The 55655-nt window shown below is 41.8% G+C and carries 65 protein-coding genes (2 of these 65 running past the window's edge); 35 read left to right on the plus strand and 30 right to left on the minus strand.

Annotated elements, in window-relative coordinates; all coding sequences use genetic code 11:
- From CTT30_RS23000 to CTT30_RS23020, 5 genes are all read right to left on the minus strand, one after another.
- Nucleotides 1-195 carry the 5' portion of a hypothetical protein gene (locus CTT30_RS23000; RefSeq protein ID WP_252037923.1) on the minus strand. The gene continues 225 nt to the left of window position 1, outside the view, so the window shows 195 of its 420 coding nt (coding positions 1-195); its start codon is at nucleotides 193-195; its stop codon lies beyond the left edge, outside the window.
- Between the two features lie 54 nt (nucleotides 196-249).
- A complete protein-coding gene (locus CTT30_RS23005) occupies nucleotides 250-555 on the minus strand; it encodes a hypothetical protein (RefSeq protein ID WP_252037924.1) in 306 nt (101 codons plus the stop codon).
- Between the two features lie 54 nt (nucleotides 556-609).
- A complete protein-coding gene (locus tag CTT30_RS23010; RefSeq protein ID WP_252037926.1) occupies nucleotides 610-924 on the minus strand; it encodes a PH domain-containing protein in 315 nt (104 codons plus the stop codon).
- 9 nt (nucleotides 925-933) lie between these two features.
- Complete coding sequence (locus tag CTT30_RS23015; RefSeq protein WP_252037928.1) at nucleotides 934-1665, minus strand: hypothetical protein; 732 nt, start codon at nucleotides 1663-1665, stop codon at nucleotides 934-936.
- Between the two features lie 260 nt (nucleotides 1666-1925).
- Nucleotides 1926-3596, minus strand: coding sequence for a class I SAM-dependent methyltransferase (locus CTT30_RS23020; protein WP_252037930.1), 1671 nt, complete (start codon nucleotides 3594-3596; stop codon nucleotides 1926-1928).
- 338 nt (nucleotides 3597-3934) lie between these two features.
- Here CTT30_RS23020 and CTT30_RS23025 point away from each other — a divergent pair, with 338 nt between their 5' ends.
- From CTT30_RS23025 to CTT30_RS23040, 4 genes are all read left to right on the plus strand, one after another.
- Complete coding sequence (locus tag CTT30_RS23025; RefSeq protein ID WP_252037932.1) at nucleotides 3935-4156, plus strand: hypothetical protein; 222 nt, start codon at nucleotides 3935-3937, stop codon at nucleotides 4154-4156.
- Nucleotides 4157-4235: 79 nt separating this feature from the next.
- On the plus strand, nucleotides 4236-4502 hold the full coding sequence (locus CTT30_RS23030; protein ID WP_252037933.1) for a hypothetical protein: 267 nt from the start codon (nucleotides 4236-4238) through the stop codon (nucleotides 4500-4502).
- Nucleotides 4503-4544: 42 nt separating this feature from the next.
- Complete coding sequence (locus CTT30_RS23035; RefSeq protein WP_252037934.1) at nucleotides 4545-4808, plus strand: hypothetical protein; 264 nt, start codon at nucleotides 4545-4547, stop codon at nucleotides 4806-4808.
- A 91-nt stretch (nucleotides 4809-4899) separates the two neighbouring features.
- Nucleotides 4900-5082 (plus strand): hypothetical protein, encoded by a 183-nt coding sequence (locus CTT30_RS23040; protein WP_252037935.1) that lies wholly within the window; start codon nucleotides 4900-4902, stop codon nucleotides 5080-5082.
- A 202-nt stretch (nucleotides 5083-5284) separates the two neighbouring features.
- On the opposite strand, the gene CTT30_RS23045 is transcribed toward CTT30_RS23040, so the two are convergent.
- Complete coding sequence (locus CTT30_RS23045) at nucleotides 5285-5737, minus strand: hypothetical protein (protein ID WP_252037653.1); 453 nt, start codon at nucleotides 5735-5737, stop codon at nucleotides 5285-5287.
- Nucleotides 5738-5940: 203 nt separating this feature from the next.
- On the opposite strand from CTT30_RS23045, the gene CTT30_RS23050 reads away from it, so the two are divergent.
- The 23 genes from CTT30_RS23050 (at nucleotide 5941) to CTT30_RS23160 (ending at nucleotide 18968) form a co-directional block, all read left to right on the plus strand.
- Nucleotides 5941-6195, plus strand: a complete 255-nt coding sequence (locus tag CTT30_RS23050; RefSeq protein WP_252037655.1) for a hypothetical protein — start codon at nucleotides 5941-5943, stop codon at nucleotides 6193-6195.
- Nucleotides 6196-6205: 10 nt separating this feature from the next.
- Nucleotides 6206-6382 carry a hypothetical protein gene (locus tag CTT30_RS23055; protein ID WP_252037657.1) on the plus strand — a complete coding sequence of 59 codons (177 nt, stop codon included), beginning with the start codon at nucleotides 6206-6208 and terminating at the stop codon, nucleotides 6380-6382.
- A 66-nt stretch (nucleotides 6383-6448) separates the two neighbouring features.
- A complete protein-coding gene (locus tag CTT30_RS23060) occupies nucleotides 6449-6763 on the plus strand; it encodes a hypothetical protein (RefSeq protein WP_252037658.1) in 315 nt (104 codons plus the stop codon).
- 59 nt (nucleotides 6764-6822) lie between these two features.
- Nucleotides 6823-7125: a hypothetical protein gene (locus CTT30_RS23065; protein WP_252037661.1), complete on the plus strand. Its 303-nt coding sequence runs from the start codon at nucleotides 6823-6825 to the stop codon at nucleotides 7123-7125.
- Nucleotides 7126-7189: 64 nt separating this feature from the next.
- Entirely contained in the window at nucleotides 7190-7573 is a 384-nt protein-coding gene (locus CTT30_RS23070; RefSeq protein WP_252037662.1) for a hypothetical protein, read from the plus strand.
- Nucleotides 7574-7706: 133 nt separating this feature from the next.
- Entirely contained in the window at nucleotides 7707-7871 is a 165-nt protein-coding gene (locus CTT30_RS23075; protein WP_252037663.1) for a hypothetical protein, read from the plus strand.
- 55 nt (nucleotides 7872-7926) lie between these two features.
- The gene (locus CTT30_RS23080; protein ID WP_252037665.1) at nucleotides 7927-8181 is read left to right on the plus strand and encodes a hypothetical protein; all 255 of its coding nucleotides are present in this window, start codon (nucleotides 7927-7929) and stop codon (nucleotides 8179-8181) included.
- 455 nt (nucleotides 8182-8636) lie between these two features.
- Nucleotides 8637-8810, plus strand: a complete 174-nt coding sequence (locus tag CTT30_RS23085) for a hypothetical protein (protein WP_252037667.1) — start codon at nucleotides 8637-8639, stop codon at nucleotides 8808-8810.
- 439 nt (nucleotides 8811-9249) lie between these two features.
- Nucleotides 9250-9450 carry a hypothetical protein gene (locus tag CTT30_RS23090; RefSeq protein WP_252037668.1) on the plus strand — a complete coding sequence of 67 codons (201 nt, stop codon included), beginning with the start codon at nucleotides 9250-9252 and terminating at the stop codon, nucleotides 9448-9450.
- A gap of 80 nt (nucleotides 9451-9530) precedes the next feature.
- The gene (locus CTT30_RS23095) at nucleotides 9531-9812 is read left to right on the plus strand and encodes a hypothetical protein (RefSeq protein ID WP_252037670.1); all 282 of its coding nucleotides are present in this window, start codon (nucleotides 9531-9533) and stop codon (nucleotides 9810-9812) included.
- A gap of 18 nt (nucleotides 9813-9830) precedes the next feature.
- The gene (locus CTT30_RS23100) at nucleotides 9831-10136 is read left to right on the plus strand and encodes a hypothetical protein (RefSeq protein WP_252037671.1); all 306 of its coding nucleotides are present in this window, start codon (nucleotides 9831-9833) and stop codon (nucleotides 10134-10136) included.
- 41 nt (nucleotides 10137-10177) lie between these two features.
- Nucleotides 10178-10468 carry a hypothetical protein gene (locus CTT30_RS23105; protein ID WP_252037673.1) on the plus strand — a complete coding sequence of 97 codons (291 nt, stop codon included), beginning with the start codon at nucleotides 10178-10180 and terminating at the stop codon, nucleotides 10466-10468.
- A 76-nt stretch (nucleotides 10469-10544) separates the two neighbouring features.
- Entirely contained in the window at nucleotides 10545-11048 is a 504-nt protein-coding gene (locus CTT30_RS23110) for a DUF262 domain-containing protein (protein ID WP_252037674.1), read from the plus strand.
- Between the two features lie 213 nt (nucleotides 11049-11261).
- On the plus strand, nucleotides 11262-11612 hold the full coding sequence (locus CTT30_RS23115; protein WP_252037676.1) for a hypothetical protein: 351 nt from the start codon (nucleotides 11262-11264) through the stop codon (nucleotides 11610-11612).
- 238 nt (nucleotides 11613-11850) lie between these two features.
- A complete protein-coding gene (locus CTT30_RS23120; RefSeq protein WP_252037677.1) occupies nucleotides 11851-12018 on the plus strand; it encodes a hypothetical protein in 168 nt (55 codons plus the stop codon).
- A 26-nt stretch (nucleotides 12019-12044) separates the two neighbouring features.
- Nucleotides 12045-12344 carry a hypothetical protein gene (locus tag CTT30_RS23125; RefSeq protein ID WP_252037678.1) on the plus strand — a complete coding sequence of 100 codons (300 nt, stop codon included), beginning with the start codon at nucleotides 12045-12047 and terminating at the stop codon, nucleotides 12342-12344.
- A 38-nt stretch (nucleotides 12345-12382) separates the two neighbouring features.
- Nucleotides 12383-12715 carry a hypothetical protein gene (locus CTT30_RS23130; RefSeq protein WP_252037680.1) on the plus strand — a complete coding sequence of 111 codons (333 nt, stop codon included), beginning with the start codon at nucleotides 12383-12385 and terminating at the stop codon, nucleotides 12713-12715.
- Nucleotides 12712-13089, plus strand: coding sequence for a hypothetical protein (locus CTT30_RS23135; RefSeq protein WP_252037682.1), 378 nt, complete (start codon nucleotides 12712-12714; stop codon nucleotides 13087-13089). The genes CTT30_RS23130 and CTT30_RS23135 overlap by 4 nt, the downstream gene beginning before the upstream one ends.
- A 5-nt stretch (nucleotides 13090-13094) precedes the next feature.
- Nucleotides 13095-13481: a hypothetical protein gene (locus CTT30_RS23140; RefSeq protein WP_252037684.1), complete on the plus strand. Its 387-nt coding sequence runs from the start codon at nucleotides 13095-13097 to the stop codon at nucleotides 13479-13481.
- A complete protein-coding gene (locus CTT30_RS23145; RefSeq protein WP_252037686.1) occupies nucleotides 13474-13863 on the plus strand; it encodes a hypothetical protein in 390 nt (129 codons plus the stop codon). Before CTT30_RS23140 ends, CTT30_RS23145 begins: the two co-directional genes overlap by 8 nt.
- Before the next feature lie 259 nt (nucleotides 13864-14122).
- Nucleotides 14123-15061, plus strand: coding sequence for a DUF932 domain-containing protein (locus CTT30_RS23150; RefSeq protein ID WP_252037687.1), 939 nt, complete (start codon nucleotides 14123-14125; stop codon nucleotides 15059-15061).
- A 321-nt stretch (nucleotides 15062-15382) separates the two neighbouring features.
- Nucleotides 15383-16447, plus strand: a complete 1065-nt coding sequence (locus CTT30_RS23155) for a ParB/RepB/Spo0J family partition protein (protein WP_252037689.1) — start codon at nucleotides 15383-15385, stop codon at nucleotides 16445-16447.
- 445 nt (nucleotides 16448-16892) lie between these two features.
- On the plus strand, nucleotides 16893-18968 hold the full coding sequence (locus tag CTT30_RS23160; RefSeq protein WP_252037690.1) for a hypothetical protein: 2076 nt from the start codon (nucleotides 16893-16895) through the stop codon (nucleotides 18966-18968).
- Between the two features lie 41 nt (nucleotides 18969-19009).
- On the opposite strand, the gene CTT30_RS23165 is transcribed toward CTT30_RS23160, so the two are convergent.
- Genes CTT30_RS23165 through CTT30_RS23185 form a run of 5 tightly spaced genes read right to left on the minus strand, consistent with a single transcriptional unit; the run spans nucleotide 19010 to nucleotide 27160 of the window.
- Nucleotides 19010-23455, minus strand: coding sequence for a primase/helicase family protein (locus CTT30_RS23165; RefSeq protein ID WP_252037692.1), 4446 nt, complete (start codon nucleotides 23453-23455; stop codon nucleotides 19010-19012).
- 12 nt (nucleotides 23456-23467) lie between these two features.
- Complete coding sequence (locus CTT30_RS23170; RefSeq protein WP_252037693.1) at nucleotides 23468-24790, minus strand: hypothetical protein; 1323 nt, start codon at nucleotides 24788-24790, stop codon at nucleotides 23468-23470.
- Nucleotides 24791-24793: 3 nt separating this feature from the next.
- A complete protein-coding gene (locus CTT30_RS23175) occupies nucleotides 24794-25555 on the minus strand; it encodes a hypothetical protein (protein ID WP_252037694.1) in 762 nt (253 codons plus the stop codon).
- A 50-nt stretch (nucleotides 25556-25605) separates the two neighbouring features.
- A complete protein-coding gene (locus CTT30_RS23180; protein WP_252037696.1) occupies nucleotides 25606-26625 on the minus strand; it encodes a hypothetical protein in 1020 nt (339 codons plus the stop codon).
- Complete coding sequence (locus CTT30_RS23185) at nucleotides 26603-27160, minus strand: hypothetical protein (protein WP_229631133.1); 558 nt, start codon at nucleotides 27158-27160, stop codon at nucleotides 26603-26605. Before CTT30_RS23185 ends, CTT30_RS23180 begins: the two co-directional genes overlap by 23 nt.
- 257 nt (nucleotides 27161-27417) lie before the next feature.
- Between CTT30_RS23185 and CTT30_RS23190 the strand changes: the two genes are divergently transcribed.
- A complete protein-coding gene (locus CTT30_RS23190; RefSeq protein ID WP_252037698.1) occupies nucleotides 27418-27744 on the plus strand; it encodes a hypothetical protein in 327 nt (108 codons plus the stop codon).
- 2 nt (nucleotides 27745-27746) lie between these two features.
- Complete coding sequence (locus tag CTT30_RS23195; protein WP_252037700.1) at nucleotides 27747-28910, plus strand: thioredoxin fold domain-containing protein; 1164 nt, start codon at nucleotides 27747-27749, stop codon at nucleotides 28908-28910.
- A 51-nt stretch (nucleotides 28911-28961) separates the two neighbouring features.
- On the opposite strand, the gene CTT30_RS23200 is transcribed toward CTT30_RS23195, so the two are convergent.
- Genes CTT30_RS23200 through CTT30_RS23210 form a run of 3 tightly spaced genes read right to left on the minus strand, consistent with a single transcriptional unit; the run spans nucleotide 28962 to nucleotide 31604 of the window.
- The gene (locus CTT30_RS23200) at nucleotides 28962-30209 is read right to left on the minus strand and encodes a toprim domain-containing protein (protein ID WP_252037703.1); all 1248 of its coding nucleotides are present in this window, start codon (nucleotides 30207-30209) and stop codon (nucleotides 28962-28964) included.
- Complete coding sequence (locus tag CTT30_RS23205; protein WP_252037705.1) at nucleotides 30199-31167, minus strand: hypothetical protein; 969 nt, start codon at nucleotides 31165-31167, stop codon at nucleotides 30199-30201. Before CTT30_RS23205 ends, CTT30_RS23200 begins: the two co-directional genes overlap by 11 nt.
- Entirely contained in the window at nucleotides 31164-31604 is a 441-nt protein-coding gene (locus CTT30_RS23210; protein WP_252037707.1) for a hypothetical protein, read from the minus strand. The genes CTT30_RS23205 and CTT30_RS23210 overlap by 4 nt, the downstream gene beginning before the upstream one ends.
- Before the next feature lie 60 nt (nucleotides 31605-31664).
- On the opposite strand from CTT30_RS23210, the gene CTT30_RS23215 reads away from it, so the two are divergent.
- Genes CTT30_RS23215 through CTT30_RS23235 form a run of 5 tightly spaced genes read left to right on the plus strand, consistent with a single transcriptional unit; the run spans nucleotide 31665 to nucleotide 37177 of the window.
- Entirely contained in the window at nucleotides 31665-31958 is a 294-nt protein-coding gene (locus CTT30_RS23215; RefSeq protein ID WP_229631139.1) for a hypothetical protein, read from the plus strand.
- Entirely contained in the window at nucleotides 31955-33061 is a 1107-nt protein-coding gene (locus tag CTT30_RS23220; RefSeq protein WP_252037708.1) for a hypothetical protein, read from the plus strand. The genes CTT30_RS23215 and CTT30_RS23220 overlap by 4 nt, the downstream gene beginning before the upstream one ends.
- A gap of 12 nt (nucleotides 33062-33073) precedes the next feature.
- Nucleotides 33074-33709, plus strand: a complete 636-nt coding sequence (locus CTT30_RS23225; RefSeq protein WP_229631141.1) for a hypothetical protein — start codon at nucleotides 33074-33076, stop codon at nucleotides 33707-33709.
- The gene (locus CTT30_RS23230; protein ID WP_252037711.1) at nucleotides 33702-36353 is read left to right on the plus strand and encodes a hypothetical protein; all 2652 of its coding nucleotides are present in this window, start codon (nucleotides 33702-33704) and stop codon (nucleotides 36351-36353) included. Before CTT30_RS23225 ends, CTT30_RS23230 begins: the two co-directional genes overlap by 8 nt.
- Nucleotides 36353-37177, plus strand: coding sequence for a hypothetical protein (locus tag CTT30_RS23235; protein ID WP_252037722.1), 825 nt, complete (start codon nucleotides 36353-36355; stop codon nucleotides 37175-37177). The genes CTT30_RS23230 and CTT30_RS23235 overlap by 1 nt, the downstream gene beginning before the upstream one ends.
- 25 nt (nucleotides 37178-37202) lie before the next feature.
- Here the strand turns inward: CTT30_RS23235 and CTT30_RS23240 are convergent, their stop codons facing one another.
- The 13 genes from CTT30_RS23240 to CTT30_RS23300 all read right to left on the minus strand — a co-directional run bounded on the left by CTT30_RS23240 (nucleotide 37203) and on the right by CTT30_RS23300 (nucleotide 51217).
- Nucleotides 37203-37643, minus strand: a complete 441-nt coding sequence (locus tag CTT30_RS23240) for a hypothetical protein (protein WP_252037724.1) — start codon at nucleotides 37641-37643, stop codon at nucleotides 37203-37205.
- A 43-nt stretch (nucleotides 37644-37686) separates the two neighbouring features.
- Nucleotides 37687-38028 carry a hypothetical protein gene (locus CTT30_RS23245; protein WP_229631145.1) on the minus strand — a complete coding sequence of 114 codons (342 nt, stop codon included), beginning with the start codon at nucleotides 38026-38028 and terminating at the stop codon, nucleotides 37687-37689.
- A 39-nt stretch (nucleotides 38029-38067) separates the two neighbouring features.
- Entirely contained in the window at nucleotides 38068-39456 is a 1389-nt protein-coding gene (locus tag CTT30_RS23250; protein ID WP_252037726.1) for a hypothetical protein, read from the minus strand.
- Nucleotides 39457-39501: 45 nt separating this feature from the next.
- On the minus strand, nucleotides 39502-40062 hold the full coding sequence (locus CTT30_RS23255) for a hypothetical protein (RefSeq protein ID WP_229631148.1): 561 nt from the start codon (nucleotides 40060-40062) through the stop codon (nucleotides 39502-39504).
- 33 nt (nucleotides 40063-40095) lie between these two features.
- On the minus strand, nucleotides 40096-41106 hold the full coding sequence (locus tag CTT30_RS23260) for a hypothetical protein (RefSeq protein WP_252037728.1): 1011 nt from the start codon (nucleotides 41104-41106) through the stop codon (nucleotides 40096-40098).
- Between the two features lie 149 nt (nucleotides 41107-41255).
- Nucleotides 41256-43019, minus strand: coding sequence for an ATPase, T2SS/T4P/T4SS family (locus CTT30_RS23265; protein WP_229631151.1), 1764 nt, complete (start codon nucleotides 43017-43019; stop codon nucleotides 41256-41258).
- 3 nt (nucleotides 43020-43022) lie between these two features.
- Nucleotides 43023-43745, minus strand: coding sequence for a hypothetical protein (locus CTT30_RS23270; protein WP_229631152.1), 723 nt, complete (start codon nucleotides 43743-43745; stop codon nucleotides 43023-43025).
- On the minus strand, nucleotides 43729-45369 hold the full coding sequence (locus CTT30_RS23275; RefSeq protein WP_252037730.1) for a hypothetical protein: 1641 nt from the start codon (nucleotides 45367-45369) through the stop codon (nucleotides 43729-43731). Before CTT30_RS23275 ends, CTT30_RS23270 begins: the two co-directional genes overlap by 17 nt.
- Before the next feature lie 2 nt (nucleotides 45370-45371).
- The gene (locus CTT30_RS23280; RefSeq protein ID WP_229631154.1) at nucleotides 45372-47009 is read right to left on the minus strand and encodes a type IV pilus secretin PilQ; all 1638 of its coding nucleotides are present in this window, start codon (nucleotides 47007-47009) and stop codon (nucleotides 45372-45374) included.
- A 12-nt stretch (nucleotides 47010-47021) separates the two neighbouring features.
- Nucleotides 47022-48197, minus strand: a complete 1176-nt coding sequence (locus CTT30_RS23285) for a TcpQ domain-containing protein (RefSeq protein ID WP_252037731.1) — start codon at nucleotides 48195-48197, stop codon at nucleotides 47022-47024.
- Between the two features lie 308 nt (nucleotides 48198-48505).
- Entirely contained in the window at nucleotides 48506-49714 is a 1209-nt protein-coding gene (locus CTT30_RS23290) for an ATPase, T2SS/T4P/T4SS family (protein WP_252037733.1), read from the minus strand.
- The gene (locus CTT30_RS23295; protein WP_252037735.1) at nucleotides 49692-50627 is read right to left on the minus strand and encodes a type IV secretory system conjugative DNA transfer family protein; all 936 of its coding nucleotides are present in this window, start codon (nucleotides 50625-50627) and stop codon (nucleotides 49692-49694) included. The genes CTT30_RS23290 and CTT30_RS23295 overlap by 23 nt, the downstream gene beginning before the upstream one ends.
- Before the next feature lie 59 nt (nucleotides 50628-50686).
- Nucleotides 50687-51217, minus strand: a complete 531-nt coding sequence (locus CTT30_RS23300) for a DotD/TraH family lipoprotein (RefSeq protein ID WP_229631158.1) — start codon at nucleotides 51215-51217, stop codon at nucleotides 50687-50689.
- Between the two features lie 216 nt (nucleotides 51218-51433).
- Between CTT30_RS23300 and CTT30_RS23305 the strand changes: the two genes are divergently transcribed.
- Nucleotides 51434-52075, plus strand: a complete 642-nt coding sequence (locus CTT30_RS23305) for a hypothetical protein (protein WP_252037737.1) — start codon at nucleotides 51434-51436, stop codon at nucleotides 52073-52075.
- Between the two features lie 64 nt (nucleotides 52076-52139).
- Here CTT30_RS23305 and CTT30_RS23310 read toward each other — a convergent pair whose 3' ends face one another.
- The 3 genes in view from CTT30_RS23310 to CTT30_RS23320 are tightly spaced (at most 13 nt apart) and all read right to left on the minus strand, a layout consistent with a single transcriptional unit that may run on beyond the window.
- Nucleotides 52140-55139, minus strand: a complete 3000-nt coding sequence (locus CTT30_RS23310; protein WP_252037738.1) for a putative type IV secretion/conjugal transfer ATPase — start codon at nucleotides 55137-55139, stop codon at nucleotides 52140-52142.
- 13 nt (nucleotides 55140-55152) lie between these two features.
- A complete protein-coding gene (locus tag CTT30_RS23315) occupies nucleotides 55153-55455 on the minus strand; it encodes a hypothetical protein (RefSeq protein WP_229631162.1) in 303 nt (100 codons plus the stop codon).
- Between the two features lie 11 nt (nucleotides 55456-55466).
- Nucleotides 55467-55655 carry the 3' end of a hypothetical protein gene (locus CTT30_RS23320; RefSeq protein ID WP_252037741.1) on the minus strand. It continues 1029 nt past the right edge of the window, so only the last 189 of its 1218 coding nucleotides appear in the window; the start codon falls outside the window, past its right edge — the gene reads right to left on this strand; its stop codon occupies nucleotides 55467-55469.

Here is a 55655-nt window from a genome sequence, read left to right on the forward strand (position 1 = left end):
ATCTAGTGTTAAGGATGAAAAATATTCCCCAGAAAAATCCAAGGTTCTAATAGACAAAGCTTCCTGCTCTTTCACGATTGAGCTTAGCTTTTTGATGTGTTCTATTTGCTGAGCGTTTAACTCAATAATGAAATGGTCAGGTGTGTCGTTGTAGCTAGCATCAATGCAGCTAACGTTAAGTATAAGTTTTTTCATAATGTCCTCGTTCGATTGTTTAGCGCCCTAGGTCGCAGTGGGCGAATGACAGGATTAGTTTATTTTGTGATACGTACAGGGGATGTTTGTTTCGTTGTAAACCATCTCCATAATCATCTCGATATTGGTGGTGGTAACGTATGAAGATATGGAGCCATTAAGTTTTGCTTCTGCTTCCAAAAGTGCTTCATACGAGTTCGAATCTCCACTGGTATACTCACTGATTTTCTCAGGACACCAAACGACATAGGTATCAGCCACTTTGGAATCTAGCAGGGCATGAAGCTCCTTCAGTTTATTGAAAACACATTGTTGTAGGCGGTTAGTTATAATACCGAACAGTTTCGTAAGTAGTTTCATAATGTCCTCGTTTAATTGTTTAGCGCCCTAGGTCGCAGTGGGCGAATGACAGGATTAGCTTACTTTGTGGTACTTACACTGCATGTCTGTTGCTGTGTAAACCATCGTCATGATCGTCTCGATATCGATGGTGGTTACGCATGAAGATATGCAGACACCAAATTGTTGCTCTGCTCGCAAAAGGACTTCATAGGAATCCGAACCTTCACTGATATAAGCACTTAGTTCACTTGGACACCAAACGACATAGGTATCAGCCACTTTGGAGTCTAGCAAGGCGTGCAGTTGCTTCAGCTTATTAAAAACACATTGTTGTAGGCGGTTAGTTATAATGCCGAACAGTTTCGTAAGATGCTGGTTAATGTTCATGATCGCCTCCTAATGAGCTGGGTAGGTTTGTATGATGAAATTCCGTTCAGTGTTGCTCATTGGAATTGCTCGTATGCAGCCTTTTCCATCTCCTACATAAGTAACATAGAATGAGTTATGTAACTCTGGAATGCGCGACACCGCTTCTTTTTCCCTTTCTATAAAGAGCTTGTATTCATCATGAGGAACAACCACCGGAAGTGCCTGCCTTCCCATGGTTTTAATATAACGTCGATGCTCACGACCTCGTGAATCTACCGAGAAGGTGTTATCTCCAACTTTATAGTGAAGTCCAATAACATAGAGCTCTGTGCGCGTAGAACCGTCTGAATTCTCCGAAATATTTTTGCGTAGTATTCCATAAGCGGCAGCTGCTTTTAGTGCTTGCTGGTGATCTATCACTTTAGTGTAGAAATACGGCCAAGATAGGTACTTGGCAAGATACTTGATGTCCTTGTTTTTTATCAGGCTACGCTTGTTGTACTTTGAAAGAGCTATGCCATAAACCGACTCCAGTTCCCAAACACGATCATTTAGAGGGTGTTTTGTTTTACTGGTATAACACGACAAGGCGCATAGGAATTCCTTCACCTTTAACTGAGATAGGTATTCGTTTTCATTCTGGACTACTGGCGAGTCTGACAACTCATCAATCTTCTCAAGTGCAAGTGTATAGCGTTTGTCAATCTCCAAAGCTGCGCTGTTGTCGGTATGATATTGAATGGCTTCCGTAATGTTCATGATATGTATCTCGCTTAATTGTTCGCTCTAAGTCGCAGTGAGCGTATGCATCGAACGGTCATTGTTACTGTATATAATGACAGTGTAAATGTTAATATGTATATATTTATCAGTCGCTTAACTTTACAATCGTCCGACCCTCTGAATGGCAGTTTTGATTTATAAATAAGACGTTTTTTTCTAAAACGTGGTTTTTGGGGTGCTTGAAAGCATAAAAAAGCCCCCAAGATTTGGAGGGCTTAAAGCTGGTGGTCTTGATGTTATGCGGCTAGTAGTAAAGGAACGCTATTATTAGTTAGCTGCAAGTTAGCCTTAAAGCAGGTCGCGGCCTGTTCTGGTGTGATGTTTAATTCATTGCATGCCTGTTCGGTATTCTTCACCCAGCCACGCAAGCGGCCAAACTCAACATTCAGTCGCATGATGAAATCTTGATTAAATTTGACGTGCGCATTGCCATTTTTAAACGCCTTGGCTTCAAATAGCACTACCTCGCGGCCTAGTGTGTGGTTGTAGTATTTAAATTCTTGCTTCTTGTTGCTTTGCCACTCCCGAGCCTTTGCGGCATCGGTTATGCTCGTATCAAAGCCCAAGTTAGCGGCTACGGTTAAAAGATCGCTAAAGAAGTTAGCGCACGATGCTGTTAAATTATGGTCAGTGCGTTCATGTGCCCACTCTGTAACCTGAATCCCTCCCGTTCGTGTGACAACAACGCGATAATCCAGCTTATAACGATCAAGGCCGTCAGGTTTGCGACAGTAGCGCCACTGTTCATCACCAAATGTATTTGCATTCGATTTGTATAATTGAACATTTGCTTTTTCTGTCATGTACTCCACCAGCTCAACCAACTGAGAATCAAAGTATTCATTGGCATTCTTAATGCTCCAAATGACAATGGCGTGCGCGTTCTCTGCGTTAAAATCAACGTGAGTGTGTTTGGTTAATGTTTCAAGCATACGTTCGCGGCTTTTGGTTGCCAGCTTATCGGTGATGACCCCAAGGTTATTGAATAGTTCTTTCCAATAGAAATCCTTAAGTGAATTGATTTTCAGCTCTAATGCACCCTGTACGGATTCAATACTCACATCCAGTTCGTTAAGCAGATCGGCGTCTAACTCGTTCAGCTTTAGATATGTATTCATGAGCTCCTCCATATCCCGAAAATACAGGGTTTCAAGTGTCTTTACTAAGCCCTCATCTTTGATTAACTGCTGAGAGTTGCTCACGTTCTGCTGTGCATTAGCTAAGTCTTGCTTTTGTTTTTGCCATTCTGAACGCTTTGACTTGTTGGCGGATACTTTGAAGTGCTTGCTGAACCATAAAGAAAAGGGCTCCACCTTCAGAGTGGGTGAATAATGTGTGCTGCGGCGTTTGTATGCCAAATCAACTTTAACGATATCGATGAAAGCTCGTGCCTGGCGATCAGCATTTAAGAAGTTACCCGAATAGATAACGGTCGTTTGGGCTTGTCGGCTTTCTAGTGCTAGCGAAATGCTTTCGTTGTTTACCCAGCGTTGAGGGATGACCAAATAGATCACCTCTGCGTTAGCCTCAGTTATGATTTTCTCACACCACTGCGCATATGTACTATATGGCGGATTGCTAAATACTACATCGACTTTCTTATCTATCAGCGTGTTTTGGGTAAAATCAGTCCCAACAACAAATACATCCTTATGCATCGCATTAAGAAGCGGTTTAGATTTTTCAATCGCGTATTTTTTCCCCTTGGTCAGCGTGGCCAGTGCAGAGCCGTCACCCGCCCCACAGTCCAATACTGAGCATGACAAATAGTCATCTTCGCGATTGTATGGGCAATGAATTTTCCACAGATCATCTCGTATCGCTTGGAGCATTTCCGGTGTAGTTGGGTAGTACTCAAAATCGGCCTGCTCGCTCTTCAGAAGCTTAACCATTGCATTAGTAGACATAATATTACCTCGTTTGATTGTTGGCGCTCTAGGTCGCAGTGAGCGCGTTATTTAACGGGGTCTAGTCTGTCCTTTTTAGGGTGGTAATTGCAATTGATATATTTGTTAACTTATTGATTATATTGGTTTATTTTTGGGTTTGGCTGTGATTGAACTTTCGCGTTTTAAATCTTTTTTATAAGAAGACGTTGAGGTTTTAAAGAGTGACATTCAGTCCTGGCAAGTCAATCCTAATCTCTCTTGTTTTTGTAATTGTTTTATATACATGTGGCGTGTAATTGTTATAATTACACAATCAACTTAATCGAAAGCTAACGGAAACAACAAAGGAGAGCACCATGGCAACATTTTCAAGCATCACTAAAGTAGTTAACGATGAGTGTCTTGTTAAGCCTAGCATCACCCTAGAATGTCGTCGTTTTATGCCAAAAGACAAACGTTGGACAGTCACTTGCCGAAGCGGCTGGCCTATGGACAATCCAATTTCAGTTGATCGCCATGTGTCTAGGAGCCGCGCTAGGGAGCTAGCTCAAACATTTTTACGTGAAATGACTATTTAGAGTTGGTCTAAGCGCTGCGCTCGCTGGTGGTTGAGCGCAGCGGTTACGCCAATTACAAAGGAAATAGAGAGGCAGAAATATGACAGCTCAATCTAAGACAATTGATGCAAATGAAGCACCAACAGGCTTTTATGCAGTACTTAAAAGCGAGCTTACTAATCCAACGGGAGATTACCCAAATATCTGTACACATTGCGATTGGCGTAAACAATGTTGTGACCCGAAAACAGATTTACGCTTGAACATTCACCGATGCATGAGCGACCCACTGATTACGGAAAGTGGAGATAAAGTAGAGCGCAATGATGGGTGTTCAGTTGTCTTTAAACGAATTGAACTCAGCTAACTTATTATCAACTAACATCCCACCGAAATACGAGGTAAACAAATGAATAGTTCAGTATGGGGCAAAGACCAATTAGGTTTCTTTCTAAATGGAGATACCACGGAACGTGTGGCTGAGGGAGGAGTTAGCGGTATTGTTAACACCTCTACTCAACCAAGTAGCATTTATGTATTTGGCTACGAAGGTCAGCACAAAGCGGTTAAAAATCTTATTGGTAAGGCTGGGGTCACTAGAGATTCGGTAGTGATTGACAATAGTTCCCAAAAGAAACTTGGTAACGCTGCCTCATTCTCGGAATTAAATTGAGAGCTAACTTACTCGATGCGCCACCAGTCGATTGAGGCGCATCTGGTACGTTTTGCAAAAAAACGAACAACTACTAAGGCAATTAAGACTTATGACTAGACAGCTAAAGGTAACTGCTTACAAAACCGAATCAGATTATGCGAATGGCATTGCAGAGTATGTATATGAAAGCGAGGTTAACGAGAAGTTAGCGATCAATGCTCATAATGACTTTGAAGAGTCTGGGTACTGGCTTGTAACAACAACCAATGAAGAAGGTAAGTTGATTCACTAAACGCCACCAGCGCGGATATCTAGCTGGTTTTCTTGAAAAACTGAATTATCTAACATTGGAGTGAAAGCTAGTTTAGTGATTCGTTTACCCAACGATAGGATTTCATGCTCCATACTGAAATCTAAACACCCCCTCACTTCTGCCCATCACATAGTAAAAGACCGCCATATATCTTATAGCGGTCTTTTCGTTGTTAGGCTGCCTAAAACATTGATGCTTCAAATCCGGCCATTAACTTCCTTTGGTGAATTTGGTTTTGGGTTGAGCGCACTTCACTTTCAGTATCAAGAGCGCTTTTTACCAGCGCTAATATATTCAAGTCACCAATATGATGCTCATCCAGATAGAGATCATACGTGTACTCACCGTCAAACGTTACACGGATGCGGTCATCAAACATCTCATATTGAAATAGTTGGTTGCTTGCTGCGTAAATGAGCTGCTCGGGTTCAGCTTGTCGAACTACTCGGGGCTCGCCATATTCGACACCTCCAGAGATATACACAATTGATTGTGTCATGGTTAGGACGCTTTTAAGAGCATCGCAGGAAAGGTTTGGTAAATCCATATTCACCAACAGTTGGGAAACAGTTTGTTCTGCCTGCTTTTCGATGCGCTTTGCATTCAAGTCAAAGATTTGAGCTGTGTTCTGCATAGATGTATTCCTGATTAATGTTAACTGACCGAATTATTGTACCGCATTTAAAGTTATTGTTAAGCAAAAATACTCAATTTAATGTAATTATTTTATTGACATCGCTAGTGTCATTATTACAATTACATTTATTAAGTCGAAAAGGAGGGGAACCATGAAATCAAAGCACGTATTTTCACTAGGACTTCTAAAGGCGGTCAGCCATGTCTAATTTGCTTAAGTCATTAGCCATTCAATCAGACAACAATAGCACCTACATTGCTCTTCCTAATGGTGAAGTGATTGAATTCACGGAACTCGATAACGCGTTATACGTTGACCACCGAGAGCAACTTGGGGGAGATAGTCTTGGGGCTGTATGTATAAACATGAGCGCTAATGATTGTCGCGCTGCTAGGAACGAACACAGGGAGGCCACCAGCTCAATGGCCACTCAAATATTTAATCAAGACATCTAAGGGAATAGCAATGGAAAAACTACACATCAAATGCACTTGCGGTCGCGATGAAAAGCTTACAGAGCAGCAAGCTGATTGTTTGCATTGGCAAGAGTCTGAAACTGTAACGTGCGGTTGCGGCAAGTCACTGCCATACAAAGGCCATGATGAGGTTAGAGGTTATGGAGTGGCATGGGTGCAGGAATAAGGATAGAGATTGGTAGCCCCCGCTGGTGGAGCATTCAACAAAACCATGAACGTACGGAAAGGAATTATGGACAAAGAACTCACTTTTTCACTCACCATTGCTTACGAAACTGACACAGAAGACCAGATCATTTGTGAATCCTCATTGAAAGAGAACTTAGCGACCGCTATTGAAAACCAGCGTGTGAATGGTGCGCTAACACCTGATGACATTTCAGCCACGAAGGTAGTCATTGAAATGGTGGAAGATGATAAACGTTGTCATGAATGCGGGTTGAAGTTTGAGATTGATTCAGGGGGCATCGCCAAGCACTTTGATGATTATGGCGATCATGACTGGGTAGCAGATGGCGACCATGTCCCATATGCAATTGAATCGTGAACCCCCAATAACTCTAAGAGCGTAAATAACTGAGCCTTAGATAAGGGGGATGACATGTTATGAATACTGTAGAAACAGAAGTGTTATACAAATACGTAAGCAACCTTGATGAGAGAGGAGCCAACCTATTTGTTTCATCAGAATGCACTAATATGTGCTTTTTCAAGAAACTGGCTGATAACGTGTATTTTCAGTTTGGCTTTACTCCTGAAAATTACCCTGCAATAGAGTCGGGAATAATTGAAATTACAGATAAGCAGTTGATTGAGCACATTCACACAAATTGTGGAGGGTGGTTCGCTCGTAAATGCTCTTTAGATGTCGATCTAGATAACTCCGGTTTCGTTGTCGAACTCGACTAGCGGCCTTATTCGACGCTCCCGTAGGGTGTATCCGACAACGCTACTTTTTACAAGGAAAGGACTAATGACAATTTTTAACGCAACACTTCAAGATGTATTGGATTTCCATGGGCGAACCACAGAATGGGAAGAGGCTTGTTCTGCTGGGAAGTTCTTTACAGTGGCAACACGCTTACTTGGTGGTGGATATGCCATTGGCTCAACAGGTGAAGACCACAAACCCCTTCCAGATCTTTATCCGACATTAGCTGATGCCAATAGAGAGAACCAAGAACTCATTAATTCATACCTTGATGACATCAGGAATGGTGATCGTGAAGAAGGGGATGAGTGGGATGGTGAAGTCCTTGAACTTAACTGGAGTGGTAGCACTCAAGTTGTAGAGCTTGCTATTGATGGTGACGTGTTACATGAAGGGGATTGGCGAGAAATGGCAGGCATTCTTTAACTGCCCCCTAGCAAATGGAAAGTAGACCATAATGCAAAGAGTTACTAACAAACTATTATCTGAATTACAGCGCACCCATATCACCCCAGTTCATCAAAACATTATTGAGCTGGTGGAAAGGGGATTTCACGTAATGTTTGACACAACGACTTGTGAAGGAGTTGCTACCAAATCCGATCTCAAAATCACTTTTCTAATTGGAGGTGAGAACGTCTATTTTGATTACAGCGCTTACACCAAATGTGGTGTTGGCAGCTTTATAGACCAACTCACCGAACTCCACAAAGGCTTGGATTAATCGATTGCACTGCTAATACCAATACGACAACAGATAGAAGCGGGACACCAACACAATGAAAACATTAGAGCTGCATGTGTATGGAATCATCATTTCATACAACTCGGAGGATGATAAAAAAGGATGCGCTATCAGCACTGATTTAAAAGAACTACCAGAAACAGAGGAGAACGCGGAGTTCAATTGTGCGGTCGATGGGATTGAGTCGATGATACTCGGTCATTTCGCCGCAGGTATTGACGTTAAATGTGAAGCTTACTTGGAGGGGCTTGAAACGGCATACAACGCAGTTAGTGCTCAATTTAGCTAGTTTTGCCGCTGCTTAACCCCAGACAGAGCTCATTACTAAACGAACTAACAAAGCAACTTAAAGACTGGAGTGTGTGGCGCATCCATAGATATGAAGGATAGCGATGCCGCCACATGATGGACACAAGACCTTTAGCACTCAATATCCATTCCAAACACGCCATTAGTGATATCAAACCAGGTACAGCACTATTCATTTATGAATCCCACCAGGATGAAAATGTTCAGGACATGATTTTCTAAAACATGCTAATTAGGGCTTAAATATACGCTGGTGGTTTTGCAAAAAAACTTTATCAAATTAGGTCGATTCGGGATTAAAGTGTGTATTGCACTAACTGACACAATCCGAATTCAGCTTTCCGTGAAAGTCTGCCCCTGCATGGACTACACTAAGTAGGCAGGGCGTTAATTGCCATTGTCTGTATTTCCCCAATAACACGGAGATTACTGACAATGAGCAAAGCCAGTTCACTTCAACCTAACCAAATTAATCGCGTTCTACGTTCCTGTAAAGCAATCCAACATGGACAAGCCAAAGCCTGTTCAATCGCTTTAAGTCATGCAGCACTGCGCGTTACCGAAATAGCACTTCTCGATGTGAAAACAGTCTTGTTACCAATTCAGTGATATCTGGGGTCAGTTTAGAACAAATGGCAAGAGTGCTCGGACATAGTGACGCAAGCACTACAATTTTCTACGTCTGCATTCAACAAGCACGCATCCGAGAAATAAACTCTCTGCATTGGCTGTGAACCTTATCAGCACTATTCATCAATTACTGGCTTGAAACCAACTCTTGAAAGCAGTTCTGTCATTATCGTCTGAGGAAGTCGGACTTGTGACGCATTTCTGAACTGTCTAATTTGCTGCCGTTCAACACCCAAATGAATTGCGAGTTGATTGTCATTTTCTAATCCATAAAGAGCCAGATGTGTATCTGCTATTTCGTTGTTATTTAATATCTTTTTTATTTGATGTAATTATAATATTGACATAAAGGATGTAATTATTATAATTACACTATCAACTTAATCAAGAACAAACGGAAACACAGGAGTGCATGAGAATGCTTTCAGATAACCAAGTAAAACAGATTCAGCCAGCAATGGCGGCGTTTTCTTCTTATGTAACATCGCCAAATGATGAGCAAAAGTCTCTCATTGAACAGGCACATAAAGAGGGTTTAGTTAACGTTCGAGCAAAATACTTAGTGAGCTGGACTGACAAAGGTGTGGCTCGTTTTAGAAATGCCAATGGTTTTAGCTGATTTACTCGATGCGCCACCAGCCGAGTGAGGCGCATCTGGTAAGTTTTCTAGCAAAACCACCAACGTAACGGAAAGACATCATGAAAGTACTAGGTATTGAGATTAAGCGACCACATTCAGTCCAAGTGCTGTTGGTACTAAGCTTGGTTGTTTTATCAGCCGTTTTTAGAGAGCAATTGGCATTAATGACGAACACCAACCCGTTAGACCTTTGGGGTTACTCTGTAGCTGCGGCGACAGGAATACTTCTCCACGCATGTGGGTTAAATATTAAGTTCACATACCACCTAATTGTAATTGCAGTCCTTTGTGGAGTGATGGCGCTGGTGGCGAGAAATCTAAGCGGATTTATTTTTTCTTAATCAGGACGGAAAGACACTATGAAATTTACATCAATCATAACAGCACTCACGCTTTGTCTACTCACCTCAGTTGCGAATGCTTCATGCAAATTCGGTGATGTAGAGATAGAGCCGCATTTGCAAGTGTCCTATTTCAGCCCAGATTTGGCGCATGAAATTGCTGAAAGAAAAGTCAAAATGGGACAGTCCGAAACTTACGAACAAGCAATGGAATACATAAATCAAAAACCTACGATAGCTCACATCATTTTGTATTGCGAAATCAGCTATGAAGTCAAAGATGGTGAAGTGACTGCTTCAGGCTATGCGCTAGTTCGCGGATAAGTATATAAACGCAATCTATAACGGAAAGACAGGAGCCAGTTATGAGCGCATCATCAACGAAGAAAATTTTCTTAGTCACAGTAACTATTCGCTTCGGAGGATATGAAAAATCGGTTGAATCGTTCAGAGAGGCCGCTAGTGAAGCTGACGCTGAATATGATGCATTGTGCGGTGAGACACACAATGAACCGCTAACTAGGGAGCTATATGAACAAGGTGATGATTGGTGGGATGACGACATGATTTATGAAGCTTCTTCTTTGGAAGTCCCTGAAGAGCTAGCTTGTGCTCTCAAAAAGTTCAATGAATACCCATTTAGATTAATCCAGTAGTCTTATTCGATGCTCTCTCTTTGCTGGTGGGGCATCCGATAAACCTACTACCACAAACATCACGGAAAGACTATCTATGAATATGCCGCAGCCAATAATCCATACGCGACTAATGCAGTCAGATATTGAAGAAGTTTTACGAACCGCAGGATATGACCAGAAGGACTACCCGTGGGCTGTTCGATTTGTAGGACGCTTCCCTGTACCTAAATGGCAGCGTGATCTTTGTTGGAGCAGAGAACAAAAAATCAAACTTATTGAATCCATTTGGTTGGGCTTTGATATCGGTTCATACATCGTAAATGAGTGGGATATGGAAGGTAATGTGCTGGTGGAAAACTCAGACATCGTAATTGATGGTCAGCAACGTATTGAAGCCATTTGTGCATACGCTCTAAATGATGAATTCTCAGTATTTGGAAAACGCTATTCGGAGCTGAATAAGCGAGAACAAGCACGTTTTAAAAAGACTAGCTTCCCTAAACGTATCACTCACACATTCAACGAGGATGCTTTAAAAGAAACATACAACCGACTCAATTTTGGTGGTACACAACACAAGCCAGAACAACGGGCATAACTAGGACGGAAAGAAGGAGAAAGCCATGATAGATGCTAACGGTGTTTGTAAAGAGTGCGGCCGCGAGTTTGACGATTTGCCCGAGTATTCGGCATGTCCAGACGAAGACTGTCCAAGTAACGAAGAGGAGTAGTTTTAGCCGCTGCGCTTGAGCTATCGAGCGCAGCACTAAGACTATTCACAGCAAACAACGGAAAGACGAGGGAACGAGCTATGACAATGATTACTGCATCTATTGAAGTCGACACTAACGCTTTTAAACCAAATGAAGCGCCTAAACCTCAGTTAAATCTCGGTTGGTTTTGCCGCGCGGGGAAGAATAACGTAAACGAGAGTATTTCGTTAAATGGTGGAAGAGTGGCATCTATTTCAGTTGAGCAAGGGGAAGGGAGAACTTGCAAAAACCTTACTATCCATAATTGTCACCTTTCATTTGTGTCTTTTGAAGATGCTAAGAAAGCATTTGAAGTTCCGGTGTATAAGGTGACACGCGGAGTCACGCTTCATCTAAGCGGTATGGATGACGTTCTACCTAGTTCGTATCGAGCACTTGAAGAAGGTTAATAAGGCCACTTGTTTGGTACGCCACCAGCTTTAGGCGTATCTGGTAGGTTTTATTACAAAACTATTTATCAACAACATCACAGTATGACACTGAGGCAGGTATTAACGAATCTAATGCCTGATTTTACCGACCCACACATCAATATTAATACCCCAAATTAGCTTACATTTATTTGCTCATCATTCGTTTTGTGCTATATTTATATGGTCAGTTAACAAAACAAACACGGAGAGCACTATGGAAATCAAGCAACTCACTCACATGACCATCCAGTCAATCGAAAACATTCAGGAAATGGCAGTCTTGGACTTTAACGCAAACAGCGTTTGCCCGTTCGAACCAAACAGCAATGAAGAGGCCATCTGGCTAGATAAGCTCGAAGAGCTAAATACCCCACTTCATTAACCGCTAACTCGCCCGAGGGATTCATTATGCCTTGCAAGAATTGTATCGATGACATTTGTAGCCGCCGCTGTGTAGCGACAAAACCACAAGCCAGTATTAGCCCATTCTACTTAGGTGAGGCTAAGGACGGCAGGGAACACGACTTGTTGCAAGGCAATGAACACGAACCACTGTTAATTGGGGGTGAGACGTATGAAGCTCCACTCACAGGATGGACACATACGTTAATGCACGCCTACTGCGTTGCTTATGCGAGAGCTTACGGTGCAGATACCCAGTGGGATGTTTATTTAGGTAGTCAGCAGGTAGGCGGCACAGACCTATAGCAATTTACTTGCTACTACTTACGTCATTGGATGGAATCATGAAAAAACTAATCATATTTTTTACAGCACTACTTGGCTTTATTGCCTTTGTTGCTGCTAGCCACACTTATGCAACCAATAAGCCTAAAACGGGGTTTGAATCTCCAGCGTACAAACATGCTTATGTAGAGCTAAAACATCATTTCCCACGATTGGCAGATCTGCAATTCTGCCGAAGTGGGGCGGCGTTTGTAATAGCGGGTTTGCCAGAGTATGCGGAACAATACCAGGCTGACCATGGCCATTGCATCAAAGTGTTCGTTCGCCTGTATAAAGGTCGCACCCCTAGCTTAATCAATCCCACTTATGCAGCAAATGAGGTGACGTTATGATCTCATTCCTTCGTACTAACCTCTTAATATTGGCTGTAGCGCTAATGTCTGCGGTTTATTTGGCGTGGTCGTTTGGTACACAGTTTGGCTTACTGTCTGCATTGGCTGTCGTATTGTTTTACTGTTTACCCGCTTGGTTGTCGATCAGGACTAATGACCTATATGTATCAGTTGGATTTAATGCCTGTCTATTGGTTTCACTGGAGCTCACAAAGCTAAGTATTAATAGCACTAATTTACAGCTAGCGATATGTGGTGTGTATGTCGTATTTATCACTACCGCACTTGCAGTCTACTGCTACTTAACGCAGCGCCCCCTTTCTATATTTGCCCGTAATAGGTCAGCAACTAAACCAACCACCAGCGAGGAATAACCGGTATGAAATCACGTGCAACATTAGAACAAGGATATTACCGTGCTGTGCTGGTGGATATTCCTACGAACGATGCCATAATCGTCTATTCAGATGGAAGTCATTACTACCTTTTTGATAGAACAATACCTATTCACAGACTGGATCCGGATGCGCTTATTCTCGATACAGCACCATTACCACTAGCGGATGTGACGTGCACCTCTATTCCATTTCTTACGGGTGAGAGCCTGTCGATACCTAATAGCTGCATTGCTGAGCCTCAACAACCTAATACTGAGAGCTTGGGATTATTAAGCCGATTTACACACTGGTGGTTAGCCAAAGTTTACTTGCCGCTGTCATCCCGCTATTGCCGTGGCGATTCAATGGAGAGTGTCAATCATGGGTAACTGTAAACACCGCAAGTGTAATAACACCACAGAAGGGCGAAAACATTATTGTTCAGAACGGTGTAAATACTGGGAAGGACAACTGCGCAAAGATGAGAATAGACATTTACCGCCCTTACATCAGAGAAACGACGAGCACTTTTATGCGATTATTTCTGTTTGCTGTCTTAGTGGTCAGGGGCGCAGAGCTGGTGGAACAGTCAAAGGAGGAATGTCAGCAAGCATATTGCCAACCTTCGCTATTCAAAAAGTTACGGATGATAACCTACGTAAACATTTCTCTTTTAGTGGTGTACGAGCGGCGTCATTGTGTGGGGGTGGTACTATTACCAGAGAGGCGTTCTATGCAGCCAAGCAACCTTATTTTAATTCACCCACATAGGGATGATATGACAGTTCAATAACATTACGCCGCTTGATAGCGGCGTACTTAATTGCATTAACGCAAACTCAATCCGTGCATCCAATCTCATTCGTATCCCCTTCAAAAGATGTTCTAAGAAGACACTGATTCTCTAAAATATGCTGGTGGGGGCAGGTTTTTGGTGAAGTAAACAACGCGAATAAATTCGAGAATACTAATGTATTTTGCGCTATAATATTTGTGTCAGTTAACAAATGTTATATTAAAGGAGGTCGCCATGGGCGCACTTAATGTTATTACCCCTGTATTAACACCAGAAACAGCACATATGAATTTTAATAACTTCGCCAATGAGAGTAACTGGCGCAATCTATGCGTTGATAATCGTACCAACTCCAACATATTTTTTGATGTAGAACTTCGCCCCCTTTGTTCTTTTCTTAAAGACGGCATTATTGATAATGGTGAGCAGTGTGTCTTTGATATTGCTGAATCTCGTATTATTAAAGTTCATGGAAGTAAGTACGCGTTATTAAAAAACAGTATCGCTTATGACATGGTTAATGAGGCTATCAACGAACTCGGTAGGAAAGGGATTCTTGATGTTGATGGTATGCATATTACAGATAGCTGTGTCGCTAAGGGCGGAAAAACAATTCGTCAATACGTCTTTCCAAATCACAGTGTTAATGTCGATGGTTCTGATGTACTAATGCGCATTGTTGTCATTAATAGCTATGACGGGAGTGCTAACTTTTCACTTCAAGTGGGTGGCTTTCGAATCGTGTGCTTGAATGGAATGGTGTCAGGTTCTAAGTTTTTAAACCTTAATCAAAGACATTCTGGGAATATTCAGCTGGGCAACATTCAAAACAGACTTACCACTAGTGTTAAGTCTTTTGAGCAGCTTGGTGAATACTGGAAAAAGATGATTTCCACACCACTAACACAAAAGGTATCTGACAATATACTCGCGCAGTACACGCTTGAAAACGGACGCATGAACATTAAAAAGTTTTCCATGATGTGCGATCTATATGAAAACCACGTTAAGGATTTAGGCCGTAATTACTGGGCAATGTATAATGCATTGACAGCACATGCCACACATTACAAAGTTCAGGAACGCAACATACACAATCGCGCTGACGTCATTCTGGGACGTGAAAATCATGTCTCAAGCCTAATAAACAATAAGAAAGTGTGGCAGGTTTAACTTAGCGATACCCAAGTGAAAAGGTCAGCAATAGTGCTGGCCTTTTTTGTTTCTTACTAAAACGTCCCTCCCGTATCTTAAATCTACTTCAAAAACAATCGCGCAATCTAATACTCTCAAACATTCCATTGACGTTTGTGTGTCTCGCTTTCCAATCCTTTATTTCTAATAAGACGTGATTTTCAAAAAAGCGCTTCTAGGGGGCATTCTAGTTTGGGCTGGTGGGGCAGGTTTTGCAGAAAAACCTTTGTGCAAATATACAGGTGTGCTATATTAATAAGGTCAGTTAACAATAACATTCTATATAGTTAAGGAGGCCACATGGCTAACACCAATCCAGTTATCACTAAAGCAACTTCAATCTCTGCTTTCCCTAAGGAATTACAGCTAAAGGCTGGCCAACAATTGAAAAAGGCCACTGGTGAATTTATAGGTAACATTGCCAGTATTCACTACACACCTGAATGGAATATCCGCGATATTTGTCCTGACAATGTAGCTGAAATTAAGCGTGTAATTGCTGGTGGTGGTCCTGTTGACCCAATTGAAGTTGAGCCTATTTTTGTTGATGGTGTTCCTATGCTTTCTACAATTGATGGTCATCATACCTACCTTGCGATTAAAGAGCTGGTGGATGAAGGGAAACATGATGGCCTCCATCGAATGAGCTTATTTAAGGGAACAGAAAAACAAAAACTGGTAAGAGCATTTAACTCTTCACAGAATTTGAAGCTGAAGCCAATTCAAGCGGCGCGTACATTTCAACGCATGCTTGATGAGGGGATGTCACGTTCTGACATTTCCCGCGAAACAGGCAAACCCCTTTCATACATCAGCAATGCATTGCACTTACTTCTTGCGCCAGAGAAGGCGCTTAAGTTGATCGATGAAGGTAAAATTTCTTCATCTCGCGTTGGTCGTATTATGCGCGAACATGGAGCTGATAAAGGTATGGGTTATATCTTAATTGAAGCTCAAGAGGTTTCTATTCCTGCGCATAACAATACAAATGTTCCAGCATCGGAATCCGTTACAGTTGAAAATAACGCTCTGCACGAACATCAACTATCAATCCCAGATTCAGAATCACAGGATTCTAATATTTCTACGCGGAATGACGCTGCTGTTAATTCGTCTGAGAAAGGTGAGACAACAAAACGAGCTGCAAAGCAATCGACTAAATTACGCACTCCATCTAAGTCTCAGGTTGATAGTAGTGTCGAATTGATAATGGCGTTAGGCTCTCGTATTGATGATGAAAATCAAACGTCGATAGAGCTAAATCCTCTTATCCTAAAACAGATTAAAGAGCTAGCTTCAAAGTTTAGTGATATTAAGTCTCATAACAAGTCAATTACAGATGCCGTAAATGCACTCTCCAGCTAGTGCTTAATTGTTTTATTACAAAAGTAGCACCAAATTAGGTGCTACTTTTTTTTGCTTTCAATTCTGTTCTCAGGTGACTTTTTTTCTAATAAGACGTTTTCCTTATAACACTATTGGCCGTTTCACCCATACTTATAACTTTTAGTTTGCATGTTAGTCATTTTTATGATAAATTACCATTTATAAATACTATCTAATAGATATTTATAAATTATTTAATAAATATTTAATAATATATATTTTTAAATGTACGAGTTTTTTTGCCCATTTTCTTTTATTAAATAATCCAAGGAAAATATATTAATAATCGTACCTTATTTTATTTTTATTAGTTTCTTATTCAGATAAATGTGTTTGCCTTATATAGCATTTGTAGTGAGATTTAATTTATGACTTACATGTGCTATAATTCGTAGTAGTTATCTAGTGGCTGAAATATTTATTTATGCTTAATATTTACAATAAAAACGCAGTAGGATTTTTGGTAGCATCTGCTATTGATACTGACTTTGTAAACGAAAGTGATTATAAGCGAGTTAAATATGATATTAATGACAAGCTACGTTTTGATATTTATTTAACGCTTTCTTATTTGGGTTTTTTCTCCTCCGAGCAACATAGTTATCAAAGTGTTCTCGAATCAATACCAAAAGAGTTTTTACCTTGTGATGTGGAGCAAAGTGAAACTTTTCATATAACATCAGCATCGATTTCTAGAATAGTCACGCAGTTCTCTCCTTTCATTAAAAATAATCTTAGTGCACCATTTTCGGATATTGATGTCTTGAAAGACATTCAATCTCGACTACCAATGACGCTAAATGAAATCAATCAGGTTCTCATTAAGGAAGGGGTGGTTCTTCATCCTATTTCGCAAAGGGCGGTGGAATTTTTATTCGACTGTTTTATTGAGCCTGGTGTTGTGTCCTCATTGCTGATTTCTAAATCTAACAGAGATAAAGACGCTAATGGTGAGCGTTATGAGCGTAATAGCCGACCATCTATTAAGTCTGTATGCGTGAACGATAGAGTTAAGGATTTTAAAAATCTTTCTGATTCCATTGTGCGTTATTGTGAAACACTTGGTCGCCTCATTGGTATTGTAGACTTTCAGCTTGTTTTCGATTTGGTATTGCATCTTAATGGCGAACTCATTAAGGATTTAAAACTCGATAAAAGCAGTCTTCATGATTACGTGAGCTCAATCTGTATTGAAAAATACGGCGTTGGTCGTCATGTGAATTACGGTATTCATGAATCTATTTCAGAAAGTTCAGCTTACGAGTTTATGTACAAATATCTCTCGGTAGTGGGTCAGTGTAGCTACGATGATGTACCAGAGTTTTTAATTCGAATCTTACGATTTAAATCAATTAGAAAAACGAAGGAAACTAATCGTGTAATTTCTAGTTCTGTGATTTTGGAGTATCTATCGTTTGATTCATTGTCTTCGGAGAGAACCAAGCAACTGGTTTCTTCCTTCGATTTTGTTCAAGAGAGTGATGGCTTTTTCACTCTCTCTGACAAAGTGTTTGTTGATATAGAGCGTGAGTATAGTATCGCGCCTTCTGTGCTTCTGGAATACATAAGTTCCGAGGGTGGTTTTAACAGCCAGCTTAGTATTGAAGAGAGAACGCAGGTTTTACTTGAAAAGTATGCTTTCGTTATGAAAAGCAAACTTAATGAAGCCTTGAATAATCCAGATGGTTTTTTTGAAAAAACGGAACAAGGTTACTCTGTATCTGAGACTAATTCCGAGAAGAAGCAAAATTATAGTGGGTCGTATATCCGGCCTGACTATGACCACATAACTGATGAGTTATATAACGAAAATGTGGTTCATACGGAAGATGATGGAGAACTTAAGTCTCGTTTTAAAATTCTATTTTCAGCGTTCAAGAAAAAGTGGAGTAAGGTTAATAATCTATCCGACCTTCTAGTCGATGAATCATTAAGAGATCATGACGAGTACATTTCAGATAGGCGTGAGCTTTTGACCACAACCCACTTTAGAAGTTGTGAGAATTGGTTGAAATCTGAGTTGAAGAGGGCTAAGTTTCAAATCGCGTCAAACGTTGCTTATATTAACTATCTTCAGTCTCAGGGTGAAAAACAGAACTCTGTATCAGTAGAACACTTAAATGATCGAATAGAAAAATGGCATGATGTATTAGACGTTCTAGAGTTGGAGTTGAAGCTAGTTTACGCAAGTAGTCCTTACACAGAGTACGAAACGCACTCTAGCGAAGTTTCGAGGCTATTAGAAGAGAGAGCTAGGTTAGCCATTAAACCAGGTCAATATCGAGCTCATATCGCTATATACGATTACTTGAGTACCTTTAAGGTAGGTGTCATCGTGACGCATGATGAAATGATTAGATTTGTGGATTCTTACTGCGCTTCATTGATTGGTGATTTTTCATTATCAAATGATAAAAGGCTAGTATCTGGCTACCACAACTTACGGCGTTTATTCAAAGAGTGTGTAGAGCATCACCCTTTCTCTATCGTTAAAAGGTAACTCTGAGATGAAAAAAAAGCCTCCAAGTCGGAGGCTTTTTTCTAGATAGTAGGTTGATTTTCGTAATCGGGTATTGGAGGAGACTGATGGTTCTGCGTTTGATGATACTCTTGCATGGATCGCTCAGTGTGCTCCTTATATTCTTCGCCCATTCTGAATTCAAATTGATTTCCTAGAATCGCCTTACACTCTTCAAAGTAGGTGTCAGTTGTTTTTTCACCAGAAATCAATTCCTTTGCAATTCTGCCTATAGGGTCTTCGTAGTTGCCGGTAAATTCAGCAAATACATATGCGCTAACTGCACTATTAGGAATTGATTCGCTAACGCCGTTTCTCATCACAGAGCTAATCGCAGCTGATATATGTAGTCCTCTCGGGCGCGTTCCATTATTACCCAATATGTCTTTAAGTACTGAATTGATCGCATTGACCTGTTTAGTCGGGCTTTCCGTTATAGAGTCCAAGGTTACATTAGTTTTCTCACTGATAGCCTGATGCAGGAGTGCCTTAATGTCGTTGCCTATTTCAGAGAACTGAGTAGTGCGTAATGCATTTTGGTGCTGCTTCATCTGTTCTACAAGATGCTCATAGTTATTTTTAGAAACTGGTTCACCTGTCTGTATGTTTGGCGTTTCCATGCCGTTCTTGCCTACTACATTTTTCAATTGAGACGGCGCTACAGGTTTACTCGTGGCCTCTGTAATTTTATTCCGGATGCGCTCGTTAATTTCTGCCTGGTCACGCGTTTCTTTTCGAATTTCCATGATTTCATTGATCAAGCTTTCTTTGTTCTGCTGTGGTTCTACTTCGTTCTTAACCTCAGTTTCCGTTGATGGTTGGCTGTTGAAATTAACTGCCACTTTCTCAGTGAGCCTTGAAACTTGCTCTGTCAGTTCCGTAATATGCAGTTGCATTAAAGCTTGCTGCTCTAACACTTGTTTGGTTATATCCGTAACGGTAGAAAGCGTCTTCTGGTGCGACTCATTCATTTGGTTCAACACGCGCTCAAACAAGGACACAAGTTGATCGGGACTAATCTTTGAAAGATTATGCTCAACCCTATCTTTCGTAGCCAGGTCGTCACTGGAGGGCTTTTTATCCATTAATTGCTCGACACTAATTGGATTAGATGCGGCTGATTGAAGGTCACTTACTCCGCGAAGGAGTTGCTCTCTAATGGCTCTAAACTCATCTTGCTTTGGATTGGTCGCAGTGACACGGATAGGGGAAATTTGCCCGTTGACCAGTAGTGTATTCAAGGTTATCTCACGAGCGGGTTTCCAAGCGTCCCATAAGCCATGGTTTACAAGTTTATAGGTAGAGCCTTCAAATGTATTAGACGCAGACACTAGAGGTGGCTGGGTGCTGTATTTCGAAACCTCTTCGTTCTTATTAACTAAGGGGGGGAATTTCTCTAGAGAATCCACGTAGTCATTTACGTTATCTAATGGCTTCCACTTAAACCATTTCGAACTACTTGGGTCGACTAAACTTCCCACTTCGTTAACAGCCGTATGGGGCTCTATTTCTTCAGCGCTTGGTTGTCCCTCGCTTTGATGGAAATCAGACATCTCTTCTTCTAAATACTCTTGATAAGCTGGGTCAACCTCGTGTTCATTGTTAAATTGCTCTGCATCGATAATGATGTCATCTGTCCAACTTCCATCCGCAGAAATACCATCTTGCTCAATTGCGGATGTTTTAATATTGTCCTCGTCATCATATGTTTGGTTAAAAACACTGTTCAATATTGATTTGGTTGGCTCGTCTGAAGGGCTGCTTATTTCGGCGTCTTCAATACTTTCGAATACTAGATCTTCATTTGGGATTTCTTTTTGGAATGAGCCACTTAATGGATCGCTAGGTGCGGTAATAGCTCTATCGTAATAATCGCTAACAGACCTTACTTCATCAACATGCCCTGCACTGACACCAAACAACCGATTCCGTTCGTCGGTAAGTTTGGATAGCTCCGCATTGTTTTTGGCCAGGCGCTCTTCGAAGTTTGCAGCAGGGTATTTTTCTGCGTTCTTTGTGAGATTGTCTATTTTCCTGGTAACGACCGCAATTTTTTTCTCTATCAGTAACTTATCTTCTTCAATAACAGGTGATAGTAAATGCTCAATACCTTCATCAAGCTCGGTCATTGGTTCAGTTTCAATTGGATTGGCATTAACTTCGACCAGTCCCTTTTCAGCATTTTCCATTGAAGCATCTATAGCCGCTGAATAGTCTTTTACTTCTTGAGATTCGCCTTCAGCAATTTGTACCTCCCCTGGAACGGACCAACTGTCAGTGTGTACCATTGATTGATAGACCTCATAGTGCAACCCAAACTTTTCTTGGAAAACCTCGTGGGCTGCCGCAATAGGACTGCGCATATGGTAGTAGTTTGGTAACTTCTGCTGCTCCAAATTGTCTAGAGACGGGCACCAGCCATATTTGTGCTGGTTCTCAATGGTCCAATGCCGACTTACGGAATGTTTAAGTGTAGTTGTGATTTTTTCTGCAACTAACGCTTCAAGGGTTTCCCAAGCTACTTGTTTGGGGTTCTCTATCTTCTGCTCCATAAGATGAGATGCATAACCATTTAGCAGATCATCGATATCGGAACCTTTATTGTTTTGCTGATAACCTTCTAGATTTACGCCCTCGATATCGGTGGAAAAGTTGTACGTCACATAAGGAAGGTTGATTGCTTGGTGAATTTCGATAGCTTTATCGATGCCAATGTTTAAAGTCTTACCGGTTACTTCCTTACCTTGAGCTTCCAATTCGTGCCTTAAAAAACGCTTCTCTTGATTGCTATTGAACAGATCGTTATCCGCAAAATTAACTATCGGTTTGGTGGGATGCTCTTCAACAATTTTCTTTATTGAGGATGTAATGTTACCTACGTCTAAGCTACAGACCATAGCAAGGTCAATGCCTCTTCTTTGAGCCATCTCATACTGAATAAGTCCATTTGCAACACCTTCACTAATCCCAATTACTGAAGCTGTTTGGGGGTTCCCCAGCGTTACCGAGCATTTCTCTTTGTATCCATCGCCCAGCCCTTCGAAAAGCTTGTTTGTTTCACTCCACGACGGCTTTTCTCTTAGTAAATTCTGAAATGCCTCGATGTTCTCTACAGAGAGATTTTGCTCTATAACATTACCTAGTGGTAGCCACACATCACCGTCACCCGATACTCGTAACCCCTTTATGTGCTTTACCGCGAGCTCAGCTAACCCTTTCTTGCCGAAATAACCTGGAATCAATTGTTCAGCTGAAGTAACCGGAGAGAGTGTATTGTATGTTTCTAACGCCTGCGCTCGTTTTTCAGCATTCTCTGCACGTACTTGTTCGGCGAACTTAGCTCTTCGTTCTTCGTTGGCCTTTTCATTTTCAACAAATTGGCTGTAGCGCTCTGGTGTAAAGTAGGTTCGAGCTTCTTCCTTGCCTTTGAGGTATTCGACCAGTTCGTTTTTAGAGTGACCATCGCTTGGGTCTTCCATATGTGAGTAGAGAATGACACTGTTTGTATAGTGGTCACTTCCGTCATGCTTGGTGACAGCGACAGTTAGGTGGTAAACGCCGTATTGTCCAAATTCGTTGTCTCGGTGCAGATAGGCGGCAACTTTCCCTCTTACTGGTTTCTTGCTATCGATTCGAGCTTTTCGGTACCTTGCGCTTGGTATATTGTTTGCGTCAGATGGTGGTTCATTTTCCTCCCTAAATGGAATGTCGCTGGCCAACTGTGACAAGTCTACGTTTATGTCATCGCAGTATGGTTGAATTACGCCAGCTTGTTCTTGTAGCAGCATGCGTAAATAGTGGTTTGTATTACTACTACCAAACCTTTTTGATAGAAACTCTTGAACTCGTTCTGCACTATTACTGAACAGCTCTGATATATCGTTGGCTTTAGTAAGAGGTGTGTTTTTGCTATGAATTAAGTTATCACTGAATGAATCGAGAAACAGGCTAGCCGACTCAGATGCTTTGTTGGCAGTGATGTTTCCAGCTTCTAGCTCTCCATCAGCCTTCATTTCAATAATTGCGCGATCTAGCAGTTCTTTTGCTTCAGAGGTGATCGCTTTCGCTCTGTCTTTGTCTTGGAACACAACCTTCCAAACACTATTTACCTCATTTTCCAGCGCAGTACTGAATCGTTTGTGCTCACCTTTCCCATTAAAAAAATTGTTAATAGATGTATTTAACCGTTGTGATAACTCGTGCTTTGAACCTAGATTCTGGAATGTGGAGTAGGTAATGGCAGCACGGCTTAGGTTTTGCAATTGTGCACGAACAGGGTTGACGCTCAACTTTCCTGTATTCAGCAAAGCATTAAAATCTGTGCTGTACAATAGGATAGTATTGTTATTTTTACTACGGATTAATTGAGGAATTCGAACGCTAGACTGGCCGTCCATGCTCCCAAATATACGGTTTGATTTATCTGCTAGGACGTTTTCTAAAAATTGTTTCATGCTTAAGGAAGACATGTGGACTCCTTGTTATTGGGGGGTCGTTACGTAGGGTCGAAGTGAGTGAGGTAGCTGTTCTAATGGTATTTTGGTGAAGGCGATGATCTGCACCATATTCGATATGCATTGCTCTATGACCGCAACATCAGTTTTGCTTGTTATCTCACCAAAGAAGGTGGGGGTGCTGGGAAGACAGCCACTTAAGCAATCAAGTGAAGACATTTTAGTCGCGATTAGTTTGTCTCCTGAATACGCAAACTGGCATGAGTTTATTAAGGCAAGAGGTATATCGTCTTGATGTATCATGTGCGTTATAGCCGCATACATTGCCCTAGCCATATTATTGTTTTTGGCTAATTGGAGAACTATCGGTTTATTTCTGTTGCAGGCATCGCCAATCAAACGAAGATGCGCAGAGATATTGTCGTTAGCCGAAGATACGTCTTTCTGATATGTATCACCCAACACTGGGCGCAGGGTAAATTCGTGTAGAGAGGCGATAGTTGTGTTGATAGTTGAGCACGAATAGGCAAACTTCTTAGTCCCTTCAAATTCCGACTTCACATATACATATGCATCACCACTTTGCTGGGCATGGTCTGCTGTTGCCGCCATCATGCCTAAGATGTAGAGCGAATTACTACTACTCAACACTTCCGTCAATTTTGTAGTAATTTCTGGGTGTGCTGCATTAACTCTGACGAGTTTTCCTGTGTCTTTTGTGACTACTATTTGAAACTGATAGCATGATGAATCAATCGCACTTTCAAACGCTCGTTGCAATTCTGCACTTCCAGTCAAATTGTACGTAGCTTCGAGTTTCACCTGATTGATCTGTAACTTTAACTTTTCTATGTGTTCAGGCTGTCCAGAGAACAAATGCTTTTTTCTATTGTGAACCTTAAAGTAGTTGTTGATAGGGCAGTATTGGTTGGTGTCATTTTCATTCAGATATTGAAGCGCAGAAGGAGAACCAGCAATAATGCAAGGCTCGTTTTCAACTATCGCAATGGACGCATGTATCTTGTTTAACGTATCTTTTAGTACCGGGTTGGATGCAACCTGACGGCATACGTTTATGTCGCTAAGATCATATAAATACGGGTAACCACTTGATATTGAATAGGCAAGGAGTTGCTTTCCTGGTGGTATATGATTAGAAATGAGAAGTTTATCTAACGTAGGGGAATCACCTAGCTCTATGTGTTGGTGTGCGAGGATTTCCTCTAAGCTCTTTCCCTTTAACTCATCAAAAAAACGCATGGAAATAGAGTGTTTCTGTTGCGTTCTTAGTACGGAATATAAGTCGGTATTTGGGAGGCGGTCGACTAATGATATTGCTGCTTCACTCATATACTAAGCTCCCACTTTCATGCCAATACTTGACGGCGAAAGCTTGTCTATAAGCTGTTTAAGACCAGATCTGAAACTATCGGCAACACCTTGCAACTGCTCACCAACAGCATGAAAATTCAGCTTTTTGCCATCCGGCATCATAGCATTACGAATTTCCAAGTTTACGGCGTCGCTAGCTATTGACTTTCCGAGCCCTGCGACTTTCTTTAGCTGACGTTCTAGTGCCTTGTGACCTTTATCAAATTCCTTTTTGTCCTTAAAGGCTAGTCCTTTAAACTGCGCCTCAATGGCTTGGTCGATGTGCTTTACATTTTTCCCTATTGCCGTCATAGCCTGCATGATATCGCTATCAGAAGCGGTGTTGGACTTTAAGGTGGTTATATGGCTTTTAGTGCTTTCAATAAGTTGGTCAAGTTGACTTCCTTTCTGAGGGGTTGATAGTGCCTTCTCAATCTGTTGATTATTGCTTTCAACAGAAGCGACATTAGGTTTAGCCGATGGTTTTTTCCTCTTTAAGTATCTAGAGAGTGCCACAGCAGCCACGCTTGAGTTAACGGTTTTTTCTTGATTAGGTTGACTCTTATTTTGATTCTGGACTGGTTCAGGTGCCTGCTTGACGTCAAGAATTGCTTCCATGTCAACTCTTTGCCTTTTATCAACCAACCCCTGGTACTGCTTCATGAGCTCATGTTGCTGTTCTTGCTCTTGCTTTAACTCTTCTTCAGCTGTTTTTTTCTCTTTTTTGAGTTCTTCTTCAGACATATTTGATAAGTCTTCAGGTTTGCTGTTATCACTGCTAGTCATACGTCACCTCATTTAAATTGTTTGATCCGGAGACTTGCTTCACTTTGCTTACGCAATGCCAATTCGAGCCTCTTAAAGTTATGGGATAATTTTTTTGATATGTTCAATGCCAACAATCTCTGAGCGTCAGCTGCATGATCTGCATTGGCAGCATCTGTGACTCTTTCCACCATCCTTTGGTCACGATGTACTTCAATGATCGGAGTATCTTTGGCATACAAACCGTCCACGGATACTCTGTCGCGAAGGTTTCTGTCTATAAAAGCCTTGTAGGTATTGCTAAAAAACTGTTTGTTGAATTTTGTAGCTACGTTTTCTGGAAAAACCTCTTGTCCAATGTTTTTGGGGTGGGGAAGTACAACTCCTTGGTTGAATACAAGATCTGATATTCTCTGAGCTCTAGCCAATTGCTCTTCGTTAAGTAGTGTGTGCTCTGTAAGAGTTTTAGAGTAAAACTGTATATCTTCGGCAATGGCTGAGATTATTTCCTTATCATTGGGAGTCCCCAGTTCGCTAACAACCTCTTTGTAATACGCGCCATCTGCATAGATTCCTTGCGTAAAACGATCTGACATACGTTTAGCGGATAGACTGTCTTTCGCTCTCGAAAAATAACAGGCTGACATGCGTGACGTATCGTTTTTTGGGTTGTTTAGTAAGTTGTTATAGGTATTAATCGAGGCGCAAACAGCGCCTGTTGTTGTGGGGGTATAGTGTTCTTCTGAGATTGGGTTAGAAGTGGACGAAATGGCTGTTGTTGTCGCAATTATTTTCGCGCTTGAGTTGGCTTGAGCTTGCTGCACTACCATTAGTGTTTGCAACCTATCGGAAACCATTCTATCTAACTCGGCTAAACGCCGTTCGGCTGCAATAAAGTAAGCCTTGACCTCTTTCAAGTACCAGTTCATATCCCTAGTAGGGTCAACAATTGTATAGGTAAGACTTCCACCAAAAAATGCCAGACTATTTGGTGGGAGACATAGGGCCGCTAACAACACTATTTTCTTATAACAGCGGTTCGATCTCATCACGCACCTCCGTTTGCAACTCATGGGCTGCTATTTCAAAACTCTTGTCAATATCAAGTTGGGAGGCGAGGCCGTTCCTATTTGGGGCGCATACCTTTGCATATTGAGTTTTGGTTACGCTCAAGCACATAACCCCTTGTTCTACTTCTACAAGCCTGTCTCTCATTTCTACAGGGGTAACCACAAGTGCATCTCCGTTCACGAACATCGCCATGATTGCTGATGCGAGAAAAAGCTCTTCTTGTTTTTCGGTGACTGGTGTTAATCCATAAGACTCGTAATACTCGCGGTTTGCCGTCATCTGGTCTTCAGTCAACGCTGTTTCGTTGTATACATAGAGGGCATTTTCCTTTCGAAGCAACACGGCAGACTCGATATAGTGGCCATAACTAAAGGTAAGCCAGTTCATGAGCAGCAAAACATCCATTTCAAGAGCAGGATTGCCATAATCTGAATCTATTGGGTGCTTCTTATAGATAAGTCCGTTGATATTGAATCCCTTTAAATTAGCCACCTTCTTTAGCTGGGCAATCATTCGTTCCTGTAGCATCGCAATTTCTCGTGACTTGATGTATATTTGTTCATTATAGTTATTTTGCTTTTATATCTCAAATGACATCACGTACACGAAAAACGCCGCTGTATAAGCCTGCCGTCTATGCCAAATTGCTAAATAGGCCGGATGTAACTCTATACGTTTTACTACAAAACGAGCTGGAATTATCGAACCGATCTCTTACAGCATCATCATACTTGGCTTGTCATTTTGGTTTTTTTACTGAAGGCATGAATGTGCATATCGGCATACCGAGCATGCTATGGAATGGTTTCGTAAGAATTGAATGGCAGTCTTACAATGTTGATTCTGACAAAATGTATTTATGCCTGAACTATGATGTTCAGGTTGAAGAAACCACAAGCAAGAAAACCAGTTACGGCACAACAACATCTGTTAATCAAGCTGTTGAGCGACTCTCCTTTCGGATTCCATGTTGCCCAACATTAATTGACGCTCTAGATAATAGCTCCTTTGTACATATCCGAGAAATGGACGCGAACAATGAAGTGACACGAGCGCCTTCCATCCCTATCACCAAAATTGCTTACAATAAAGGTTGAATATGCTTAAAAAGTTCACAATGGCTAGTGGCATTTTACTGGCTTCAATATCGAGTGTGATGGCCGCATCTAATGACTCTGGCTTATCGTTAGCACAAGCGCTTGAAAGTAAATTAAACCGGACGGTTTTTGTGCAGCAAATAGAAGGTACCCAGCTATTCTATGTAGCCTATGAAGATAATGTTTATTTTACGGATAGTGCAGGGAGTGTTCTGATTTCTGGAGATGTAATAACACTGTCGGATAATGTTCTCATCAGCAATGTTATAAAAGAGGAGATTAAAGCTATTTATAATAAGCAAAAAATGATCGATAACTCCCGACTGGAATCGGTTGAATCATTTCTGAATGGAAGCGGTAAACCTTCCGCGTTACCCACTAAAACACACGAAAATACTAACACAATGCGTGCGATGCGATTGCCAACACAGAACGTCGATCAATTGCCTCCACAGACTCCAATATCACCTAGCGATATACAGCAGCAAATTAACAAAGCGCAATCTGAAAAGAAATCGATATCAAAGCAACAAGAATGCCTCGCGCTACTCAAAAAGCCAAATAGTCTTAACGAGCTTCGTCAGGCTTTTTACACAATGTCTGAGGATGACAGAAAGCAATGTGGGAAGTTCTTTGCAGGGGTAAAGGTGCCATATCAAGATGATGCTAAGTATATTGTTTACCGTGCTGAAAACGAAAAAGATGTAATTACAATGTTTTCTGATTACACCTGTGCGTACTGCCAACGCGATCATGAGAATATCAGTCAGTTAAATGATGCGGGAATTACTGTACGTGTAGCTCCATACGGTCGCGCTCACTACAAGCCAGTTGTCACGAAATTTGATGGTTCAAAAGCGTTTGGAGAAGGTTTGTCGATCATTGGGCAAAACTATAATGCTGTTTACTGCGGAGCTAACAGCCCTGAGCATCGCAAGCAACTATTTGAAAAATTAATGTCAGGTCACCGCATGTACCAGGTAAAGGCTCTTGAAGAGGCAGCAAACGTACCTCAAGACGGAGTTTGTACGAACAACTTGATGCGAGATAAGTACGAAATTGACCTGTACACCACTATAGGAACTCCATTTTACGTAATGTCCGATGGTTCGGCGCATAGGTCGGCTTTGACCGTTGATGAGATATTGCAGAGACTTCCGAAATAGCTAATATTTGGAACTTTAACGCAAAAGCCTCGGTCTTCAGCCGAGGCTTTTTTACATGAAGTGGCTTAAGTCAGAGTTGGGGCTAAAAGATATGCTAGGGGAGCGATCAAAATTCGTTCTATGTACGACATCTTCTTGTTCTAACACGTGAAGCTCAGAAATTGGGTTGGTATGCTTAATTACATGCTTCAATCCGTGGTTAACTATTTCAGGAACATGCTTGCTGCCTTCGTAGTATATTGAATTGACAGTTCGTGGTTTAAATGAGCCATTTTTATAAAACATGGGTTCGTATGTATGCGAAGCCCTTCCAATCGTTGAAGCGTATGAGTTCTCATCAAGAGACAGGTGCAACATTAGCTCTGCTGTTGGTTTTAGTGGTTCCGTGGTTAAACGCTCATTGATAGCAAGCATAGAGCCGATACTAGTTCGTAACTCAATGACCGAAGTGTCGGTTGACTTGGCTGAGTTGTTTATTTTGAACACATATCTCTCGATATCAGAGTGGTATGGCGCCAAGTTGTGTATGGCATAATGCGCTTCAGAGAGCACTTCGTTAGAAGTATGATGTTGATATACAGCATTAACATTCGGAAGAATTCGTGAATCTGTCCTGATGTAAGACAACTTTCTAGATTCGTAGAGGGATTGCATTGAGTTGTGTGTATTGATTATGTTTTGAACGGCACACAGCTGCGTAATGTTTCTTGTGATAGCTGGCTCTGGTAGTAATGTGTGCTCAATACTGCCGCCAAGCTTTTCTGGGAAGCGCACATGGAACTCCTCACCAGCAACTCTTAGGGTATAGTTGTCTAGCTCATTCAATCGACCTCTTGAAATAAAGCTGTCAGCCAGTGTTATGCTGGTGGTGGTTAATGTCCCTCTCGGTTCAATTTTTGATAGCTTTAAGTTTAATAATCTTAGGTATGCCCCTTCGTTAGCGAGGGCGTTGTTAATCTCTAGTGGTCGATTGATTGCAAACTCAATTCCTTCCTTCGATAAATCGTTAATGTGCACCCGATCATGCTTAGCTGTGGGAGTTAGCGCTTTGATATGCTGAGCGATTAGTTCACCTTGGGCATCGTTGTCAGTGGCAATAATAACGCGCTGTTCGGGTGAGTTTAAGTGCTGTAGGCGCTCTAACAAGCTCGGGTTTTTGGCTACTAACACGAGCTTTGAGTTAATGTAGTCATAATCAAACACGTGGCCGTAAGTAGCAAGTGCATCGCGGCCACTGATTGCTATTATGGCGTTGGCCGTAATAGAACTTTCAGTAATTATGATTTCTTTACCAATCATAGTTGCTATAGGGATCTTTGTTTGAAAAGTACTGGTCATGAAACTGCAAGCATGAAGCTGCTTGGAATGAACCATTGAGGTGACCATAACATGACTTTTCTATTGTAGAACAAGCAACGGTCGTGGATGAGTCAGAGCTATTACTGTATGTAGAACAGAGTCGTTCATTCTGTGTAAGATTTTCAGCTGCGCCAAAGTGAGTACAGTAATTAGTTTCGCCATTAACTGAACAGGCTTCCGCGTTTGATGTTCTCAACTGTGAATTGCAACCATCTAGGATTGGAACATTTTGGCCAGTCGATCTATCTGTTCTCCAACCAACGATGCAGAGCTCTTTTTCCTTATTAAATCTAGAGCATTCCAAAGGTTGAAATGGATTGCTATGGCTGGTGGTTTTCACATAGCAGTTATTAAGACTAGTGGGATTACTCGCGATGTCACATGGAACGGTGATTGTGCTGCCTTTAGTATCAGTGGTATAGCAGATGTCTGTACCAACACTGGGCTGCGCAACGTCATTGTTACGCCAATCTTGGTTGCTACCAGCATTAGAATTATTGAGCTGATCGTTAAGGTTGAGATCAGCAGTTATGTCGTCAGTAATGCTATCAGGAATTTGTTCGTTGATTTGATCGATAAGCTCATCCACAGTTTGAGACTTAACCTCTTGTATTTCTTGACATACTGCACCAGCTAGTCCAGCCGCAATATCTCCCAAAGAGGGTAGGCCAATCATGTCAAAACTTAGTTCACATGTTTCGTAGGGGTTAAACCACTTTGACGGGTTTCCACTGCGGCTATCAAGGTCGCATGACATATCAAGAGCTGGCAATGGAAGACTTACGGTGACGCTGTCACATATATTGTCCACTTCTAATGACCACTTTTCTTCCATGGCTGAAGCGGGTGAATTAATTAGTGAAAGAAATAGGAGCGCAGAGCTAGCGGGACGAATCATAGCTTCCTTCCTTGTATAGTTTGAATTATGGCTACGCGTTGTACAACGGAAACGCGTTCAACAATAGTTTTTGAACTAGAGCATGGTGGGGTAAACATAGATGCCTCATATGCCATCTCATAAATTGCATGGCCATACTGATCGTTTTCGACTCCAAGGTAAGCGAGTGCGGTAATCCCATCTACAAACGGTAAATATGCGAGCAACCTGATAAGGTAGGTTATTAAAGCAGCGTCATGCTCATTAAAGGGCTTTTTGCACACTACAGGTAGGCGGGAAAATGTGTGCAGTAGTTCTTCTATCTCTACTTTTACAGACCAGTCCTCTCGGCCTTCTAGGGTTCGAAAGTAGTTTAGTGCGTGCGAACCGTACTGCCCAATGTACTTGTCTTTGAAATCCACGTAATCAATATAGCTTTTACTTTTTTGCTCCAACATGACTTATTGTCTTGTGTAATATATAATCGTAATAACGATATTAGCACGGATGAGGTACGAATGAAATTTAATGACTCATTGGGTTCGAGAGGGGTTATTTCAGGATGTATGGAGCAACTAGTGATTAACTCTTCTGCCTCTGCTAACCCTGAGAGTGTTATGAATATTGACGATTTTTTTTCGTCCCTAAGTCAGTTTCACAACTACTCAATAGATACGACGATACAAGAACTCGTTCATAACTTTGGTCAGCCAGTTTATGACTTCGAAGAATTGAAGGTACGCACCCTCAAAGAAGCTGAACTTGATGAGATTGCAGCACAAATTCAACTGGATAACGGAATCGACATATGAAACGCACCACGTTAGCGCTCTTAGTAGGAAGTGTTAGTTTTTGTTCACCGGCACTTGCCGTTGTATGTACGGACCCAAGTGGCAATGCACTTCATATACAGGAGATGATTAAAGATGCTGCTATCTGGGCAGAGGAAAAAGGCGTGATGTTATCTGGAATGGCCCAGGATAAAGCACTAAGCATATGGGAAGCTGCGCAAGCCGAGTACAATGCTAGTGCAACTATATCTGCGACCACCACGGCCATTAGTTCCACTGCAAATGCTGCCGCTGAAGAACGTTATGCTACATCTCCCACCGCTTGCGAAGCGGTAACTCGCGTGAAAGCCTTTGCTAACTCATTTCAAACTGTATGTGACAATCCTGCGACCGAGTTTGTTCTAGAAAACAATCAATCACAAATCGTTGATTGTTCAGAAAATGGAGGGTCTGGACTGAACTGTGGTCGTGTCGCTAACCAACGAAAACACATAACTCAATCTATTGTGTCGGCAGTGAATGCAAAAGATGGCCAGTCATTGATTCAGATGCTTGACGGTGGTCAGGTACTTGGGCTGAGCGATCTCCCTATGACACCTGAAAATATGGCAAATCATGATATTGCCTATTCATTGCTACTAGGTGTTGAGGAACCAAATGATATACCTCGCATTGCAAATGGTGAACTTCCCTCCCCAAACGACAAGCATGGTGCATTGGCAGTTAGTAGGTGGGCTGAGCGTCATGTATATCGCTCCGTAGCCAATGCTGCTATAGCAGAGGTCAAACGCTTATATGACCCAACCGAAAATGGCCGCGCATCGATAATGGATCAAATTGAAGAGAGGGTTAACTACTACAACAGTGAAGAGTTCTACAAGCTACTTACCAACACGAATGATAAAAGTAATGTACCGTCGAACTGGGATACGTTAACGCCGGAGCAGAAGCACGATTGGAATCTAAATGCCCCTTCTTCTGAAAAAATGACTTCAAGTGAGCAAGTAATTCGTATGATTGGTGAAATGACAGCTTTCTCTCTTCAGTTGGAGTCAATGACTCTGAAATCAACATTAACGAGCACTGGGCTCGACGCCTTGAACCTCAAGTTAAATGCCAGATAATCAAGCCGCTCTATGAACGAAAACGAAATACCACCATCAGACTTAGAGCGCATCCTTGAGGTGCTCTTACGGCAAGATATTCCTGCTCTATATTACCTTTTTGAGCGTTTGGCTATTTTGCTTTCAGCGGTTTATTTTGCTTCGATGCTTTTTACTGTTCTTCGTGTGCGTGCGTTAACTGGAAATCACTCTGCTGCCGCAATGCAAATGTCTGACGCTTCGCCTTTGTCTCTCCTGGCTAAGTTCTTCGCGAGCGTATTTCTAGGCAGCTTTGGCTTCGGCCAAGCAGTTATAAGTAACACTCTATTCTTGGGTAACTATGAGCCCTACTCAGTTGAGGTTTTACAATCTATCAGCTGCTCCATAAATGATATGTCTGGTTGTGCACACTATGAATTAGGGTTATTTGCTGATGGCAGCTGGAGCAAGGCGACGATAAATGAAACCTTATATGAGTTTTCTATCGGGGTTATCGCTATTTTCGGTACGATTTGCTACTTCATTGGTTGGACTAACTTTGCGAAATTGGGTGGCCAGCAAATTAAACGAACATTCTGGCAGTGTATGGGGCAGATAGGTATAGGCGCTGCCTTAATGCGCCCAGTCGAAACTTGGCAAGCATTTACGGGAGGATTCTTCAGTGTTTGAGCAAACTCTTTTCGATGCAATGCTTAACCCTTCAATATTGCATTGGCTGGCTGTTATGTTTGGTGAGTGGGTTTATTCCCTCACAGATAGTACGTCCGTCATTGACCATCCTGTTTCGCCGCTAATGGTGGTGCTGGCCTCGATCAGTATTTGTGCGATCATTGGATTCGTCATCATGGTGACAATGCTTGGTGGCAGGGCCATACTTTCGACTGGAGCTACAGGTTCGATTGTGTCTCAAACTTCCCCGTACTGGCATTTTAGGGTTATCGCGGGGCTATTCCTTATAATGCCGACTAGTTATGGGATCAGCGAGTTGAATGAGTACAATGTGTCTGTGTCTCATGGGCAAGTTGCCGTTATCCAAGGTGGGTTGTGGGGGGGCGGTGTTGCTGACGTAATGTATCAAGTAGGTGCAGAATCTCTTCTCAAATACAACATTTCAGGCAGCCCAGGCATTGATAACACGGTTCAGAAATCCAATGAGCTTGCGAAAGCATTCGTATGTAATGAGTTCTACTACAGGAATGTAGGTGCATCGCTAGGGCAAAGCCTAATTCACTATGTAATAGTTTCAATGGACGCCAACATAGCCACCAGTTCTATGGTAGGTGTGGAGTCGATATCCGATATATCCATTGCGGACGTAACAACTCTACCCGCACAAGCGCAAATTCACGTTTTGCTCGGTGGACCGAAAGCCTATTGTGGTGACTTCTCTGTTTCTCTTGATGCGATAAGAACAGAGGATAGCAAATCATTCATCGCCATGCTAAGCCGCTCACTGTATGCAGGTCTTCAGCATGTTCGTGATGTTTCAGCTAACAACTCGCAAATCCAATTTGTAAAATCCCTCGATGTGTATGAGTTGTTCGCTTCGCGTTATTACGAGATGTTTTCGGGTACCAACGCTAATGCTATTGCTGAAACTGCAATTGCAGAAACTGGAGATAACAGTATTGATGTAAACAAGGTTGTTAACGCTGGTGGCTTACAGAACGTGGGCATGGAAACTATTGAGGATAAGATTGCATCCACAACCGATGCACTCAACTATTTGGCTATATATCTTAGTTATAGACAAAGAGATATAGCTAAGGAGTCATCAAAAGTAATCTATTCAGAGTTTACGGGTGTTAACGACGACTCCGGTAGCTTAGACGGTTTTTCAGAAAAACTATTCAAGGACCATATGTCTGACTATATCTCAGCTGGTATGTTTTGGTCGGTATTCCATAACCTTTCTGATGTGATGTACGAGGGCGGGAGGGCTCTAAATGCTTTCTCGCTTGCAAATACAGACATTGAGCAAGCTCGTCTATGTCAGAATTCAAATATTCTTCAGCAGGGTTGGAATGCTGTCTCTAGCGTGTTTGGAGACGACCGTTATCTATGCCAGTCCTCGCAGCACGTTATAGAGGGTTTTAATGTCCTAGTGTCACATGCGACGACAAAAGCAAAGACTATTGTTCCCGAGTCGATCACTCTTGGAAGTGGCTCTACCGCAGTGGACCAAGATGTGTGGAGAAGTTTCTTTGCAGTCTCAAGTCAAGGTAATGCCGTTGATAATGCTGAGATAGATTTCATGATGCGCATGCTAATTGGGCTAATTGAAAAAGTTTGGTCCATGAGCTTGTGGTTTGGTGACGACAATGCAGTGGTGGGTGGTGGTATCTCTATGGAACGTTCTCTGCTTAGTGGCAATGATGCAATCATGTTGGATTTGAATGGAACCACTTCACCGTTCTCCTTGCTCACCCAGCTAGGGCAGGAGACGCGTGATTTAGCATTCCTGGCGAAGTCCATTCATGTTTTCATAAAATCATTTGTTGAAGCAGTAAGATTGACTAACACGGCTGCAACTCATGCGATGATTGATAGCCCGTTAGGACTAGCTGCCGGATTTACCTCTTTCTTTATTACACTGGGTGTTACGTTGTTTAGCAACGCTGTCGCTGAAATATTAGGGGTTGTGACCACTCTTTATGGAGTGCTTATTACGTCAAGTCTAGCGATAACCTATGGCATTCCATTGATTCCCGTAACAGGTTGGGTTTTCGTTATCATTGGCGTTCTGTTCGCAATCGGTGCTGCCGCTGCCGCGATCAATTTCGCGGCAATCTTGATGATTCTGCCGAAAGGTGACGGCGTGTTCGCTCCCGATACAGAGCGTATCGTTAGCTTAGTTTTCGGTATTTTTATTCGACAAGGGCTAATTGTGGTCGGGTTTATCTTCCATTTGACCTTAGCGTTTGTTGGCTTGTCGATACTGAATTTAATTTGGGTCGGCTTCTTCATCAATAAGTTCGACAACTTATCCTTGATCGACGGTATCTTTTGGGTTTTCGTCTTCTTCGTAGGTTACGTTGTTATGGCTTTCTTTATCTGTTTGTATGCCTTCAAGGTTATCGGACAGCTCGTGGATACAGTTGGGGTGTGGATATCAACTTATTTAGTAGGTGGAGCATTCGGTAGCAATGCCGATGATATTCAATCTGCTACGCATGGGTTTAGGGATTTGTCTTCCAAGCTAGATGACCTTGCTAAAAGTGTTACTAGGCCACCTTCGCCGTCATCAGGAGGAAAGCAACAAAACAAAAGCGATGCGCCTAAGCAAAATCCATTTAATGAGGTGAATGCATAATGAGTATGGATGATAGAGATGATAAGCCTTTAGTGAAAGGGGAGGCCATTGATAGTGCTCTCGATACTTTAAATATATCGGTAGACCGTAGCCATCATGATGTGGTCGCTTCTGAAACAAATCATCTCCAGAAGGCTGGGGAGTCACACAATGTGGGGGCTACGTATGTACAACAGAATCTAACTGTAAATGTTACTCAACATGAAGCTCCCAAGGCTATCGAGGGCTTAGATAAGGTATCGCAAGTTCAGAGCCCAATAGAGGTAAATGTAACTGTAAGTAACCACGGCGTTATCTATAAAGTGGGGAAATGGGGGTGGACTCAGATAGATCGTTGCACCTTAATCCACCTCAGAAGTAATCAGCCGCTCTACCATAACTTTATAGGAACGATTAAGTCTGATCTTGTACTTCTCTATAAGGGCCATGAGTCCATTGAGAAACTTGACTGGCTCGGTCATCAAAGTATGCCGATACGAGAAACGTTGGCAGCGGCGTACAGAGATGAATCGATTATTCATACGATAGAAGGGAACTTTACGAGAATTAGAATTGTGCTCATCGCTTTGCTGGCCACCTTGATCTATCTATTTATGGGGTTGTCCCTTGATCTACTTACAGCGTTCAGTGATGGTGTCGATTTCAACGGAGCTTTACGAATACTGTATGGGTTGGCCACTCTGACTCTAATCGCTTATTTTTACTATGCTTATGCGTATCATGGATATGCTGTATCTCATGACCAGTTTTTCTCGAAACAGGAATTCCATCGAGCACTATTAAAATTGCGAAGGGATGCTTGGTTCCCGTTCTTCAGGGAGTAAAAAAGCAGCCATATGGCTGCTTTTTTTATTTCAATCTAATATCAATTAACCTTGCTAATGCAATGCTTAAAGCAAACAACAGCAACCCTAGAGCAACATGTTCAGAGGGAACCCTCAGTCCGAGAGTGATCGCAGTACCTCCAAATTCAAACTGGCTCATAGTTAATCCTGAGAGCGACTCAATGTGGTCTTGGCCTTTTTGCCACAGCGCACCAATCTCATTGATATACATCAGGTATGTTGAATAAGCATGACCAACGAAATGGTTACCAAGACCGAGAACAAGAAGCACCGAGCAAACTGCAACTCTGGTTACAAAACTTCTAAAACCTCCAGAAGTAAATGCCCCCATCAACTTGAAAAATGTAATAGGTATAAAGTAAAAGAATCGCCGGATTAATGATGTGTAGAGAAGGCTGCACATAACAACCGGCACGCCGATTAAATAGTACAATAATCTTGCCATAGGCTTTTCCTTTGATTCCGAATGTTCATAATCAGACACACACTTACTTTAAAGGCTGATATTCTTCAGCGTCATTAATTGTAATGTCAATTAATCGCTGTTGTTTATTGAAAACAAAATCAACGCCTTGTCGGCTCGTGACTGAGTTGTCCTTGTATACGTAGCGGTAACGATAAATTGTCCTGTTATCTGGGTACTCAACACTTTGAGGGTAGCCAAACGTCTCCTTGACGGTTTCCATTGTAGATAAGCCTACGGATAAACGTTCTAGCTTAGCAAAATTTATGGGGCTGCCTGATTCATAAGGCGCGGCACAACCAACCAATATGGCAGAGATACCTAAAGTAGCCAGCACGCTCTTACAGCGCATAGACATATGTTTCATCGTGTAGTCCTTTTGAATGACCTTGTTAATTTAGCACAGTTACGGGAAGTAGCAATATATATTTGCCAGAGCTGAAGCATTTGGGTCGTCAATGTATGCTCTATCGGATGGGCGATACGTTTTCATTCGCGCAGTCCAGGTAATGCCAGCATCATCAGCGTAGAATTCATTCAGGTTGTTGTTTATCGTAATGTTACCAGAGTCCAAGAAGTAGGTTGTCCACTTAAGTGGAACCATAATCATACGGCCATCACCGTTAGCGCCACATTCGGGCTTTGGCACTGAATCGTTAGCAACGATAACCACGGCACCTTTTTGAACAAAGTTAGGTAACCTTTCCGATAGTAGTGCTTCGTTAAGAGCACCAATTGCGATGTCTTGGAAGCGACTGGTTCCATCTAAATCGATTAAAAAGTTAGGATCGTTAGCATCATATATGTTACCAGTTGTGGCAATGTTACCACCTCCAATAGTCGTATGATTGGTATTATCCCCAATTTTTAGCTCGCCTGATATCAAGCTTTGAATCGTTGGATCAAGTTGTTCAATGTAGGAGGTTTGTATCCTATCAAGGTATGCATCTTGAGCTATCAGTGCTTGTGTAGAAACCGTGTTTGCAGCGTTCAAACTTTCAATTTCGCTGGTGCCAGAAGGCTCTATGTACCTTGTTGTTGAAACTGTGGTGGACGCTCTGTCGTACGCAGAAAACCTTTCCGCGCTGATAGTTTGCGCTCCTTCAATGTCTCCAGGGGTATCAAATATAATTCCAGCATTGTTCGCGAAATGTTCTGTGCCTGTTATTGGAGTTCTACCATCCGTTCTCTGGTACGGAGTATTAGCAATATTTAGCCCTATTTGAATCGAGATGATTGCACTATTGCGGTCTACATTGAAGAATGAGTTTGTAGCTCCAGCCGATGAGAATGTAACTTGTCCTTCTGCCCTGGTTGAAATGGCAACCGCTGTCTCGGTCGATGTTTGGCCAAGAACGACTACGCCTCTTGTTACATCGTTACTATCAACATACTGGAAGTTGACCGAGAGGTTTGTTCCATCATTACTGACTGTGAAGCGGTATTGCTGATTATCACCAACAATAGGGCGCTCAGAGTACTCGCATGGTAGATACTCTGAAGGTGCGCTTCCTCCAGTGCATGAATTTGCTTTAAGCCAGTTTAGACCAACATGCACTGTACCATTATTAAATGGCTGACCCGCAACATTTGATTGTTCGTGAGGTGCAAGCAACCCAGAGGCTGGGTCGCCTGCGCTTGAAATATAGCGAACTACACTATTAGCTATTTCGCCCAACCTTTTAGCTTGAGTTTCATAGCTTTGTATTTTTTGGTTTTCTAAAATTCGCTCTTGCCACGCTACCGCTGCAATACTTATCAACACTGAAACAAGAGCGAATTCAACTAGAGTCATACCAGCGTTCTTTTTTTTGATAGATATAGCTCGCATTCGATAACCTTAACTGTTTGTTAGAGTAATATCAGTTGTGCCAGCAACAGCCGCGCAAGTAGTATCCATAGCTGCTTTGCTAACGATTCTCGTGGCGCCAACTTGAACTTGTATAACCTTATCAATGTAGTTTCGAACTTCATCCAAACAACGGCCTGCTGGGACGTCCTCGATGATGACAGAAATGAATCCATTGGCGATATTGGTTGTTTGGCCACTGCGATCAGTAACTGTGGATGCAACACCAAAAGTGAGTCCATTCTGTGAGTACGGCGTAATAAATTGGTCGGTTACTGTTGATTTCATTGTTGCCGGTAGGTAGCTATCGCTTCGCCATACGGATGTGTTTGAAAAGCCATTGTAGTCCCCCCATTGCTGCTTTTCCTGAGTAACTCTAGCGAAAAATGTTACAATCGCATCTTTCATCTGGCCTGATGCCTGACTAGTAGCGTTAGACTTGTATGTCCCATAAGCCGCTATGGTCGCAGTGGCTATTAACAATGTGCCTAAGACCACTTCTATGAGCGATAAACCTTTTTGACGTGATTTATTGGATGATAAGCGTTTCATTTTGTTTTCCTTTTTTAAATATTCAGACGTTGTTTAAGCCTGACTCATTGAGAAGTTCGCAAGAACAAATAAAAGTATGTAACAGGCAAAAGTTACCTTACCCATGAAGTTCACTCTGTTTGCAAACGACATTATTTTTTGCTCGATGTCTTCTAGAATTGATTTGGCGACTATGTTCATGTTTGTACTTGGGTCGCTAAGTTCGAAAAAAACACTAAGCCGATACTGGGTTTCACGGTCAAACAAGTCATTTCTAAATGCTTCAATGTCCGAACCATTAAGCCTGTATGATTTTGTCATCTCGCTGACTTTCGACTTAATGAAACTGTTGGAATTAGAACTCATTACCTTAAATGCTTGGCTTGTATTGATGCCAGAGGTGTAAAGCAGAGATATTGACTGTAGAAACAGACCTGATTGAATTAGCCGAGAGTATTTTAATGGCACGCCAAAGAGTGGAGCTCTTTCTATTGTTGTTCGAGCCTTTCCACCCATATTGTCAGCGCACCAGCTATATGCTGAGTAGATTACAATTAGACTAATGAAGCCAGAAAACAAATTACCTAGTATGAACTCATTTACATTGCTAAACATAACCACGCGAGCTGGTGGCTCTTTATCCATCCGAATCAGTACCGACTCTAAGGCAGATATATACTCGGCCTGACTGAAAGCAGCGAATGCAATAATTATTAGGAGGTACATTACTGGAGCCCTAAGTGCTGCCCTGACAGATTTCATTAAATTCGCCTTGGCATCACCTTGTTTTATAATTACGTTCAAAGCAGCTATAGGGTCTTTTGAAGCACTCATAATCATTTTGTCCGTGCTATTTAAAAAAGGCTCAAGACTGTGTTTAACTTCAGGTTTTGCAGAGTTGGAGCGATCTTTCACCGTTTTACTTAGGTACTTTTCAGGTATCTTCTTCCAGCGTTCGGGGTACGTTTCAATCAATTTATTATATTGCTTGTCAGTTACGCTCAAAAATGGAGAGCCAACTATGCCGCCTTCATCACTGCCAGAAAGAAGAGCTGTAAATCTCATGTACTGCACTACTTTTTCACGGAATATAGTTCTAAATGACAGCTCAATAATAGATGCTCTGACATTTGTTAGAGTATTTCGTAATGGGGTACTACGGAGCCGATAATAGCTATTTTTCCAATGGTAAAGCGTGTCATATATAGTGGGTTTCATTGATAAACTACCTTTGGTTTTTCAATTCCATTAATGGTTCGAAACTTAAACGTGTCTTTTAATGAATCAAACTGTTCTATTACATCAGTTGGATCGATAACACCTTCAAAAACGTATGTGAGAGCAATTTCTTGTCTGGAAAAATGCTCACCTTTCAGCCACTCAATTTTTGCTTTGTCCTTTTCTCCTGAACTAACGAGCTCAAGAATGCGCGAGTTAAACTCGACAACTTCGGCTACCAATTGCCTGCCGGAAATTCCGCGATGACGACATTCAGAACAGCCACTAGTAGACCTAAACCGGATATCACTTATTCTGTGTGCGAGTCCCATCTCAGCCAATTGTTCAATGACTGTCAGTTGCAATGGATTGAAATCTCTGATGTCGTCAGCTCTTAAAGAGCAATGAGGGCAAAGTTTCTTGAATAGTTTTTGTGCAACAGCGGACTTCAAAACCTCGCCTGTTTTTAACAGCACTGAGTTAGCTCCGAAGCCTTGAAGTCGTTCAAAAATGTCAAATGGGCTATCACAGTGAAGTGTCGCAAGCACATTGTGGCCACTTAACGAAGATTGAATAGCGGCCTCACATGTTTGAGAATTATTAATCTCCCCAATGGCGATATCGTCAGAGTCACTCCTCACCACGTAACTCAATAATTCTTGAATCGCGATGGTTGCTTCAGATGGGTCCGTTACACCTGATTTAATCAGCGTGTGTTGCACTACGCCTTTTATATTTCGTTCGATTGGATTTTCAATGGATATGATTTTTTTTGTACCATGATGACTATCCCCGATGTACATAAGCATGTTTTCTTGGGTTACGGACTTACCGGAGTTAGTTTCGCCGATTAATAGTGTTATGCCTTTTCCAAACATTGCCGTTTTAATTACTTCTGCCTGGTTAAATCTAAAACCAAGTAATTCAAACGGGATACGTTCCGCAGTTGCATTTTGGTCACCTGTGCAACGCAGTACCATTGAGAAATTTTTGTCTTTTTTAGTCGTAGAATGACTCGCAATCCGCGCACCTAACGTCTTGCCGTTAATTTCTCGAAACAAGCTGCCATCTAATTTATCGTGTTCATTGAATCCAATACCAGCGATATTACCGCTTAAGCCAGCAACAGAAGCGTATAAAACAGATGCGAACGTATGTAGTGTGTTTTTGTTCCGTTCTTTTCCGTATAGTTCAAGCTCCCCATCTCTTCTAAAAAAGATACTGTTTTCATGGTCACCACATATAATGTGAATATCTGACGTATTAGTCTCATAAGCATTGAGAAGCATTGCGTCAATGGCTTTCTCAGTGTCATTGCGCTCTTCTGAATCGCTTTTCTCAACCTTCATCTCCAAAGCGTTGAGGATAAGGTCTTCGGTAACTTTTAATACGACTACATGGTGGTCTGCTAACTCAGCTTTAATCTTGATGGCTTGTTGAGCGTTCTTTATTATTTCGCGGTATTCATTGCGTTCGAGAGCATCTTCAATGTGTTCTGCAATCAATAGAAAGCCAACTTTTTTTTCAGTTGCGGCATGAGTGGTACGTTGATCTTCATTTGAACCATTGTCTTGAGTTTGGACCTGTGGGTAGCCAATTGGGTACTTAGTAAATTCAGCAGAGACAACGAATACAATTTTGCGCTGCATGTCTGCTCCCAATGACAGCTCTTCAGCCCCATGTACGGAGGAAATTTCACCTAAATCCTTTATCGATACAATTACTTTTGGCAAGCAATTCTGCCCAAACTCTCTTTTCATTCTTTACTCGCCTTTCATCGTGTCGTAGTTTACGGGTACTGGCGAACGGGATTGAGTTTGATAGGATACCTGTACTGGGGTGTTAGCTGATTCTGTAAATGATTTCAGTTCAGCATCTAACTTGCCCAGTGTGTATTTTTCCTGATACTGCTCTCGCAGTTTGTTATTGTGCTCAACTTGCTTGATTATCTGCTCCGCACTAACCACTCGACGAACAAGAGTTTGGTTAGTTTCTTTGTTCTTAAATGCAATGCTAGATGCTGTATAATCAACGATTATGAAAGAGCCAAATGCTTCTCCATTTTCTTTAGCTGTAAACAGATCTACGTTAGGTATGCGCTCGCCATCCACATACAGCTCAGCGGTAAAGTCGTCACCAATGCCGAATAATTCAGAAACGAACACCGTATTTAAATTCCATCCTTTGGGAAGTTCATATTTGACAATGTTTACTGAGTTAGCCTGCTGAGGTGGGGCTTCTGTTGCTGTCGGTCTATTTTGGTTACCATATAGTAACTCTTGTAATTTAATGGATTCTTTCGCAAGCGTATGAAGTGCTTTTATTGCCTTTATCTTTTCGTCGTTGTTTCTGTCTGATTCCATTATTCTGATACGTTCAGATTCAACCTCTTCAACCGTCATGGTCGCTGCGTAGGCTGAAAAAGCACATAATGTTAAGCTGACAAACAACGACAGCTTCAATGACAATCTATTGTTTTGCGTCATAGATGGAAATCTCCGTTACAAGTTGAGAGTTAGAGTGTGAGTAAACGAGCTTTACCAATACTGCGTTTTGGTAAGTTGACACGATTTCTTCGATTGGACCCAATGACTGGAGATGTTTAGATGTGATCACCAGTTTGTATTCACGTATATCTGATATGTAGTCGTTTTCGGTTAGCGTGTTTGACCTCATATATCGCTGAATGGATCGCAGTGCTTCTGTTGAGAGTGGAATGGGACGCTTTTCTAAAATCGCGCTGGTTAACGTCCAGTTGTCGATCAATCCGTTGTACTTAAAACTTTGAAGCGTTGATATGAGGTTTTCTGGAACGAAATGAGCAAACACAGCGTCGAACGGCTTATCGAGTTTGCTATCAGGTAATGTATGAACAACGTTTGCTTTTTCACCATCTAAAAATGATTGCACATAGTCAAACTGTGTTGTGAAGCTTACAAGGAGAGCGCTTTCGTCTTCTCGTATGTATTCAGAGTTTATCACTTCAGTCGGAGAGGGACTGCCAAGCTTACTTTTCCTCACAAACATTACTTTGTTAAGGGCGTAACCAGCAGTAGACGCAGGAAGAGAACCAATTGTTGATTTAAGAATCGTAGTTGACTTATGACCAGATGATCGTACATATGATTCGACCCATTCCATCTCCTGACTTATGGCGTCCTTAAAAAGCATGGCGTCCGAATCAGATGTATCAGCGTTCTTCTCTTCGTTATTGAGATTGGTATTTTTTGTAACAGCTGTTTGCACTACTGGTACATTAGAAAATAGCGCGTCATCTTCGGTTGAATCGATACCACTATCTCGATTACTCATCCAAAGTGCTACCGAAGAAGCCAGAATAAGTGCGCCAACAACCGCTTTTGGTTTAATCCCTGATCTTCTATTAGTAAATCTTCTTACGTTTGATAGGTAAACCTGTTTTGGGATATTCCCTTGATGAAGAAGGTTACTGAATACCCCCGTTTGTGAGGACGTGCTATTTAACGCTAAAGCGTATCCGTCATGGACAAGACTAGTGATTGCGCCTTCAAACACATTGATGAACTTTGACTCTTCTATATCCCAAAGGGTAACGTCAGCAATGTATTGCTCGCTTGTGTCTAGAAACAGATCACTAAGTATGTTTGCTAGCTTGGCAATGATATCCGACAATGATTGTTTAGACTCAAGCGCCTCGGTAATTGAGTGTGCATCTTTGGATTCTAAGCCAGAAATTGTTGTATCTAGAACAATTCTATTGTCCTGGTATGCCGCTAGGTACCATGTGTCATTCTGGATAGAAACAATGTGCAAATCTACATGGTGAGCATGCTCTGTCTCAATATTTACGTCATGTACTTTACTGGTGGTGAGGTTGTGCTCTCTGAGCAGCAATGCCAATGAAACGCTCTTTGAGATATCACTCACTAAATGTTCATTTTTTTGCACGACCCCAAGCGTGATTATATCTTCGCTTTGGGCCCTGACACCAAACTCGGTGTATGTAGTAAAATGAGACGTAGATTTGGCAGCATAAGACGCTTGGTTAGTAACATCAGCGAGATGTTTCCAAGCTAAATCTGTCACAAGGTACTCAAACCCAGGGCCGCTTTTTCTAAAAAATGTTGTCATAGCTAGCGCTCCAAAATTACTGGCTTAACAACAACAATTAGATTTGCCTTATATCTCTTAGCGCCAGTATTACCACCAGCCCACCAAGGGAAACGCTCGTTCAAGCTTTGTACGTCAGACGATGATAGGCTTCGTTCATAAGCGCTGACTATGGTAGTAGCACCATCGCGCATAATAACGTTTGCATTATTATTTTGACGTCGCGTTTCTTCCAGTTGAATCTCTTCGGTTTCCGACCCAACTTTCTCGACGTCCTGAATTACTTTAGTATTTACTGTGACATCGAGGTCGATTCTTCCCATCGACGTGATTCGTGGTGTAGCAGTAATACTGAAGCCTTCATCAATAAGCTTTGTTTCGGTTGACTGCTGTGAGAAGCCATCGCTCGTTACTGTTACACTTCTGCCAGATACGATGCCTTGATCTTCGATACTGCTTATAATTGTTGGAACAGCGTTCTTTGTTTTACCTGTCTTTCTGATGTGGCTGTACAGAGATGCGTTTTTGTGGACCATCTGTATGGCCGCTTGTAAGTTCCAGTTTCCTGTAATGACATTGGCAGTCATATTGCCAAGGCTAGCGTCAGGCACAAACGAAGGTGACCCAATAGAAACCTTTCCAGAACCTGCCGTTTCAAATGCAGTCTCCCAGTCAATTCCTTGATTCTGGGTGATCTCAGTAATGATCTCGAATACATCGACTGTAACGCCATAAGAAGTGGTTGCACGATAGTTGTAGTCCTTCAGAAATTTCTTCACCTTTTTGATGCTAGGAGGTGTGTCTTTTACCGTTACACTGTGATCGTGTTCGTTCACGTAAACCTCACCACTGCTAGTCAGCATTAGATTTAGCTGTGAGCTAATCTCTGAGAGTGCATTTTTGGTTTCATCTACAGCTTTAAACGTTGAACCGCTACTAGTTTCACTGCCGTCTGCGGAGGCTGCTTGATTAAAGTTTTTCGTGTATGTTTTTCCGTTTGCATCGACTAAAAAGGTAACAGGCTCAGTTCGATATATCGTTGCGCGGTCGTTTTCGTACTTCCACCAGGTGTTAGTATTTGCCGTAATTAGGTTTAAAGCATGCCTTAAACTTAGACCCTGCACATTTAGCTCCATGTTAAATCCGCTAGTACGGGAAGCGCTTTCGAGTGCATTAGAATCTAACGTAACAATATCAATGAGCTGTTGAGTTCCTGTGCTGTCATCATTTGATGAAACACTAGATTGAGCGCTATCAGATTCGCTGGAGAACGTCTCATCAATGTATTTTCGAGCATCATCGGAAACATTTACTACGATTCCGTATTTTTGATAGCGAGCATTAATCGTATTGATGATTGTGCCTAAATCCATATCATCACCACGACCGAAGTTCAAGACTTGATCAAAAGCAGGAGGAAGAGGTTGTTCATCAGCAACTTCAAACGCTCCTCCTAATACATCTAATTCATCAGAGTAGACATAAGGAGCCTGCGCCAAATCTTGTGTGTTGAGGTTGTATTCACCCTCTACACGCTGCCAAAGCGCTTGTTGGTCTTGGTTAATAGTCTCGCTGTTGGCTATTTCGTCTGTACTTGCACACCCTCCGATGACAGCGCTTGCAACGAATAGAGCTAAAGGTTTATTTGAAAAAGTGTTCATCTATCAGTTCCCTTATTTTCGTTGTGAGCCACGGCGGATAATTCGAACCACGTTGTGACCTTGCCATTTGGCCATTAATGGGAAGTCGCGTTGTTGAGTGCTAATCATCAACTGATTGAGAACCCCGTTTTTCCCCGCAAAGTCTCCTGTTAAGACTGCATTTGCCAGAATCGGGTAATCTACGTTTTGCGTGTCCCATATAACTTGCCAATTGACCTGTTGTGCAAAATCTTCAATGGTAGTTCGCAGAGATTTTGAGCGCGTGATTTCCCACGTACGAACCGGATCGGGCGTCTTTGAGGAAGAACCATGTTTGCTCGTTATAACTAGGTGCTTTTTGGGGATATCGAAAACAATCTGTAGGTAGGGATGTTGTACCCCGATAGTGTTTATGATTGATTTCCAGTCGCGGCCTTGCACCAGTGAGATTTGCTTACTGGAAGTGCCAGCGGGAGGAAAATATGTCCAATTTGTCGGTATAATACTTCTAATGAACTGATTCATGTTCACTAGTTGGTCAACGGTGGTGCTCGGATGCATATCATCAAGCATGCTTTCACTTCCAGCCGCAACTTTTGCGGTTACGTTTCTAGCATTATTTGATGACATAACAATCACGTTCGATGGCGCATTGTGTTCGAGTTGCTTTGCTAAAAGCTCGTCATGAGAGTGCTTTAATTGTTTCTGCATGGCTAACGACTGTGCAGCAAAATCCGAACGTTCTTTTTGAAACAATTCATCACGCTTGCGTTGTTCTGCCATCAATTGCTCTTCTTTTTTAAGGCTGTCAGAGATTAGCTGGCCATGTTTTTGCTGATAGCTTTCTTCCATCTGGAAACGCTCTTTAGCAAGCTGGTTACGTTCAGAAGCCAGTAGACGCCGATCATCATTTATTGCGACCCAGTCACGAGCGAGTTGTTTTTGTTCTTCGTAGACTTTTTCACTCTTTGCATCTGCGCGTAGCTGTTGTTCATACTGAAGTTCAGCAAGTTTACCTACTATGAACTCTGTAGATTGAGAGCTGCGCTCAATGGCGGCTGTTGCTGCCCGAGTATGTTCAATCTGAGCTTGTACTAGATCAAATTGAGACGAAGGTTGCATATCGTCTACGGTAACGTAGACACCTGCATGGGTAGGGTAGGCCACCGCTACAGCGAGTAGCGATGCAAGGCATTTAGGGGTCTTCATATTGTCCATTCCTTTATCCATATACCTGTAATTGTATTATATATTACATGACAATCAATCATTAATTCTAACGGTTGTTTTTTAATCTCGCATGACATGTTTTACTTCGCCTTGACCAAACTATCTTGCATATGTCCAAGAGATTGATATCACGCATACCTAAGATCAGTGCGATCACCCAATACGCGATACAGCCATGGATTACATAATCAACATGCCACCATATCCCAATAACCGGAAGAGGAACCAAGGCTGTCGAATCCATAATTCCAAGTCTTAAGCGATGGTTTTCTTGGTGTGTATTGTTACTACCTGACTCGTCCATACATTTCCTCAATTTCTTCCAGTGATTCTTTACTGATAACGCCTTGGTTAAACTTAGAAACAGCATCCTGGTAAAAGCTAGTGCCTTGCTCCCAAATGCAAGCTTTTACTTCATTTCTAAGAGATGCTAGAGGATTTGGTGAGCTAAGTGCCTCCTTAAGCCGTGATTCCACTTCGAACGTATGGTCCAAAATTTCTCTAATTGCAACGAGTCCCTCTCTATCTTTTCTAGGATATAAGCGCTGAGCAATGAACATCCGCGCTTCGGAAATCAAACTATCCAGAAGAGCTTCACGCTGCCCTTGTGGAAACTTCATGTAGATACGAGAGTAGGCGGAACTTATAGAGTTGCCGTGAGTTGAGCTTGATACCAAATGACCGGTATTACTGAATTCAATTGCGGCCTCAAATGATTCCGCATCGGTCATTTCACCAATCGCTATCCAATCACCAGCTTGGCGCATAGCGGTACTTATTGCTTCAGAGTAAGAAATCATATCTCCACTAACACCATCTTCACTGACGTTATGCGGTACATGTTGATTAGATGGGTGCTTTTTTACCGACTGCCACAAAAATTCTACTGGCCGAGAAAATTCAAGAACTCGCTTGAATGGGACTTTCTCCAATACATAACGCATGATAGCTGCAATTGTGGACGTTTTACCCTCACCAGTCGCACCAATAAGTAGAACTAACCCTTGCTTCATTTTACCGACTTTTTGTGCGATCTCTTCGGGCAGTTCGACATATTCAATCGTAGGGACATCAACCGGAAGGGGGCGAATGGCGCAATTGTAGCCCTTCTCACCGCCATCGGTGAACTTAGTGATTGAAATACGGAAGTTTTGCTTAACATTCGCATTTTCTACACTTCGTATAGCGAAGGATGGGTTCGTTCCTCGACCCGAATCGGCTAGGTCGAGTGACGGAAAATGAGGGCGCAGGATTGCATCTACTTGGGCGTGAGTTAGCGGCTGATTTCCCATAAGTAAACGCCGCTCATACTGTCGGCATCGCAGATAATCGCCACTTTTGATGTAAACGTCACGCAGATTCAACTCAACTGCAAACTGAAGGATCTCTTCGAATGTGTCGTAGTTGATGTTTCGAACTATATACACTTTCGATGTGGTGAATCCCACTGGATCAACACTAAAATCATTGTTGTTATAATCTGTTGTATCGCTCATTCTTCAGTGCCTCCATAGTTTGCTGGTGCTCTGGTGTAAAAATAGTAATATCTCTATTGGTAAGCTCTTCTAATAGGAGGTCACCTTCGATGACAGCATCTCGTATGGTGTTGGTCGCACTGGTATTTGGTCGTTGGTTGCTGCTCGCAGACCATTCTTGAGGTTTTACAACAAAAGTTGATTGCTCAGTAATTTCCACGCTGGTTGGATTCAGAATTAACTCTTCACCATCGTCTGACTTGCTATAAGACATTCGATGATTGGTAGCGAGAACCTGAACTTCTTTAATTACACCCGTCTCCACTAATCGCCAGTACCGCACCATACCAATCAAGTCAGCAAAGAGAAGTGTGTAGTTTTTTCGATATTCATCTTGTGCAACTCTGACTCCATTTTTCCATCCGGCATCAATTGACTTCTTCCAAATATCACGTTCGATATCGTTTTTTGGAAGAATCGATTGACTTGGAGTTGTTAGTTTTCTTTGCATGTCTGGAAATAGGTAATCTAACCAGTGAGGGGGAGAAATCCGTAAAGATGGGTATCGTCGAATTATGTATTTTTTTCCCTCAAGTAGAATAAGATCTTTGTTTACGGTTTTTATGGAGCTATCTACTTCATCTACAACGCCCCCAATAAGAAACATTCCCTTTGCTGGTCCACTGCTTAAGAGATTGCTATATCGTGAAAAGCTTAACGCATTGTTCCAAAATGATTTCTCAGAAAGCATCTTTTGCTTAATGAAATTCATTTCAGTTTGAAAACCATGTTCATACCCGATGGTATTTGCAATTCTCTTTAACTCTGAATAATACTCTTTCAGCTCTTTTGCATCATTCAGGTACAATTCGTTTGCTTGATCGAGTTCAGAAAGCACGTCTTTATCCATCGGAGCATCCAATGTTTTAGCCATGCATTGGATGCTTATAAGTACCAAGCACGTAATTGCGAACAACATTCGAAGCGATTGGTTCATTGATGTGCCTCTCTTGGTGCGTCGAGTGCTTGATAGGTAATAAGAATGGACTTGAAATTTGGGTCTATTCTAATATCTACAAAATGACCGACTTGTACTTCCAGTTGTTCAAGTGCAAGTGAAATTGGCTCTTGACGTAACTTTATTTCAACAGGTACACCCATGGCAGGTTTGTGGCCAACTTCATATACTCGGTTTGCATCCCAGCCCAAGTTGACAGCAAGCGCTTGCATATTTACTTTAAGGTCACAACTACAGTCGAAGTTAATCCGCTTATCGAGTCCCGAAAATCCCGCACTTATTTTGTCTTGCGATGTTTGTGATTTACCTTTTGCTTTTGCCTGCCTAATAAGCGCCAAAGCTCGAACTTCTTCAAGAAGCTCTTGAGTTTTTGAGCGAAGTTCCTGGTCAATGATATGGGGCTTTTCATCTGGAGGTGGGGCAGTGTGATTCACTTTTGAAGTGCTTGAACATGCACTTAATATCATACAAGAAACAATAACTGCACCATATTTATAAATCTGCATTATTTCCACACCTAATTGGTTGTTTGTGTATACCTGTTCTATTATTATACATTACACGCCGAGGCTATGTTAACAAATTTTGCTTCTTCGGTGTACAGTGATTCGATTAGCGAATAAGCTACATTCAAATCTATTATGTGTGTGGTATTTTATAAAATGTATGTATAAAACGAGTTGTATATAATCGTATATGTTGTATGTAAGGATTTTAGGTTTATGTCTAGATATTCGTCAGTTGAATCCGATCTGCATATCACCATTTCAGAACAATTATTAGACAATGCAGATCTTGATAACTTAATTTGTAAGGAGTTACCCAACCAATTTAGTAGGCTTAAAGACAAACGTTGTTCAATTAACGAATTGATTGAATTGCAAAAGTTTATCGATTTAAATCAGAACATACTAAAAAACAATATCTCAATCGCAATCAGATTGTGTGGTGGTTTATCTGCTTTTGCCAAGTCTTCAAATATGTCGGCTATTGATGTTCAAACTTCACTTGAAAAAGCTGAATACGAAATCCTAATAGCTGCTCTGTGTTCGCACGTAGGGAAGACTAGCGAGTGGTTTAGAACAGGGCGCGTTTATTATAGTGAACGCCAAATGTCAGCCATTCGTAAAAAGAACATAGCCGTTATTGTGTCATGCCTATCTGGGTATCCAAAATTTGTGTCCGCTGTATCAGAACAGCTTGGGCCAATAAAAGCTCACTATGTTAAAGTCCTTGAAGGCTCAAAGACACCTCATGGTGCGAGAATTTGTCGACTAATAGAGAATATTCTCGGACTACCACTTGGGACTCTTGACTTAAGTCAGGCCAAGTTTGAAAGAGTGGTGGGAGAACTTTTTAATTAAGCGTAGTGATTTAGAATTCCAGTTTGGAAAAGAGCGCCGTTACCCAATAAGTAACGGCGTTTTTTTATGCTGCGTATTCAAGTGACTCAAGGATAAGATTGATCGCGTCTTTGGTGGTCAATGGATTGTCTTGGTTGGTAGGGTCGTTGGTTAGCCTAGCGATCTCGTCTAAACACGTCCCGTTTGGATATGCTTTGCCTAAACGGATGAATGCTGACTTTTCACCAAACTTAAGTCTGGCCATCATTTTGAGGGTTTCATCATGCTCATCAGACGCAAAATTCCATAGGTAGGATGCGGTGATCTGATTTCTGAGAAGTTGAACAACATAACCTTCATAGTTTGAGAATCGCCCTATGTAACAGATTAGCCGCCCAAAACCGTCACTCTGTTTCAGCCTGCGACTTAACTCGTGAGAAAGGCTATCTGACAGCTTAAATAGGGACTTAAGTTCTGTAACATCATTGGGGCTTGCACTTAAAACATACACGTTAGTGGCCAACGACATAAAGCCTTTAGGCACGTGATTCAGTAACTGTGCGGCAATAGTTAAGATCAAGTTATACTTACGCGCAATGATGGTCACATTATCTTGTAAATCGTCCATCTCCTCTGATTTGAATTGGGCATATTCGTCCATGAAATCATGCTTCTTAATATTGCGCTCAGCGTCCAATATTCTAGCGTAGTGCTCTCTGTATATGTCAGGCACATATCTCATGAACGTTTCAGGATCTCGCCAAAAGTTCCTGGTACCCAAGTACTTCGCAAGGATTGCAAACACTTTCTGCATGGGCGCATCATTAATGTTTTGAAATAAAGGTTTTACATCAACGCCAACAATTTTGGCTTGCGAGACATCAATCTGAGATTTACTCCCTAGGATATTGCCAAAGCGTGCTAGAACTCCCTGTATCGATGCAATGATATAGTCACCTAGGCTAGTTTCACCAGCGCCTTCGACTGTTAGTGCATCAATGCTTTTTCTGAGTTCAGCATTTTCACGAATAACGGCTAAAAATTCGGTCAAATCGTGTGAGCCTTGTCTATGACAAAAACGAGCATGATCGAAAAATTTATGGTCTTCGATTTGAAATAATTTGTCGCGTATGGTGAACCATGTTTTTGGTTCAGATGACTCTAGCGCTATTGTTCCATCTCGAAGCATCTGATTTATTGTTCTGTGGTAATTGGCTTCATCACCTTTGTAGTTCGCTATAGCTGGCTCGTAAGTGCGGGGATTTTTTTCTGCATGGTCGAAAAACATGTTAAGAAGCCGAGATAGCGTATTACTTAGCTGTCCAGAAATTGGGGCTGTAGAATCTCCAGTAACCAGCCTTTTTAAGAATTTTACACAGAATTCAGATTCGTATGGCTCAAGACGACTCAAGCCAAACTGAGGCTCCAATATGTTAAATGCGGAATCTTTGAGAGTGACGCACTCCAATTTATGATGTTGGTTCTTTGGTAGCCAGCTTTTGAGGGCTCTAATGTAGTTCACAACTCCCGAACCGAAATCCAGGTAGGACATTGGCGGAAGGTCTTCATTTCCTTCAGCTAGAACGATAGCGGTATTTAAGATTGAGCAGAATGCTGTCTTACCAGATTTCATTGGACCTAAGATGACATTGGCTGCATAGTCCTGCTCTGAACTTACAGGGTTTATGGGGAACATTTTACCATCTTGGGATGACATGCAAATTCCACCTGATGTCATGGGTGTCGCTGGACGAGTGATTGGCAGTGTGGCTAAATGCTTAGTGTCTAATTGAGTACAGGCCCGAGCACTCTGTTTTTTTGCAAAACCCGGCAATGTTGAAAAATAGCTACGGTTAAGATTGCTAGGGGTTCTAATGGTAGGGGAACCCCATGATGTTAGCGCCTGCTTTAATTCTCTTTTGTTTTTTTTCGCTTGCTCTTCTGTTGTTGCCCATGTCGCAATACTCATAGTTCCACTAAGCAAGGTTCGATTGTTATTACGGGCCTCGAAAAGCAGATTCTTTATAGCGGTGTCAATGTTTCGCCCGTACTCACTTACTCTGAATAACAGCAAGAATGTTTGTCTAACACCTAGCTCAGTACAAATTTGGTCCGTGCCTGTATTTAGTTCATAGTAAACACGAAATGGGATATGGCGGTCTATTGACTTAAACAGGCTTTGAAACGTTGAGTAGGGTTGAATATTAAAATACTCACGATCCATCGTGGCAACGTGATAGTCACCACTTTGGATTATGCTTGAGTTTCGACTGCTCAGCGCTTTGTCATCAGTAATAGTTTGATAGGCTAAAGGAGGGTGCGCTACAAAATCGTTTTCGTTATTGCTGATCGCTAGGTCGATATCTGAACCGACACCTTTAGAGCGCCACTTGGTCTTCGATAGAGAAATTAGTTCTTCTTCTTCCTTAACGTATTTTAAGTATGTTTCACAGTTAAGAGGTACGAGTCCAAGGTATTGGCTAAATCGGCTTTGAAGGTCTTTAACGTAAGCTTGATGCTCATGAATGATATCAATCGACTCACGTGATGTATCCTGAAGCAATAATGGAATTTCATCGATGGTAATTTCATTGCCAGAAAGTTTTACCGGTTCTTTCGTGGCTCCACTAAATCCTGTGCGTTTGGTAAACACAATCATCAACGCTCGTTCAAAGGAGCAGTTTGCTTCAAGGTCTTTAATCTGCTCTTCGAAGAAGTGATGTGCATCAAGACCTAGTCTATTGATGGTATCAAACGTGGGTTTAAAGATATCTTCTAATTGCGGTTTTGTACGATTAGGATCTCTTACAAACATCATCCCAATTTTATGATTTGCAGGACGAAGAGTATGCTGTGTGGAGTCTTGAACCGCATCAATATGAGATATCTCTGTTTCCGATGTTAGGTAACGCTGAGTACCGATAACTTCAAAGGCTGTAAACACGCTGCCGTCAAGACAAACCATAATGGAGTCATCGACGGTTGATGAACACAACAAATTGCAGTGTGAGTAAGCGCCTTCTTCAAAGGCATCGCCTATCAGGTTCATACAAGCGGTGAAAGTAGGGATTTTTAATCCGAGCATACATCTCCCCTTGTTAGAACAATACTTGAATTGGTTTTGTGTTTGACTGTTCATCAACTGACATCTGTGTTTTCTGCTGAGCCAATTGTTGACGAGACGCGTTGTACACCTCTTGCCTAGTTTTAAGCTTGTCAAATAGAGGTACCACTTTTTGCGCTACAAGTTCATCAGATGGCGATGAGCCAAGACTATCAAGAGACAAAATGTCATTGGCATCAACAACGCCACCAATAGGATGTAACCTAGTGATCTGGTACATTAAATCTTTTTTTATACGCTCTTCGTATAATTGACTATCGCTAATTGCTGTAAACATTTTACCCACCTTTAGATGATATTGATTTGCGGTATTAAGCCTTCTTCTCTACACATTTGAGTGAAGTTTTCGATTCGATGTTCGTCGAGCTTCATAGCAAATCTAATGGTTCCACTTACAAAGCCAGTAAACTTGTAGCCCTTGTTAATAAAGTTGATGGCTTTTTGCCTACAAAGTACGCGGTCGTATGCTCTAACATA

Origin of the sequence: Vibrio coralliilyticus, assembly GCF_024449095.1 — a bacterium.
In the GTDB taxonomy this organism is placed as follows: Bacteria; Pseudomonadota; Gammaproteobacteria; order Enterobacterales; family Vibrionaceae; genus Vibrio; species Vibrio coralliilyticus_A.

What these genes read in the sequence shown, in the direction of transcription:
- CTT30_RS23005 (WP_252037924.1), bottom strand. Translation starts at nt 555, where the DNA reads ATGAAACTACTTACGAAACTGTTCGGTATTATAACTAACCGCCTACAA.
- CTT30_RS23010 (WP_252037926.1), bottom strand. Translation starts at nt 924, where the DNA reads ATGAACATTAACCAGCATCTTACGAAACTGTTCGGCATTATAACTAAC.
- CTT30_RS23015 (WP_252037928.1), bottom strand. Translation starts at nt 1,665, where the DNA reads ATGAACATTACGGAAGCCATTCAATATCATACCGACAACAGCGCAGCT.
- CTT30_RS23020 (WP_252037930.1), bottom strand. Translation starts at nt 3,596, where the DNA reads ATGTCTACTAATGCAATGGTTAAGCTTCTGAAGAGCGAGCAGGCCGAT.
- CTT30_RS23025 (WP_252037932.1), top strand. Translation starts at nt 3,935, where the DNA reads ATGGCAACATTTTCAAGCATCACTAAAGTAGTTAACGATGAGTGTCTT.
- CTT30_RS23030 (WP_252037933.1), top strand. Translation starts at nt 4,236, where the DNA reads ATGACAGCTCAATCTAAGACAATTGATGCAAATGAAGCACCAACAGGC.
- CTT30_RS23035 (WP_252037934.1), top strand. Translation starts at nt 4,545, where the DNA reads ATGAATAGTTCAGTATGGGGCAAAGACCAATTAGGTTTCTTTCTAAAT.
- CTT30_RS23040 (WP_252037935.1), top strand. Translation starts at nt 4,900, where the DNA reads ATGACTAGACAGCTAAAGGTAACTGCTTACAAAACCGAATCAGATTAT.
- CTT30_RS23045 (WP_252037653.1), bottom strand. Translation starts at nt 5,737, where the DNA reads ATGCAGAACACAGCTCAAATCTTTGACTTGAATGCAAAGCGCATCGAA.
- CTT30_RS23050 (WP_252037655.1), top strand. Translation starts at nt 5,941, where the DNA reads ATGTCTAATTTGCTTAAGTCATTAGCCATTCAATCAGACAACAATAGC.
- CTT30_RS23055 (WP_252037657.1), top strand. Translation starts at nt 6,206, where the DNA reads ATGGAAAAACTACACATCAAATGCACTTGCGGTCGCGATGAAAAGCTT.
- CTT30_RS23060 (WP_252037658.1), top strand. Translation starts at nt 6,449, where the DNA reads ATGGACAAAGAACTCACTTTTTCACTCACCATTGCTTACGAAACTGAC.
- CTT30_RS23065 (WP_252037661.1), top strand. Translation starts at nt 6,823, where the DNA reads ATGAATACTGTAGAAACAGAAGTGTTATACAAATACGTAAGCAACCTT.
- CTT30_RS23070 (WP_252037662.1), top strand. Translation starts at nt 7,190, where the DNA reads ATGACAATTTTTAACGCAACACTTCAAGATGTATTGGATTTCCATGGG.
- CTT30_RS23075 (WP_252037663.1), top strand. Translation starts at nt 7,707, where the DNA reads ATGTTTGACACAACGACTTGTGAAGGAGTTGCTACCAAATCCGATCTC.
- CTT30_RS23080 (WP_252037665.1), top strand. Translation starts at nt 7,927, where the DNA reads ATGAAAACATTAGAGCTGCATGTGTATGGAATCATCATTTCATACAAC.
- CTT30_RS23085 (WP_252037667.1), top strand. Translation starts at nt 8,637, where the DNA reads ATGAGCAAAGCCAGTTCACTTCAACCTAACCAAATTAATCGCGTTCTA.
- CTT30_RS23090 (WP_252037668.1), top strand. Translation starts at nt 9,250, where the DNA reads ATGCTTTCAGATAACCAAGTAAAACAGATTCAGCCAGCAATGGCGGCG.
- CTT30_RS23095 (WP_252037670.1), top strand. Translation starts at nt 9,531, where the DNA reads ATGAAAGTACTAGGTATTGAGATTAAGCGACCACATTCAGTCCAAGTG.
- CTT30_RS23100 (WP_252037671.1), top strand. Translation starts at nt 9,831, where the DNA reads ATGAAATTTACATCAATCATAACAGCACTCACGCTTTGTCTACTCACC.
- CTT30_RS23105 (WP_252037673.1), top strand. Translation starts at nt 10,178, where the DNA reads ATGAGCGCATCATCAACGAAGAAAATTTTCTTAGTCACAGTAACTATT.
- CTT30_RS23110 (WP_252037674.1), top strand. Translation starts at nt 10,545, where the DNA reads ATGAATATGCCGCAGCCAATAATCCATACGCGACTAATGCAGTCAGAT.
- CTT30_RS23115 (WP_252037676.1), top strand. Translation starts at nt 11,262, where the DNA reads ATGACAATGATTACTGCATCTATTGAAGTCGACACTAACGCTTTTAAA.
- CTT30_RS23120 (WP_252037677.1), top strand. Translation starts at nt 11,851, where the DNA reads ATGGAAATCAAGCAACTCACTCACATGACCATCCAGTCAATCGAAAAC.
- CTT30_RS23125 (WP_252037678.1), top strand. Translation starts at nt 12,045, where the DNA reads ATGCCTTGCAAGAATTGTATCGATGACATTTGTAGCCGCCGCTGTGTA.
- CTT30_RS23130 (WP_252037680.1), top strand. Translation starts at nt 12,383, where the DNA reads ATGAAAAAACTAATCATATTTTTTACAGCACTACTTGGCTTTATTGCC.
- CTT30_RS23135 (WP_252037682.1), top strand. Translation starts at nt 12,712, where the DNA reads ATGATCTCATTCCTTCGTACTAACCTCTTAATATTGGCTGTAGCGCTA.
- CTT30_RS23140 (WP_252037684.1), top strand. Translation starts at nt 13,095, where the DNA reads ATGAAATCACGTGCAACATTAGAACAAGGATATTACCGTGCTGTGCTG.
- CTT30_RS23145 (WP_252037686.1), top strand. Translation starts at nt 13,474, where the DNA reads ATGGGTAACTGTAAACACCGCAAGTGTAATAACACCACAGAAGGGCGA.
- CTT30_RS23150 (WP_252037687.1), top strand. Translation starts at nt 14,123, where the DNA reads ATGGGCGCACTTAATGTTATTACCCCTGTATTAACACCAGAAACAGCA.
- CTT30_RS23155 (WP_252037689.1), top strand. Translation starts at nt 15,383, where the DNA reads ATGGCTAACACCAATCCAGTTATCACTAAAGCAACTTCAATCTCTGCT.
- CTT30_RS23160 (WP_252037690.1), top strand. Translation starts at nt 16,893, where the DNA reads ATGCTTAATATTTACAATAAAAACGCAGTAGGATTTTTGGTAGCATCT.
- CTT30_RS23165 (WP_252037692.1), bottom strand. Translation starts at nt 23,455, where the DNA reads ATGTCTTCCTTAAGCATGAAACAATTTTTAGAAAACGTCCTAGCAGAT.
- CTT30_RS23170 (WP_252037693.1), bottom strand. Translation starts at nt 24,790, where the DNA reads ATGAGTGAAGCAGCAATATCATTAGTCGACCGCCTCCCAAATACCGAC.
- CTT30_RS23175 (WP_252037694.1), bottom strand. Translation starts at nt 25,555, where the DNA reads ATGTCTGAAGAAGAACTCAAAAAAGAGAAAAAAACAGCTGAAGAAGAG.
- CTT30_RS23180 (WP_252037696.1), bottom strand. Translation starts at nt 26,625, where the DNA reads ATGAGATCGAACCGCTGTTATAAGAAAATAGTGTTGTTAGCGGCCCTA.
- CTT30_RS23185 (WP_229631133.1), bottom strand. Translation starts at nt 27,160, where the DNA reads ATGATTGCCCAGCTAAAGAAGGTGGCTAATTTAAAGGGATTCAATATC.
- CTT30_RS23195 (WP_252037700.1), top strand. Translation starts at nt 27,747, where the DNA reads ATGCTTAAAAAGTTCACAATGGCTAGTGGCATTTTACTGGCTTCAATA.
- CTT30_RS23200 (WP_252037703.1), bottom strand. Translation starts at nt 30,209, where the DNA reads ATGATTGGTAAAGAAATCATAATTACTGAAAGTTCTATTACGGCCAAC.
- CTT30_RS23205 (WP_252037705.1), bottom strand. Translation starts at nt 31,167, where the DNA reads ATGATTCGTCCCGCTAGCTCTGCGCTCCTATTTCTTTCACTAATTAAT.
- CTT30_RS23210 (WP_252037707.1), bottom strand. Translation starts at nt 31,604, where the DNA reads ATGTTGGAGCAAAAAAGTAAAAGCTATATTGATTACGTGGATTTCAAA.
- CTT30_RS23215 (WP_229631139.1), top strand. Translation starts at nt 31,665, where the DNA reads ATGAAATTTAATGACTCATTGGGTTCGAGAGGGGTTATTTCAGGATGT.
- CTT30_RS23220 (WP_252037708.1), top strand. Translation starts at nt 31,955, where the DNA reads ATGAAACGCACCACGTTAGCGCTCTTAGTAGGAAGTGTTAGTTTTTGT.
- CTT30_RS23225 (WP_229631141.1), top strand. Translation starts at nt 33,074, where the DNA reads ATGAACGAAAACGAAATACCACCATCAGACTTAGAGCGCATCCTTGAG.
- CTT30_RS23235 (WP_252037722.1), top strand. Translation starts at nt 36,353, where the DNA reads ATGAGTATGGATGATAGAGATGATAAGCCTTTAGTGAAAGGGGAGGCC.
- CTT30_RS23240 (WP_252037724.1), bottom strand. Translation starts at nt 37,643, where the DNA reads ATGGCAAGATTATTGTACTATTTAATCGGCGTGCCGGTTGTTATGTGC.
- CTT30_RS23245 (WP_229631145.1), bottom strand. Translation starts at nt 38,028, where the DNA reads ATGAAACATATGTCTATGCGCTGTAAGAGCGTGCTGGCTACTTTAGGT.
- CTT30_RS23250 (WP_252037726.1), bottom strand. Translation starts at nt 39,456, where the DNA reads ATGACTCTAGTTGAATTCGCTCTTGTTTCAGTGTTGATAAGTATTGCA.
- CTT30_RS23255 (WP_229631148.1), bottom strand. Translation starts at nt 40,062, where the DNA reads ATGAAACGCTTATCATCCAATAAATCACGTCAAAAAGGTTTATCGCTC.
- CTT30_RS23260 (WP_252037728.1), bottom strand. Translation starts at nt 41,106, where the DNA reads ATGAGATTTACAGCTCTTCTTTCTGGCAGTGATGAAGGCGGCATAGTT.
- CTT30_RS23265 (WP_229631151.1), bottom strand. Translation starts at nt 43,019, where the DNA reads ATGAAAAGAGAGTTTGGGCAGAATTGCTTGCCAAAAGTAATTGTATCG.
- CTT30_RS23270 (WP_229631152.1), bottom strand. Translation starts at nt 43,745, where the DNA reads ATGACGCAAAACAATAGATTGTCATTGAAGCTGTCGTTGTTTGTCAGC.
- CTT30_RS23275 (WP_252037730.1), bottom strand. Translation starts at nt 45,369, where the DNA reads ATGACAACATTTTTTAGAAAAAGCGGCCCTGGGTTTGAGTACCTTGTG.
- CTT30_RS23280 (WP_229631154.1), bottom strand. Translation starts at nt 47,009, where the DNA reads ATGAACACTTTTTCAAATAAACCTTTAGCTCTATTCGTTGCAAGCGCT.
- CTT30_RS23285 (WP_252037731.1), bottom strand. Translation starts at nt 48,197, where the DNA reads ATGAAGACCCCTAAATGCCTTGCATCGCTACTCGCTGTAGCGGTGGCC.
- CTT30_RS23290 (WP_252037733.1), bottom strand. Translation starts at nt 49,714, where the DNA reads ATGAGCGATACAACAGATTATAACAACAATGATTTTAGTGTTGATCCA.
- CTT30_RS23295 (WP_252037735.1), bottom strand. Translation starts at nt 50,627, where the DNA reads ATGGCTAAAACATTGGATGCTCCGATGGATAAAGACGTGCTTTCTGAA.
- CTT30_RS23300 (WP_229631158.1), bottom strand. Translation starts at nt 51,217, where the DNA reads ATGCAGATTTATAAATATGGTGCAGTTATTGTTTCTTGTATGATATTA.
- CTT30_RS23305 (WP_252037737.1), top strand. Translation starts at nt 51,434, where the DNA reads ATGTCTAGATATTCGTCAGTTGAATCCGATCTGCATATCACCATTTCA.
- CTT30_RS23310 (WP_252037738.1), bottom strand. Translation starts at nt 55,139, where the DNA reads ATGCTCGGATTAAAAATCCCTACTTTCACCGCTTGTATGAACCTGATA.
- CTT30_RS23315 (WP_229631162.1), bottom strand. Translation starts at nt 55,455, where the DNA reads ATGTTTACAGCAATTAGCGATAGTCAATTATACGAAGAGCGTATAAAA.